Below are 45276 nucleotides of genomic sequence, written 5' to 3'. Positions count from 1 at the left end.
CCAGGAGTGGTAGTTCAGTTGGTTAGAATACCGGCCTGTCACGCCGGGGGTCGCGGGTTCGAGTCCCGTCCGCTCCGCCAGTTTAAAAGCCCTGTAGTTCATTGAATTACAGGGCTTTTTGCTTTGGTGCTGTGCATTGCATTGGGGGCGGGGGCGCCTGCTGAGCGCCCGCGGCCCGTTAACGCCACAACCTCAGCACCCCCACCGACAGTGCCGTGCCGCACAGAATGATCGCGCCGCACAACAGCATCCAGGCGGTCACGGTCTCACCCAGAAAAATGGCGCCATAAAACACGGCGAACACCGGGATCAGGAAGGTCACGGTCAACGAACCAGCGGCTCCCACTTTTTCGATCAGTCGGAAATACAGCACATAAGCCAGCCCGGTGCACAGCACACCCACAGCAGCCAGCGCCATCCAGGCGGTCGGGCCAGGCTGGGTGGCGGGCCAGAGCCACCAGGTGGGCAGAGCCAGGCCGATGGCCGCACCGATCTGACTGCCGGTTGCCACCACCAGCGAAGGCACGCCGCCAAGATAGCGTTTGGTGTAACTGGCGGCAATGCCATAACACAGGCAGGCGGTCAGGCAGGCCACGATGGCCCAGCCGCTGGACAGGCCGGAGGCGTCGGGCTTGAAACTGGCCTTGTCCCAGGCCAGCAGGGTCACACCGACAAAACCGATCAGCAGCCCGATGATTTTCATGCCATGAGGCCGGTCTTTCAGCCAGACCCAGGCCACCAGGGCACCAAACAGCGGTACGGTGGCGTTGAGCAGCGATGACAGACCGGAGCTGATACTCAGCAGGGCGTAGGCAAAGCAGGCAAATGGGATGCCCGAGTTCAACATGCCCATGAACGCCACTTTGCCCAGATGATGGCGCAACTGCGGCCACTGTCCGCGCACCAGCAGCAGTGGCAGCAGCACCAGCGTGGCGATGCTGACGCGTACACCGGCGGTGGGCAGGGCACCGAATTCCGCCGCGCCCAGCCGCATGAACAGGAACGATGCGCCCCAGAGAGCGGCCAGCAGGATGAATTCAGGTAACCAGTGTTTGGCGTGAGGGGCGGTGTTCAATGTGTTTTCTCCAGTTGCAGCAGGGCTGATTTGCGTTCCAGACCACCGGCGTAGCCGGTGAGGCTGCCGTTGGCGCCAATCACCCGGTGACAGGGCACGATGATGCTCAAGGGATTACGCCCGACGGCAGCGCCAACGGCGCGGACCGCAGCCGGTCGGCCAATTTGGGCGCTCAGTGCGCCATAGCTGCAGGTGCTGCCGGGCGCAATGCCTTGCAGCGCTCGCCACACACTTTGCTGAAAAACCGTGCCGCAGGAGAGGTCCAGCGGCAAGTCAAACGCGCGACGTTGGCCGGCAAAGTATTGTGTCAATTGCTCGATGGCACGCAACAGGACGGGCTGTTGTGGCTCGACTGGGCAGGCGGACAGATCGGGCAGATGCGCCTGATGGTCAAACCAGGCCCCGACCAGTTGCTGGCCGGCGCTGGCCAGGCGCATCCGACCCATGGGGCTGGCGTAATCGGTTTGAACTGTATTTGGGGGAAGTTTCATGATGATTTTGGTCTCTAGCCCAGGTGGAATATATTTAATAAGCTATTAAATTGATAGTGAAAGTGGCGTCGGTGTGGCCTTGGGCGGAGCGGCTGTCGGCAGCCCAGCCCAGGCCCGGATCACGGCGTAGCTGCGCCAGGGTTGCCAGGCCTGCGACGCTGCCTGCGCCGCACGGGCTGGCTGTGGCTGGTCGCGTACTCCCAGCGCTTTTTGCAACGCCACGTCACCGGCGACCAGGGCGTCTGGCCAGCCCAAGGCGCGCATGCTGATGTACTGGGTCGTCCAGTCGCCAATGCCGGGCAGGGCCAGCAGGGCGGCCTGGGTTTGCGCCAGATCGGCACCGGCATGTAATGACAGGCCCTGTTCGGCCACGGCCCGGGCCAGCGCCTGGATGGCGGCTTGCCGTTGCCGCACGATACCCAACTGGCCCAGCGCGTCCCCGCTGGCGGCGGCCAGGGTGGTTGCGCTGGGGAACAAGCGGTTCAGCCCGGCGATGGGGGTGCTGACGGGGTCACCAAAACGGGCCACCAACCGGGCACACAGTGTGCGGGCTGCGGCCACTGAAATCTGCTGACCCAGCACCGCGCGCACCGCAAGCTCAAACCCGTCGACCGTGCCGGGCAGGCGCAGCCCGTCAGCGTCAGGGAACGCATCGTGCAATACCTGGTTGATGGCGCTGGGGTCGGCGTCCAGGTCCAGCAGGCGGCGCACGGCGGCCATCACCTGTGGCAGCACGTCGCCCAGGGTGTCACTGACCGTCAGGATCACGCGGCAATGGGCCTGATCAAAGCGGGCTATCAGCCAGCCGGTGACAACCTGCTGGCCTTGCGACACGCGCAGTGTTCGGGCAATGCTTTGCTGTTGGGGTGTTTGTGTCACCTGCTCGACCCCGGCAATCTGCCGGGTCTCCAGAAACTGCAGCATGGCGGTGACGTCGTAGGGCGGCCGATAGGCCAGCCGGACCTGGATGCTGGCGGGCTGGCCACTCTGGACTGACGCCGCGCCAGTGCGGCGCAGTTGGGTTGGGTTCAGGCCATAGTGGCCAACAAATGCCGCGTTGAAACGCCGCACGCTGGCAAAACCGCTCATGTGCGCCACCTGGGCGGCTGGCAGCCGCGTGTCGGTCAGCAATTGTTTGGCGCACAGCAGGCGACGGGTCTGCAGGTATTGCAATGGGGATACGCCAAATTGCGCTTCAAAGATGCGGCGCAAATGCCGGTCGCTGATGCCCAGCCGTTGCGCCAGTGCAGCCACATTGCCGCTGACCAGGGTGTTGTCAGCGGACACGTCCATCAGCCGCGCCGCCTGCAACGCCAGGATGCTGGACGCATCCTGCATTGACCAGGCCGGGACAGCCCCGGCCTGGGTGGCCGGGGCCAGTTCGGGGCGGCAGCGCAGGCAGGGGCGAAACCCGGCCTGTTCTGCCTGCGCGGCGTGGTGGAAAAAACGGCAGTTTTCCCGTTTGGGTGTGCGCACCCGGCAGACTGGGCGGCAATAGATGCCGGTGGACGTGATGCCGGTGAAGAAGCAGCCGTCAAAGCGGGCGTCACGCGCCTTCAATGCCAGGTAGCAGGCATCGTCAAACGTGGAGTGGGTGCGGTTGGACATGCCCTGAATGATAGGTGTGTTGACCCTCTGGCAGTGCCCCATTTTTGGCCGTTTTCGGACATGTGGCTGTGGCTGAACCCGACCCTACAATCCTGGGCACACAATCCATATCCAATCTCGTTTCAAGGGGGTTTGCATGCAGTTACCAGCGTCCATTTTCAAGGCCTATGACATTCGCGGCGTGGTGCCCGACACCGTCAACGAGGCCATGGCCGAAGCGCTGGGGCGCGCCTTTGGCACGCTGGCCCGCCGCGAAGGGCAGGCCAGTGTGGCGGTGGGGCGGGACGGACGCTTGAGCGGCCCGGCTCTGAGCACGGCGCTGATGCGTGGTTTGATGCAGGTTGGGATCGATGTCATTGACATTGGCCGGGTCACCACGCCGATGCTTTACTTTGCCGCCAGCACGGTGTGTGCCAGTGGCATCCAGGTCACCGGTAGCCACAACCCCAAGGACTACAACGGTTTCAAGATGGTGCTGGCCGGGCGTGCCATTTATGGTGATGAGATTCAGGCGCTGCGCGACATGATGGCGCGTGAAACCTGGGAGCTGGCCGGTGGCGGCCGAATTCGTTCGGTGGATGTGCTGGCTGACTACCAGGCGCGCATTGTCGGGGGCATCCAGCTGTCGCGGCCGATGAAGATTGTGGTTGACTCGGGCAATGGCATTGCTGGTGCCTCGGCACCGGCCATTCTGCGCGCCATTGGTTGTGAAGTGACCGAGTTGTTCAGCGAGGTGGATGGCAACTTTCCGAACCATCACCCCGACCCCAGCAAACCCGAGAACCTGCGTGATGTGGTGGCCGCACTGCAGGCTGGTGATGCGGAAATCGGCCTGGCGTTTGATGGTGATGGCGACCGCCTGGGCATTGTTACCAAGGACGGCAACACCATTTACCCGGACCGGCAGATGATGCTGTTTGCCCGTGACGTGCTCAAGCGTGTGCCTGGCGGCACCGTCATTTTTGATGTGAAGTGTTCCCAGCGCCTGGCGCCGACGATTGAAGCGGCCGGTGGGGTGCCGCTGATGTTCAAGACCGGGCACTCGCTGATCAAGGCCAAGATGAAAGAAATCGGCGCGCCCTTGGGTGGCGAGATGAGTGGCCACATCTTCTTCAAGGAACGCTGGTACGGCTTTGACGATGGCACTTATGCCGGCTGCCGCCTGCTGGAAATCCTGAGCCAGTCACCCGATGCGAACGCCGTGCTCAATGCCCTGCCCAGCAGTTATTGCACGCCCGAACTCAATGTAGCCTGTGCCGAGGGCGAACCCCATGCGCTGGTGAACCAGCTGGTGGCACAGGTTGATTTTGCGGCGCCGGCACAGGTCACCACCATTGATGGCCTGCGCGTGGACTGGCCCGATGGTTTTGGGCTGATCCGTGCCTCCAACACCACACCGGTGCTGGTGCTGCGTTTTGAGGGTCACACGCCCGAGGCGCTGCAACGCATCCAGACCGACATGCTGGCGCTGCTGCGTTCAGTCAAGCCCGATGCCGTGATGGACGAGGCGGCGCATTGAAGATCCTGATCGTCAAGCTGTCTTCGCTTGGCGACGTGGTGCATGCCATGCCGGCGGTGCAAGACATTCGCCGGGCCTTGCCCGACGCGCAGATCGACTGGGTGGTGGAGCGCGGGTTTGCTCCGCTGGTGCGCCGTTGTGCAGGCGTGCACCGGGTGATCGCCTGCGATCTGCGGCGCTGGCGCAAGGCCATGTTCAGCCGCGACACCCGCCAGGCCTGGCAACTGTTCAAGGCCGAACTGCAGCAGGTGTCTTATGACGCGGTGATTGATTTGCAGGGCTTGAGCAAATCGGCGCTGGTGTCGTGGCTGGCGTCTTTGAACCCGGATGGCCGGCGTTACGGCCTGGCCAACCAGACCGAAGGCTCCAGCTTCGAGGCACCGGCGCGCTGGGTGGCTGATGTGGCGCTGCCCATGCCAGCGCACAGCCATGCGGTGACACGTTCTCGCGCACTGTGTGCTGCAGCACTGGGTTACCACCTGCCTTCCTTGATGCATTTTGGCCTTCTGGCCCACATGGAACAAGCACCTGATGCTATGAAAAACGTAGCATTCAGGACCGGCCTGAAAGGGGTGGTGGCCCTGGTGCATGGGACTTCCCGGGCTGACAAACAATGGCCGCTGGACCACTGGCGTGCCTTGGCCAAGCGCTTGGATGAGGCCGGTTACGGTGTGGCTCTGCCGCACGGCAATGCGGCTGAGGAGCAGGCCGCTTTGGCGTTGGCGCAAGGGTTGCACCATGTCCAGGTCTGGCCGATGCTGGCACTGGATGCACTGACGGATGCCCTGGCGACCTGCGCCGGTGTGATCGGGGTGGACAGTGGCCTGAGCCACATCGCGGTGGCGCTGGACTTGCCGCATGTGCAGCTTTACAACTTTGACACCGCTTGGCGGACCGGACCACTGGCCGGGACGCGGCAATGCAGTGTGTTTGCCCAGCCTGCGCCGTCGGTAGAGGCGGTCTGGCAGGCATGGCTGTCCGTGTCGGCCACGCTCCGTTCGCCGTGATGCGCTGGCTGTATTCCCTGCTGATGTGGCTGGCGCAGCCACTGCTGCGGCGCAAGCTGTGCCGCCGTGGCGCGCAGGAGGCCGGTTACCTGCATGCCATCGACGAGCGTTTTGGCCATTACACCCAAGCGGTGGCGCCACACAACGGGCCAACGGTGTGGGTGCACGCCGTGTCCTTGGGCGAAACCCGGGCGGCGGCGGTGTTGATTGCGGCCTTGCGCGCCCAATGGCCAAGCATGCGGCTGTTGTTGACCCACGGGACGGCCACCGGGCGCGCTGAAGGGCAGAAGCTACTGCAGCCCGGGGATCTGCAGACTTGGCAGCCTTGGGATGCACCCGGTGCCGCGCAGCGTTTTCTGGCGCACTTCCAGCCGGATCTGGGGGTGCTGATGGAAACCGAAATCTGGCCCAACCTGGTTCATTTGTGTCGCCGTCAGGGTGTACCGCTGGTGCTGGTCAACGCCCGTTTGAGTGACAAGTCGTTGCGACAGGCGCAGCGGCTGGCCTGGCTGGCGCGGCCAGCTTATGCCGGGCTGGCCGCAGTCTGGGCGCAGACCGCAGCGGACGCCGAGCGGTTGACCCAACTGGGCGCACCAGTGCGTGGGGTGCTGGGCAACCTCAAATTTGATGCAACGCCCGATCAGACTCAGCTGGCCCTGGGGCGCCAATGGCGTCTGGGTGTGGGCAGACCGGTGGTGATGTTGGCCAGCTCGCGTGAGGGGGAGGAACTGGCCCTGTTGCAAATTTTGAAGGAATTTTGGCCTCTAGCCGACATGAATCAACCTTTGGTTGCTACAAAATCTATAGTAAACCAAGTCTTGTGGCTGATTGTGCCGCGGCATCCGCAGCGTTTTGAGGCGGTGGCTGAGCTGATTCAGTCGCAGGGTTTTGCCGTATCACGGCGCTGCCAATGGTCGCCAGAGGGACCTGGTGCGATGCCCCAGGGGCCAACGATCTGGTTGGGGGATTCTTTGGGTGAAATGGCGTTGTATTACGGTCTGGCAGATGTAGCCCTGCTGGGCGGCAGTTTCGAGCCCTTGGGGGGCCAGAACCTGATCGAAGCGGCGGCCTGTGGCTGTCCGGTGGTGATGGGGCCACACACCTTCAACTTTGCCGAGGCTGCCGAGCAGGCGCTGGCCGCTGGCGCCGCACTGCGCACCATCAATTTGCAGCAGGCGGTGACCGTCGCCAGTGCGTTGCCATTTGACAACGATGAATTGTCAAAGACCCGCTTGGCAGCAGGGCAATTTGCGCAAGCACATCAAGGGGCCGCCATTCGTCAAGCCGCTGCCTTGAATCACTATCTTGTCGGCTTTTGACCGTGAATCCTGGGTATCAAGGCGTTTCTTGATGTTGGTCATGTATGAACGACGAACCTAGGGTTTTCACCTAATTTGCTATTTATTCGTCTTTGATTTAAATCAAGTGCTTGGAACAATTAAAAATATATTCCCACAAGACGGGTGCGGAATTAACATCGCGCCAGTTCTCCTTGTAAAGCCAATGTAAAGGGTTTGTTTATGAAACATCATGCTGAAATCAGAAGGCTGTTCTGGACAGCCCTCAAGGGCGCTGTGTTGGGTGCGGCGCTGGCGGCGGGTTCTGGCTTCGCCGCAGATGTGGTCAAGGCGGCGCCAGCCACGGCTGCGGCGGCACCAAAGGATCTGATCCTGAAGGGCGACGCCAAATGCACAGGTTGCCATGATGAGACGGACGACAAAGTGCCCACGATGCTGGACTTGCACCCATCGGTACTGGCGATCGGTAAGACCCGGCATGGTGTCAAGGCGGATGGACGCACGCCCACCTGCACCGACTGTCATGGTGCCAGCGAGAAGCACCTGAATTACAGCGGCAGCGGCAAACCGCCCAAGGCTGATAACCAGTTCACCAAGGGGTCGACCACTCCGGCAGCGACAAAAAACCAGGCCTGTCTGAGCTGCCACCAGAGTGATGCCAAGCGTTCCCATTGGGAGGGCAGCGCCCACCAGACCAAGGACGTGGCCTGCACGTCGTGTCATCAGATTCACACCGCCAATGACAAGGTGCGTGACAAGAAGACCCAGCCCGAGGTTTGCTACAGCTGCCACAAGGAGCAGCGTGTCCAAATGAGCAAACCTTCGCGCCATCCGGTGCCTGAAGGCAAGATGGGTTGTTCGGATTGCCACGCCTCGCATGGCTCGGTGGGTCCCAAGCTCATGAAACGTGACAGCGTGGTGGAGACCTGCTACACCTGTCACATGGAAAAACGTGGCCCGTTTGTGCACAACCATGAGCCGGTCAGTGAAGACTGCGGTAATTGCCACAACCCGCATGGGACGGTGGTTGAAAATCTGCTGAAAGTGCGTGCACCTTTCCTGTGCCATCAGTGTCATACCCCACACGGCGGATTTATCCCGCAGTTGCTGGGTGCTCAGGCCGTACCCAACACGGCAACCCAGTCGGGCAAGAGCACGACCAATTTGACCCAGGGGCGTAGTTGCATGAATTGCCACACGCAGGTTCATGGCACCAACAACCCTGCCGCGACCAACCCGACTCCCCAGTTCAACTTCCGTTGAGAAAGGCTGATGATCATGAAAACCAGTCAGCAGTATTTTGGGTTCAGTAAATCAATTCTGGCTCTGGCCGTTCTGGCCGCCTATGCACCAGCGTATGCGGATGACGCTGAAATCGCTCAGTTGACCCAACCCACCAGCTCGATCAGCGTGGGGGTGGGGGCTTCGAGTGGCAGCCAGAAGGACCGTTCACTGATGGGCCAATACAACGGCCTGCGTGACAACGACACCACCTTGCAGGTGGATCTGGACATCAACAAGCGTGATGAGGCCACAGGCACTTCGCTCTACATCAAGGGCAACAACCTCGGCCTTGACAACCGTGATCTTTCTGTCTCCTACGAAAATCAGGGTAACTGGAAGCTCGGGGCTGACTATTCCGAGTTGGTGCATCATGAAATTCGTACCATCAACACGGGTATGGTCGGCCTGGGGTCGACCACACCTTCGGTGGTGCGTCTGGCAACGCCGGGTACCGGGCAGGACTATGACCTCAAGCTCAAACGGGTTGGTTTGGGTCTGAGTGGCGAAAAATGGCTCAACAAGAACCTGCAGTTTGAAGTGGCGTTTCGCAATGAGACCAAGACAGGGGCCCGCACCTACGGCGTTGGTTACGCCTGTGCGGCTTATGTGTGCACCAACACGCAGACCGCCACCAATCAGACCTGGGCCTTGTTGTTGTTGCCCGAGCCGGTGGATACCACCACACGGCAAATTGAAGCCCGGTTGAATTACCACGATCAAAAATTTAGCGTGAGTGCCGGGTATTACGGTTCGTTTTTCACCAATGCCAACGGGAATATGACGGCCGCCGTGCCAAACAGCCTGAATAATCCGCTGGGGGTGCTCAGCACCCTGGCTCCGGCCACGACCAATATTGCAGGGGGTGGTACCAGTTTGCGCAATGTGCTGCAGTCCCCAATCGCTTTGCAGCCCGACAATCAGGCACACCAGTTTTATGTGTCTGGCAATTACCGGTTTACGCCAACCACCCAGGGCAATTTCAAGGTGGCTTATACCCATGCCACGCAGGATGACAATTTCCTGGCCAATGGGCTGACCAATGCGCCTGCCGGGGTCACCAGCCTGAATGGTGTGGTGGACACCAAGCTGGTTCAGCTTGGCGTGACGGCCAGACCCATGCCCAAATTGAGCCTGCTGGCCAATGTACGGTATGAAGACAAGAAGGATTCTTCCACCGAAGCGCTCTACAACGTGGAAGGCGGGGCGGTGGTCCCGGCCACCACGCCGGCGACCTATGTCAATCGGTCTTGGTACAACTATCTGGCGTCATCGACCAAGGTAGTCGGAAAGCTGGAGGCCAGTTACCAACTGCCTGTCGATCTGCGTGGCACGATTGGACTGGACTACAGCTCGTATGACCGGCCGGTTCCGGTGTCGATCACCGAGGAAGAGCTGGCTGGCTTGGGTGCTGTGCGTGCCAAAAACACCGAGAAGGGGTATCGGCTGGAATTGCGTCGCAGCATGTCTGAAACACTCACGGGTTCGGTCGGGTATTCCAACAGCAAGCGCACTGGTGGTGACTGGACCAGCCTGAGCAACAGTGCCGCTTTTGTGGCAGCGGGCTTGGGTTATGGCCAAACTGGCTCGGCTAGCCAATTCATTGCGCTCAATGCCGGTAATGCTTTCCCGATGAACATGGTGGATATTGATCGCGACAAGATCAAGCTGTCTGCCAACTGGATGCCCAATGACAAGGTGGAAGTGCAGTTCAATGTGGAAGACGGCAAGGACAAGAATGCCACAGCATTCAATCCCGTTGCCGGGCAAAAGGGCTGGCTGGAGTCCAGTACCCGGCAATACAGCCTGGACGCCAGCTTTGCCGTGACGGACAAATGGAAGATCAATGGTTACCTGTCTCAAGGGACACAAAACCAGAAAATCAACCATAGTACCGGCTATATGGCGGATCTGGAAACTCGCAGTGATGGTATCGGTTTGGGTGTGAAGGGTGTCATTTCCTCCAATTTGGAGGTGGGGGCGCAGCTGACCTATCTCAATGACACTACCAAATACGGGCTGCGAGCTGCGTCTGGTGTGACGGGGACTGCTCCGACGGCCGCCAATCTGGCCCAAGCTGCCATCGGTGTGCCGGACGTGAGCTACCAGAGTACCACTCTGAATCTGTATGGCAAATATGCGTTGCGTAAAAATGCCGATATCCGCTTCAGCTTGATTCACCAACGTGCTGAGCTCAGGGAATGGTCATGGACGAATAACGGACGTGCGTTCGTGTACCAGGACAACACCACGGTGGGCATGAATCCAGATCAATCTGTCACCTTCCTGGGGGTGTCTTACATTTACAAGTTCTAGGCAGGGATTGATATGACTAAGGCCTGGTATCACCTTGGGTGAATAGGTCTTTTCTTGCCATTCATGATGGTTCGTTTTTGTGTGCTGAGTGCAGCATGTTTTTCAGGAGTCTTCCAAATGTTCAAATCATCCGTCACTCTCGTCAGTAGCGCTGTTGTATTGACCCTCGCAAGCCTGACACCGGCTCAAGCGGCAGTGGATGCTGCTGCGGCACAGGCTTTGTTCAAGGACAACGACTGCACAAAATGCCATGCCGTGGATAAGGCCAAAAAAGGCCCATCATTGAAAAAGATCGCTGAGAAATACAAAGGCAAGCCTGATGGTCAGGCCAAGGCCATCAAAAATTTCACGTCTGGCGGTATGGTCAAGACCTCTGACGGCAAGGAAGTCGAACACAAGATGCTTGACAGCAAGGACCCGAAAGTCCAGCAAAACCTGGCCGACTGGATTCTGTCCCAGTGATTTGCCGGTACCGAATGTCGCAACCTCTTGGCCGCATTCCCTGTGAATAGCGGCCATATCTTTTTGTTTTACGGTAACGCATCATGCGATTGACATCTTCTCATCTGCTGGGTGGATTGGTCTGGTTATTGGGCACCTGCCTGAGTGTGCCGGTTATGGCCGCCGATGTAGCGTCCGCAACTGCTGGCACCAAACTGGACAATGCCACTTGCCTGAGTTGCCATGATGGCAAAAAGGGCAAGCTGGAAATAGCCGGCGCTGAAGGCAGGCCGCGTGAGATGCATGCCGTGGTTCCTGACAAGTTTGCGCAGAGCGTGCACGCTAGCATGAGCTGTGTGGCCTGCCATACAGATATCAAAGACAACGCGGAAAAAGCCAATGCCCACAGCAAAGATCCGGCACTCAAGCTGGCCAAGGTGGATTGTGCGGGGTGTCATCAGACGCTGTGGGAGCAGGTACAAAAAGCGGGCACCGCCAAGGACAAACCCAAACTTGAATTTGTGGCTAAAAACATAACAGCCTACCAGCAGTCCTTTCATGCCCGCCCCAGTGAGGACAACAAGGCCCGGCCGAATGCTTCATGCGACAACTGTCATGACACCCATAGTTTCAACGTTCCGGCCAAAGAGTCACCTCAATATGCGCAGTGGCGTCTGAACATTGCCAATAACTGTGGCCAAAGCTGCCACGAGGATCAATTGGAGGCATATGCTGGTTCCGTACACGGTATGGAGGTTCTGGACAAGAAGAATGCCAAGGCTGCTGTTTGCACGGACTGCCATGGTGTCCATGACATCGTCAACTCTTCGGTGGACCCCTTCAAGCTGGCCGTTACGCAGAGTTGTGGCTCTTGTCACAAAGAAAATCTCAAGACCTATAAGGCTACTTATCATGGTCAGATCAGTACGCTGGGTTACGCTTACACCGCCAAATGTTATGACTGCCATGGCAGTCACAAGATATTGAAGGTCGATGACCCCAAGTCCATGGTGCATGCCAACAACCGGTTGAAGACCTGCGAGTCGTGCCACAGTGGCAAGAAGGACTTGGCCAAAGCACCTGCGGGTTTTGCCACCTTCCAGCCGCATGGCCATGCCGGAGACTTCAAGCGTTACCCGCAAATTTGGGTCGCCTGGCAGATCATGGTGCAACTGCTGGTGGGGACGTTTGCGTTTTTCTGGTTACACACCTTGTTGTGGTTCTACCGTGAATGGAAAGAACGCAGGGTGCGCAGTACCCTGCCGCACATCAAGGTTGATGCACTGCCTGTCGGCGTTGCGGGCAAGCATATTCAGCGCTTCAGCCCGATCTGGCGTGCGGCCCACATCACTTTTGCCTTGAGTCTGATGATTCTGACACTGACCGGTATCCCACTGTTCTACCCGAGCTCGCCGTGGGCACAACCGTTGATGAGCGCCTTGGGGGGACCACACATTGCTGGCACCATCCACCGGGTGAATGCGGTCATTTTTGCCGGTGTGTTCTTCTGGCACCTGTTCTATATGGGGTGGCGCATCGTCCGTGACTGGAAGAACTTCAAGTTCTTTGGGCCGAATTCGATGGTTCCCAATCTGAAAGATGCTCAAGACATGTTGGGGATGTTCAAGTGGTTCTTTGGCAAGGGTCCACGGCCCAAATTTGATCGCTGGACTTATTGGGAGAAGTTTGATTATTGGGCGCCGTTCTGGGGGGTGACCATCATTGGTGTGAGTGGCTTGATCATGTGGCTGCCCAACTTCTTCGGCGCCTTCCTGCCAGGCTGGGTGTTTAACGTGGCAGCGATCTTCCACGCTGAAGAAGCCTTCCTTGCCGTGGTGTTTCTGTTCACTGTGCACTTCTTTAACAACCATTTCCGGCCCGACAAATTCCCGCTGGAGGTGGTGATGTTCACCGGAACCTTCTCTGTCGAGGAATTCAAGCATGAGCATCCGCTGGAATACCAGCGCTTGCTGGATAGTGGTGAGCTACAAAGTCGCTTGGTGGATGCTCCGTCACCTGGCAAGCTGGCTGCGTCCAAGGTGTTGGGATTTGTGCTGATTGTTATCGGGCTGACATTATTGACGCTGGTGGCTATCGGGTTCTTTACGGCACTCTGATTCGCATGTGCTGAGGGGTGGTGAATGGCAGTGCAATTCACCACCCCTTGTTTTTGGAGCACGCGAGACGTCAGCTGGATCGCGAACAGGTTCACAAGCCAAGCTGACTCGGCGTGTCGTGGGGTATCAGCCTCTCACGGAGGCATTGGCCAATTCAGGGGATCAGCAGCGCATTGATGGCTGCGAGGTCATCTTCCTTGAGCGAGCCGTTGGCCTGACGCAGTTTCAAGCCGCCTACCAGCACGTCGTAGCGTGCTTTGGCCAGCTTGGCCTTGGTGTCAAACAGCAGGCTTTGGGAGTTGAGCACGTCGATGTTGATGCGCACGCCAACCTGATAACCCAGCTTGGTGGCATCCAGTGCACTTTGGCTGGACGCTTCGGCCGCTTCCAAGGCCTTGACTTGACCCAGGCCGGATTGCACACCGAAAAAAGCGCTGCGAGTGGCTTGCGCCACACCGCGCTTGGCGGCCTCCAAGTCGGACCGTGATTTGTCTTCGAGTGCCAGTGTTTCTTTGATCCGGTTCTGAATGGCGTAGCCAGCAAACAGCGGCAGGTTAAAGCTCAGCCCCACTGCTGCGACATTGTTGCGGTAGTCCAGCGTTGTGCTGGAGGTTCCGTTGTTTTTTGTGATGTTGTAGCTGCCGGTCAAGTCCAGTGTCGGCTTGTTGCCTGCCTGGGCTTTCTGGGTTTCCAGTTGAGCGACTTCCAATGCCAAACGGGCTTGTTGAACCGAAGGGTGAATGTCTTCTGACTGGTTCACCCACGGTGTCACATTATTGGGTGCGATTTCCGGCAGGTTGACTGGCAGCCGCATGGCCTTTGGGGTGGAAGGCGTTTTGCCGGTCAGTTGATCAAGGGCGATTTTCTTCACGCGCAAATCGTTGTCTGCAGCGATTTCCTGTGCCAGTACCAAGTCATATCGAGCTTGCGCCTCACGTGTGTCGGTAATGGTGGCGGTACCGACTTCAAAATTCCGCTTGGCTGAAGCCAATTGTTCGGCCACTGCCGTCTTTTGCGATTTGACAAAATTCAGGCTGTCCTGGGAAGCCAGTACGTCAAAGTAGGCTTGGCTGACACGTACGATCAAATCCTGGCTTGCTGCTGTCAACTGAGCCTGTGCCAGTTCTGCCTGCTTTTTCCCCTGTTCCGCAGTAGCCCTATTGGCAGGTCGGTACAACGGTTGTGATGCACTCAGTGTGGCGCTCTGATTACCGTAACTGCCGCGGTCAAATGTCGCCATATCGCTGGAGATGTTGGTGCGATTCACTCCCATGGCCAGGTTGGCACTGGGCAACAACCCTGCTTGGGCCTGCTCACCTTTGGCCAGATTGGCTTCGTACAGTGACTTGGCCGACTGGTAGTTGGCATCAAAGGCTTTTGCCGCCTGGTACAAATCCACCAGACTTTGGGCCTGCGCGGGTAGCGCCAGCGCGGCGGAGAGAGCCAGCGAGAGGGAGGATAGGCGCATAGTATTCATGATGTGGCAGAAAAATGGGCAGATGACAGACAGATCAAGAGGCGTAACAGCTTGCAGTGTCAGTAGCGTGGCACGGTGGGATCGACTTCCGCTGCCCACGCGTTGATACCCCCGGTGATATTGGCAACGTGGTCAAAGCCACGCGCCTTCAAAAAAGCCGCGACTTGCATACTGCGCCCACCATGGTGACAGATGCAGGCAATCGGCTGACTGGGGTCCAGCTCAGCTAACCGAGGAGGTATCACGCCCATCGGGATGGTGATCAATTCAAATCCATCTGCCTTGATGCTGGCCATCTGCAGCTCAGCGGGTTCACGCACATCCAACACCACGGGACTACCGTGACCACGCACGGATTCAAGCCAGGCTGGTAGTTGGGAGGGGCGGATTTGAGTGATCATGGTTAGAACCTGAAAGCGGGGGAAGTTGGAAAATTCAACAGGCGTGGGGCGTTGTCGTCCCATTTCTCATCGGTTTTGAAATAAGTTTCGCTGGTGCGGGTGATGGTTACCGCGTGCATGATGGGCTCGTCACCCACAATGGCCACCAGTCGTCCACCAACCTTGAGCTGATTGAGCAGGTTTGGCGGTACTTCGGCCACGGAACCACCCAGCACAATCACATCAAATGGCGCGTCTGCCGCTGCGCCATTGACACCGTCAGCCTGGCGTACTTCGACATTGTGAATGTTGGCCTGTTGCAGATTGGTGCGCGCCATGTCTGCCAACTCCGGGTTGATTTCCAGTGAAATCACCCGCTGGGCTTGATGCGCCAGCAAAGCAGTGGTAAAGCCAGTGCCAGTACCAATTTCAAGTACCTTGTCGGTGGGGTTGACGGCCGCATCCTGAACCAGGCGTGCCTGGATGCGGGGCGTGAGCATGAGCTGTTCACCTGGCAACGGTATGGCCATATCAACAAACGCCAAGGATTTGTGCACCAGAGGAACAAAGTCTTCACGTTTGACCGTCGAGAGCAACTGCAGTACCGCACTGTCCGCCACGTTCCATGGGCGAATTTGTTGTTCAATCATGTTGAAGCGGGCTTGTTCGACGTTATGCAAATTCATTTTGGTACTCCAGGGGGTATGTTAACGGACTTTTTCGATTTTAGCTGGCGTAGGAACAAAGGCCTGAGCATGTGGCGGTGTTTTGGCTGAGGGATTCCATCGGCGGCGCAGCCATTGCGCCAGGTCATCCATGTAGCAGTACACCACTGGAACCACCACCAAGGTCAGCAGAGATGACGTAATGACGCCGCCGATGACCGCCTGGCCCATGGGCGCGCGCATTTCAGATCCCTCCGACATCGCAAATGCCAGCGGCGCCATGCCAAAAATCATCGCCAGGGTGGTCATCAAAATAGGGCGCAACCGTACCCGTGCAGCCATCAGCAAGGCTTCCTGGCGTGACAAACCAGGTATTTCATTGCCTTCTGCGTCGTGCTTGAGGTCGCGTGCCCGAATGGCAAAGTCCACCAGCAGAATGGCATTTTTGGTCACCAAACCCATCAGCATGACCACGCCGATGACCGAAAACATGGACAGCGTGGAGTTGAACATCAGCAGCGCCAACACCACCCCGATCAGGGTCAGGGGTAGCGAAGTCATCAGCGCCAGTGGTTGGAAAAAGCTTTTGAACTGACTGGCAAGAATCATATAGATGAAGATCACCGCCAACACCAGTGCCGACAGTGCATAACCAAAGGCCTCACCCATGTCCTTGGTGGAACCGCTGAACTTGTAGCTGTAGCCCGGTGGCAGGACGATGCTGTCCATCGCCAGTTTGATATCGGCCGATATCTCGCCAGCCGAGCGGCCTGCCACATTACCGGTGATGGCCACTTCACGGGTTAGATCGCGCCGGTTGATCTGGTTGGAACCGGACGAAGCCACGACGCTGGCGACTTGGTTAAGGCGCACCACACGGGCACTGCCGTCTGCTGTTGTCCCGAGGGCAAACGGCAGATGAGCCAGATCTTCCGCTTGATTGCGTGATTGGGGTGACAGACGCACGTTCACGTCATAGGTCTGGTCATCCGGAGCGCGCCAATTGCCTACAGTTTGCCCTGCTACCAGTGTACGTAGCGCATTACCGATTTGCGCCACACTCAAGCCCAGATCGGAGGTGGCTTCTCGGTGTACTTGGACATCCAAAGTGGGCTTGTTGGGTTTCAGAGTAGAGTCCAGATCGACCAGACCGGGAATGCCCCTGACTTTTTCCAGCGCCAGTGTGGTCAGGCGCGAGAGTTCGTCCATGTCGGCTCCCTGGATCGAAAAGGAAATCTGTTTCTGCCCACCCACCGGATCCAGCAATCCCACATGGGTCACGGTGATACCAGGTACCTGCCGCAGGCGCTGGCGCAAGGCTACCGACATGGCATCCACATCGCGCTGACGCAGCTTGCGATCAACCAGCCGGATGTAGGTACTGGCGTAGATTTTGCCCTGCGCGTTGCCGGTATTGATGGTGGTCAGGGTGTAGCGTACTTCGGGGAAAGATCGGATGATGGCTTCAACCTGGCGCGCGCGCGCCTCGGTTACTTCCAGTGACGAGCCCACCGGGGTGTTGAAGGTCAGATTCGTTTCGGAAAAATCGGATTTGGGCACAAATTCAGTGCCTAACAGAGGCACCATGAAAATACTGCCAATAAAAATCATCCCGGCCAAAGTGATGGTGCTGAGCTTGTGTGCCAGCGCCCAGCGCAGGATGTTCTGGTAAATCTCTACCAACACATCGGTGCCATGATCAAACAGGGCCGTGATGCGCCCTACAGAACGGTCGTAGAAGCTGACCGGCGCATGGTGCTTGCCGTGGGCCTCAATACTTGGGTCGTGCCAGATGCTTGACAACATGGGGTCAAGGGTGAAGCTGACAAACATCGAGATCAGCACCGCAGCCACAATCGTCAGGCCAAACTCATGGAAAAACTTGCCAATGATGCCGCCCATGAAACCAATGGGCAAAAACACGGCCACGATGGACAAGGTGGTGGCAAACACGGCCAGACCAATTTCACGGGTGCCGTCCATTGACGCCTGGAATGGACCTTTGCCCATTTGCACATGGCGCACGATGTTCTCGCGGACCACAATGGCATCATCGATCAGCAGACCGACGCACAAGCTGAGCGCCATCATGGTAATCATGTTGATCGTGAAGCCCAGCAGGTTCATGAAGAAAAACGTACCGACCAGTGCAATCGGCAAGGTCAGTCCTGTGATGATGGTGGATCGCCAGGAATTAAGGAACAGGAACACGATCAACACCGTGAGCAGTGCACCTTCAATCAGTGTTTGGCGCACATTGGACACGGACACGCGAATTTGCCGGGAACCGTCGGTAATGGGGTTCAGTTTGACACCGGGCGGCAAGGTCTGCTGGATGCCTTCCAGGGTTTTGTTCAAAGCGTCAACGACACCAATGGTGTTTTCGTCCTGTGACTTCTGCACGTTGAGGAGCAGGGTACGTTGGCCGTTGTACAGCGCCAGGCTATCGATCTCCTGGGCACCATCACTGACACTGCCAACCTGATCTACCCGCACCGGGGCACCATTTTTGCGAGTGATGATGATCCGGCCAAAGTCTTCCGGGCGCTGTACCCGCGCTGCAATCTGGATGACGCGCTCTTGTTCGGTTGAACGGATACTGCCTGCTGGATAGTCCTGGTTCTCACTGCGCACGGCATTGACGACCTGATCTGGCGTGATGCCAAAAGCCTCCAGCGCCTGGGGATTCAAATAGATATTGATCTCGCGCTTGCTACCACCGACCAGTGTCACCGAACCAACACCGCGCACGTTCTCCAGTCGCTTTTTGAGCACCTGTTCGGCCCAGTTGGTCAACTCCACCGGGTTCATGGTCTGGCCCTGGACGCTGTTGTCAGGTAATACTGCCACTGACCAGATAGCACGGCTGGCTGGGTCAAAGCGCAACACCCGTGGTTCTTTCACCTCGGTGCGTAGTGTGGGGCGGATGGAGGCCACCTTTTCTCGCACATCTTCAGCCGCCTTGCGGCCATCCATGTGCAGGCCGAATTCGATGATCACAACCGATTGACCTTCATAAGAGCGTGAAGTCAGGGCATTGATACCAGCAATGGTATTGGCACCTTCCTCAACCTTTTTGGTGACTTCGCTTTCGACTATTTCTGGCGAGGCACCGGGGTAATCGGTGATGACGACCACGACTGGGAAGTCGACGTTGGGGAACTGATCAACCTGCAACCGCTGCATCGAAAACAGGCCCAGTACGACCAGGGCGAGCATCATCATGGTGGCAAAAACCGGATTATTCAGGCTGACACGGGTGAACCACATTCAGCGGGCTCCTTGTTCTGGAACCGTGACGTTGACCGAGGCGCCAGGACGCAAAAGACCGACAGTACCGGCAATGACGATTGACCCCTCCGGCAGGCCCTTGACGCTGACCATGGTTTGCTCGTCTATCTGGCTGCGCATGCCCATCTCCACATTGACATGCTGCACCTGTTTGTCCCGCACCAGTTGGACATAGGGTTTGGGTTTATCTGTGCGTACCGCACTCAAGGGCACAGCCAGTGTGTGCAGCGTTCTGGTAGAGATCGTGCCCTCTAGGAACAGACCCCGCCGCAGTGCGGAGCCAGCAGCAATGGTCAGATAGACCGGTACGGCGCGGCTTCCTGCCGAGGCACTGGGGTTGATGCGTGCCACACTGGCTGATATCGGTTGTGTGCTCCCTTCGACACGCAACATTGCTTTCTGGCCTACCCTGACCTGGAGTGCATCCTCTGGACTCAGCGCTGACTCCAGTTCCAGATGGTTGAGGTCGATGATTTCAACAATTCGCGTGTCTATGGCGACACGTTCACCAGTTTGCGCCAATCGTTGTGCGATGTGTCCGGCAATCGGCGCATGCAGCACGGTGTCGTTCAAACTCTTGACGGCGATATCCGCTGCTGATTGGGCGGCCGCGTGGGTAGCCTGGGCGGCTGCCAGAGTGGCTTGCGATGCAGCCAGCGCCGTGCTGGAGATGAAACCTTGTGCTACCAATGCCACATTGTTGTCATGACTACGCTGAGCGATATCCACCTGCGCCTTGGCAGCCTGGGCTTGTTGCTGTGCCTGACGCAGACGAGCCTCGGATTCGGTGGGGTCAATCCGGCCCAGCACTTGTCCAGCCTTGACGGAGTCGCCTTCGCGCACCGTCAAACCCTGCAATTCACCCGCAATCCGTGCCTTGACCAAAGCTGTTTGGGCAGCATTGACAGAACCCGATACAGCGATGTTGTGAGGCAGGTCGAGCATTTTGACCTGCACAAGATCGGTCGGCATCAGTTGGATCGCCACCTGGGTTTTTTGTGCGATCTGTTGTGTTTCCAGGGTCGCTCGTTTGGCTTGGCGTGCCGACAGGGTACGCAGGGTGCCAGCGGCCAGCAAAGCGACAACCACGCCAGCAATGCTCCATTTGATCCAGGGTTTCATGCCATCAGGTGCTCAGGGAAAGGGAAGGGCGGGCGCTGTCGGTGCTGAAACCCAGCAACAACATGTCAAGCTGTGTTTCCAGATATCTTTCAGGCTCAATCTGAGCGAGCGTGCCGCAACAGGTGCCAAAAGAATGTTTCCACATGGCCAGAAACAGCAACGGGGCCAGCACCATGTAAACCCCGTATTTCAAATCCATGGCGCGGATTTCGCCACGTTCTATACCGCGTTGCAGAATACGCTCAATCAGTGCTTTGCCAGGTTGCATCACCTCAGCTTGGTAGAAGGCACCCAATTCAGGAAAGTTACTTGCTTCACTCATCATCAACTTCGGGATACCCGATGCTTGAGTCGCTCCGATGTGTTCCCACCAACTGTGCAGGCAATAACGCAGCATTTCTTGTGAATTGCCTTCGAAATTTTCGATTTCGTCACTCCACTGGGCAAAACGGCCAGTAATGTGTTCGCGCACAACGGCTTTGAAAAGCTCTTCCTTGCTGGAAAAATACAGAAACAGCGTTCCTTTGGAAACACCGGCACGCTTGGCAACTTCTTCCACCCTTGTCGCGGCATAACCTTTTTCTACAAACAAATCCAAGGCCGCCGCCAGTAACTCACCCGGGCGAGCGTCCTTGCGTCGTTCGCGTCGAGTGTGGCCGGCAAACAGGGGAGGATCGGTAGAGGTGAGTGAAGACATAAGTTAATGACTGGCTGGTTATTAATATAAGCGTTTGCCCGTGAGGATGTCAACGCCAAGGTGCATGGCCCGACGGATTTCACGGTAATTTGAGAGAAACGTCGCGGGTGGTCCAGCGTATCTACACGCAGTACCATGCTGCGGTCAGAGTTTGTCTGGTGTCTACAAGGAGAACCCACATGGCAGTTCATACCCAAACCATCACATTGGGCGGAGGATGTTTTTGGTGCACGGAGGCAGTTTACGTGAACGTCAAAGGGGTTCTTGATGTGGAATCCGGTTACAGCAATGGACATGTTGTGCAGCCAAGTTATGAGCAGGTCTGTACTGGTCAAACCGGTCATGTCGAGGTGGTCAAGCTGGTGTTTGACCCCGAACAGGTCAGCTTGCGGGAGCTTTTGGAGATATTTTTTGTCATCCATGATCCCACTACGCTCAACGCCCAAGGCCATGACCGTGGGACGCAGTACCGCAGTGGTATCTATTTCACTGACCCCGAACATCAGTTGATCGCGCAGCAAGTGGTTGCCGAGATGGTGGCCAGCGGCACCTACCATCATCCCATCGTCACTGAGGTCGTGCCTGTTGCCAACTATTGGCCAGCAGAAAGCTACCACCAGGACTATTTTGCGCGTCATCCACACCAAGGTTATTGCATGGCCGTGGCGGCCCCCAAGGTCGCCAAGTTTCGGCAAACCTTTGCCAGACTGGCTCGGGGTTGAGGCACCGGTCAATCAGCCGGTGTTTTTTTGGGCGAGTGAGGTTTTGCCGTGGGACGGGTTGGTCCGGCGCGTTCGGGGTGCACTGGCGGATTTCTCCGGGACATCCACCGCCGCAGTGAGTTGGCGCGCCAGTTCAATCACCCGGTCGGGATCGGCTCCAAGCGTTCCCATCAAAAACTCGATGATTTCCGAGCGTGGGTTTGCCAATGTGGGTTCAATCATCATGACGGCCGCCGAGATGGCCAAAGCGGTTTCCCGACTGGTCTGATCAGGTAGCAACTGTTCGAGCGCGTTGAGCGCTTCAACCGGGGCTACTGCTGTCAGGCGCGCCTGCTGTTTGAGCAGCTTGTTCCAGTTGGTGGAGGTCCCCATCCCTTTCAGTGTTTGTGGTGGCAGTTGTGCCAGCAGGCGTGCCAGGCGCAGGCTGCGTCGCTCAAAAGCGCCTACCGACACCATGCCGGCGAGCACGATGCGGCAGACGGCTTCGGCAAAACCACCCTCCGTGATATGTTCCAGTGCAGATTGGCGCTGAGCGGCCAGTTCAGCCATGGCCCGTGTCAGGGCGATATCGGCGTCGGGTGTGTCTGGCGGGATGAAAGCCCCCAGTCCTTTGTGGCCAAAAACCAGGCGTGTCCACTCCACCAGCGCGGCATCGCGCGATTCACGAAACTGGTTCAGTGTGTCGCTGATGAGCTGGGCCATTTTTTGTTCAAGCCGGCGTAGGTAGTGATCGTCATCAACCTGTACACGTTGCGCCTTGGCTTGAACAGCTGCTGCGCGAATGACAGGTGCGATCGGGGACTCGTCAGACAGCAACTGGCGCTGCAAGCGCAACGCATGCAGCTTGCCCAGGGCATCTGCAGCGGGGCGCGTGATGGTCATCTTCAACCAGGGGCGCACCCAAGCTTTGTAAAACCGTTCATTGGATTCGGATATTTTCGCCAAGGTCGAAAACATGGCCTCTTCGGCGCGCCCTTCCGGGTTCAGCGCCAGAATGTCCTGCATGGTGCGGTGTTCGTAGTGCACCGTGTAATCGCCGGGTTCAAGCTCTTCCCATCGCAAGGGATCCAGTCCAGCTTTGGTCTTGAGCTTCATCTCATACAAACCTGGCGGCAGGCTTTCGATGATGTCCAGAGACGTCACCAATTGGTCGTGCTCCTTGCGGGCGACGTCGCCACCGACAAAAATGCCCAGATGTCCTACGCTGTCGTGCAACACGTACACAATGGTCCGTCCGGCTGCTGCGATGGCCTGTTCGTCACCCCAAGTGTCAATGATCCAATTCAGCGCCTGAGGCGGTGGCGTGATGTTGTCTCCCCATGACGCAAACACCACCACCGGGGAGGTGATGTTGTGCAGATCAATGGCCCGGCCGTCGGCCATCATTGTGCCGCGTGCCAGTCGGTTGCCGACAAACAGGTTCTCCACAATGCCTTCAATTTCGGCCCCTGTCATGCGGAAAAAGCCGCCCCACCAGCGTTCAAATTCCAGGAAACGTTCCGCCTCGGTATCCACGTGGCGCCACAGGTTGTAATACTTGCTCCAAAAGGTGTTGGCCGGGTTCAGGCGCTCAAAGTTCTCCACCAGGTGTGCACCATCAAAGCGGTCGGCGCCAAGATCGGCGGTCAGAGAGGCCAGCCAGGAGCCACCGAGTGCGGCACCCGAATACCGCATGGGATTGAGTTTGGAGCTTCCGGCCCAGAACGACACCGGCGCACCCATGATCATCAGCGGGCCAAACAGTTCGGGCCGCAAGGCATTGAGCGCCATCATGGCCCAGCCAGCCTGACAGTTGCCGATGACCACCGGGCGGGCACCCGTCTCATTGGGATGACGCGCGATCACAGTTTCAATGAACCGGGCCTCGGCACGCATGACGGTGAACAGGGTCTGGCCTTCTTCCGGCTCCGGCCGGAAGGTAACAAAGTACACGGGATGACCGGCCCGCATGGCCATACCCACTTCGGAATCAAGCTTGAAGCCACCAATCCCAGGTCCATGCCCGGCACGGGGATCAACCACAATCACTGGACGCGCCTGAGGATTGACCGGCAGGTCCTCCGGGGGCACTAGGCGTAGCAGGGCGTAGTTGCAGGGCTCGGGCAACAAGTGTCCGTCCATCACCATTTCGTGCTCGAACTTCAGCAATGGTGGTGTGCCCTGGTCAAGGTGTTCCAGGTAATTGTTGCCACGGTCCAGCAGCGTATCCAGAAACAACACCGTGCGCTGGATGGCATCGGTGAAGTAGTCGTTGGACACCTTGGCCGCAGCATTGTCAGAGCGGGCAGGTGGGGTGACGCTGGCTTGTTTGGGTGTGGCGTTGGCGGGCATGATGCTTCCCCAAAAGATGCGGATTCGAACGGGTTCCATCATAGTTCAGGCGGCTGCCGAAGGCACTGGGTGCCGACATCAATCAGGTTCGATGTTGATCCAGCGCAAAGTGGCAACGAATCGGCGGCTGCGCTGCGGGCCTCACTGTCATAATCAACTTCAGTACAGACAGTCAAGGATGCCATGGACCTGAAAAGCCTCATTGACCAGCCCGGCAAACTGCCCACGATCCCGAAGGTGGGTCAGCAGTTGATTGCCAGCTTCAGTTCAGACGATGTGTCGGTGAGGGAAATTGCCGGCCAGCTGACCGCAGACCCGGCTTTGAGCGCCAAGTTATTGCGGCTGGCCAATTCGGCTTACTTCCATGTTTCGCGCACCATTGGCACCGTCGAGGCTGCCCTGCAAATGCTGGGGTTTGTGATGGTACGCAACCTGGTGCTGGGCAACAGTGTGGCGGGTGCGTTCAAACATGTTCCCGGCATTGATCTCAAACAATTCTGGCGTTACAACCTTTACACCGCCTGTACGGCGCGTTGGTTGGCGCAGCATGGTGAGGCCAACTCGGACATGGTCTTCACGCTGGGTCTGATGCACGGCATTGGCCAGTTGCAAATGCACATGGTGATGCCCCAGGAGGTGGCCCAGCTGGACAAGCAGATGGGGGTGCTGGATGCAGGTCGTGCTCAACTGGAAGTACACACCTTTGGTTTCCATTATGGTGAGGTGTCTGCAGAACTGGCGCGAATCTGGAATTTTCCGCTGCCGCTGATTGAGGCTTTGCGCCATATCCCCCAGCCCTTGCTGTCGCCCGATTTTTCGGAGCCTGCTGCCTGGGTCCATATGGGGGCCTGGCGTGCACGCGTTGAGGTGTTGGGTTTGAGTGAAGATGCGCAGGTGGCCAGTTACCCGGGCCAGGTTGGTGAGCGACTGGGTTTGAACCCAGGTTGGAGCAACCCTGCATCGGCCTCCCTGTTGCCACAGGGAGAGCCGGTGGTCATGCCGCCACTGTTGCAGCTCACGGAAGGTCTGGAAGTGATGTTTGAGTGAGCCGTCTGGACCAGAGCCAGACACGCAGCGTCGTCAATTCAGGCGCATTCCTGCTGCCAGTTGCGTCACGTTGTACCGCATCATTTTTAAATAGGTGTTGCCAGGCTCTGTTGGGCCCGAGAGGGCGTCCACGTACAGTTTGGGACCGAGGGTGACACCAGTGTCGCGGCTGATCTGCGCCAGCAACTTGGGGTTGGTCATGTTTTCCACGAACACCGCCTTGATCTTGTCGCGTTGGATTTGGCGGATGAGCTGGCTTACCTCCTTGGCGCTGGGCTCGCCCTCTGACGATACGCCTTGTGGTGCCAAGAACCTGATCTGGTATCGCGCGGCAAAGTAGCCAAACGCATCGTGCGAAGTAATCACCTGACGCTGGCGCGGGTTGAGGGGGGCAAATTGGGTTTGCGCAAATGCGTCAAGCGCTTCGAGTTCCTTGATGTATGCCTCGCTATTTTTTTGATAGCTACTAGTGCCCTCTGGGTCCAGACTGGAGAGTGATTTGGCAATATTTTTGACATACAGAACCGCATTGCGAGGGTCCTGCCAGGCGTGAGGGTCAGTATCGGCGTGCGCGTGGCCCGGTTTGGCAGGCAGTTGACGCACTGAGATACCTTGGCTGGCCACCAGCGTGTTGCCCTTGTACGCAGCAGATTTGGCCAATTTGGAAGCCCAGGGCTCGAAGTTGAGCCCATTGATGACAAACAGCCGGGACTTCAAAATGGCTTTTGCATGTGCCGGTGTCGGTTCAAATTCATGCGCATCGGCATCGGGGCCCACCAGCGTGGTCACTTGAACCCGATCACCACCCACCGCCTGCACCAGGTCACCCAGGATGCTGAAGCTGGTCACCACCGGCAGCTTGTCAGCCGCCTGGCTGGCGGAAGGCAGCAGCCAGCCTGGGCTGAGGGCGGCACAGGCCAGCAGTTGCAGGGTCAGACGTTTCATAACAAGCTCTTTCGTACAACAACATGAAGGGAGGTCAGCCCACGCGGTGGGGGCGTTTGAGCAATTTGGGCAGCCAACCGCTGGGAGACAGCAACAAGGACAGGACGTACAGCAGCCCGGCGCAGCCAATGATGGTGGGGCCGCTGGGGGTGTCCAGGTGGTATGACAGCAGCAGCCCGGCCAGACTGGCCAGCGCCGCCTGGACACTGGCGTTGATGAGTTGGGCGCTCAGGGTGTCGTGCCACAACCGTGCAGACACCGCCGGCAACATCATCAGGCCCACCGCCATCAGTGTGCCCAGGGTTTGAAACCCCGCCACCAGATTGAGTACCACCAGCATCAGAAAACCCTGTTGCCAGACCCAGCTGCGGTGGCCGCAGGCGCTCAGGAAAACCGGGTCAAAGGTTTCCAGCACCAGGCCCCGATAGCCGGCCGCCAGCGTCAGCAGGCTGAGGCTGGCCACGCCAGACACCAGCAGCAGACCGGTGCTATCTACACCGAGTGCACTGCCAAACAGGATGTGAAGCAGATCCAGCTGCGTGCCATGGCGTGCCAGCAAGGTAACCCCCAGTGCCAGCGCGACCAGGTACATGGCGGCCAGACTGGCGTCCTCCTTGAGCTGGGTAAAACGGCTGATCAGCCCAGCCAGCGCTGCGGCCAGCAGTCCGGCCAGCACACCTCCCACGGCCATGGCCGTCAGGGACAGGCCGAACAACATATAAGCCACAGCCACACCGGGCAAAACTGCGTGGCTCAGCGCATCGCCCAGCAAGCTCATGCGTCGTAGGGTCAAAAACACCCCCAACGGTGCGGCACTGAGCGACAAGGCCAGGGTGGCCACCAGCGCCCGGCGCATGAAGGCGAATTCGGCAAACGGGCCAACGGCCAGGTCCCACAGTGCCTGCAGAGTCGCCGTCATGCCGCCTGCCTTGGTGTGGGCGCTTCGTCCGTGTGGCAGATATCGGCGTGGTCATCCCAGGCTTCGGCCAGCGCGCGTGCACGTTGCAGATGCACCGGTGTCAGGACCTCCGAGGTCTTACCCCATGCCACCAGCTCGCGTGCCAGCAACAGGGTCTGTGGGAAATGTGCCAACACCTGGGCATCGTCATGCAGCACGGCGATGACCGTGCGGCCTTGTTCGTGCCACTGATGCACCAGCGCCAGCAGTGCGGCCGTGGTACGTGAATCCATGGCGGTAAAAGGCTCGTCCAGCAAGATCAGCTCGGCATCCTGGACCAGCAGCCGGGCGAACAACACCCGCTGAAACTGTCCGCTGGACAACGAGCCCACCGTGCGCTGCTCGAACCCCTCCAGGCCAACCTCGTGAATTGCGGCAGCCACTTGATTCTGCAGTGCTGGCGTGACCCGTCCCCAGGCACCCACGCGGCTCCAGCAACCCAACAACACGCAGTCATACACCGACATCGGAAAACTGCGGTCGATCTCGCTGAGCTGAGGCAAATAGGCGATGCGCGCGCGCGGCGGGGTCACCGTGACTTGTCCACCCGCCGGCTTCAACAAGCCCATGATGCTTTTGAGCAGCGTGCTCTTGCCCGAACCATTGGGGCCGATCACTGCGGTGAACGACCCTGGCGCAAACTGGCCGCTGATGTGGTGCAAAGCCGGGTGCTGGCGGTAACTCACCGTCAGGTTATCAAGCGTCACCACGGCTGCACCTCGGCACTGGCCCAGCCTACGGCCAGCCACAGCAGGACCAGCAGCGGCAACACCACCAGCACACGCTGCCAGGCGGGCCATCCCAACACGCCGCTGATCGGCGGTGAACCCACCGGGACCGGATGGTGGGGGTGGGCATGATCATGTGAAGGCGAGGCGGCATGGCCTGGATCATGGGTGTGGTCTGAATCGGGCATGGAAAATTCCGCAGGCAAGTCAAGATACTGCAATTGAGTTGCGGTATAGTTTATCGCAATTTGGTTGCAATAATTTGCAAACGCAACTCAATTGCGATAATTTCGGACAAAAGTAGGTACTCAACAAGATGGCTTCCACTTCAACCCCAGCGCAGCCGGACCCGATTGATGCACTGCTGTCTGCCCACGGCTTGCGCCGTACCGGGGCGGCGCGTTTGGTGCTGGGGTGGTTTTTGTCGCATCCTGACACCAGTTATACCCATGCCCAGTTGCAGGCAGCGCTGCAAAGTGCTGAGTCGGCGCATGGGGTCGGTGAAGGTGGTGTCACGCTGGACCGTGTCACGCTGTACCGCCTGATTGACCGCCTGACCCAGGTCGGTCTACTGTTGTGTCGGGTGGATGCCAAACGGGTGCGCCGTTACCAGGCCATGCCTGAGAGTGTCAAAGCCATGCCGCATTTCGAGTGTCAAAGCTGCCATCGTGACAGTCCGCTGACCGGGGCCTTGCAAGGCAATGCCATGGACCTGGAGGCCGCGGCCCAGAACGCCCTGCAGGCGCTCCAAGCACTTGGTTACCAGGGGCTGAGCCTGGATCTGGCGGTGCGTGGCGTGTGTGCCGATTGCGCCGGTGCGGCGGCTGTACCGAAGGCGGTGGCACCGTGATCCGTAGCCAGGGTCTGACTTATCAATACGCCAACGGCCCCAGGCTGGTCTTCCCGGACGTGGATGTGACTCAGGGGACGGTGCTGTTGCTCAGTGGTCCGTCGGGTTGCGGCAAATCGACCTGGCTGGCGCTGGTCGCGGCACTGGTGGCGCCGACCAGTGGGGCCTTGTGGGTGGCGGGTCAGTCATTGAGCGAACTCAACAGGATGGCGGCCGATGCCTGGCGTGCCAGGACCATTGGTTTTTTGCCGCAAAAACTGCATCTGAGTGCGGCGCTGACGGTGCAACAGAACCTGGCCATGGCGCAGTGGGCCGCGAGTCAGCCTGAGGCACCTGGGCGTATCAAGGCAGCCCTGTCGGCGTTGGGGGTTGCCGAGCTGGCCGCACGTCTGCCGGCACAGCTCTCCGGTGGTCAGGCACAACGTGTGGCATTGGCGCGCGCCGTGTTGCTGGAGCCGCAGGTGATTCTGGCCGATGAGCCCACGGCCAGTTTGGACGATGAAGCAGCAGCTGACGCTGTACGCCTGCTGTTGTCCACCGCGCGTGCGCAAGCGGCCACACTGGTGATTGCCAGTCACGATGCCCGTGTGGCGGCTTTGATCAGCGCCGAATCTGCGGGGCAAATTGGCTTTGTGCCCGTGCAGTTCATACGCAATTCACTATGAAAAGTAGAGCATGAAAACGCTTTTTTTCGCCTGGCGCTATCTGTGGTCTCGACCTCTGGGGGCGGTACTCAATGTGCTGCTGTTGAGTTTGGGCTTGGCGTCAATCACGTTTTTGCTGCTGGTGGGGTATCAGTTGACCAAAGCGTTTGACCGCGATCTGGCCGGCATTGATGTGGTGGTCGGGGCCAAAGGCAGCCCGATGCAATTGATTTTGAGTGGGGTACTGCATATTGATGTGCCGCCGGGCAATGTTCCCTTGGCAGCCGTGCACGAGCTGGAAAAGAACCCGCTGGTGGCCAGCCTCATCCCAATCAGCCTGGGCGACAACTATCAGGCTTATCGCATTGTGGGCACCTCACACGCCTACATCGGCCATTACGGTGCCCAACTGGCGCAGGGGCAGTTGTGGCACAGCCCGATGCAGGTGGTGCTGGGCGCGACTGTGGCACGCAAGCTGGGGCTGCAGCTCGGGCAGACGTTTGTTGGGTCGCACGGCCTGGGCGCTGGTGGCCATGCGCATGGTGACAGCATGTACACCGTGGTGGGAGTTCTGCAACCCAATGGCAGTGTGCTGGACCGCTTGATCCTGACCGATACCGCCTCGGTCTGGCAGGTGCATGAGGATTACACCGCCGTCGACGACGAGGACCGCGCCATCATGGCTGAGGAGCGTGAAGTCACCATGGCGCTGATCAAGTACAAGACACCGCTGGCAGCGCTGAGTTTCCCGCGCTACGTCAATACCAGCACCGAAATGCAGGCTGCCGCGCCAGCTTTGGAAATCACCCGCTTATTAAGCATGCTGGGCTTGGGGACGGACGTGCTGCGGGCTTTTGCCGCCGTGTTGCTGCTGACGGCTGGCTTGAGTGTGTTTATTGCGCTGTGGAGTGTGGTGCGTGAGCGCCGGGCGGATCTAGCGCTGCTGCGCATGTTGGGTGCACCGCCCGCGCGGGTGGCTGCCCTGTTGCTCAGCGAGGCCTTGTGGCTGGGGCTGCTGGCTGCGGTGCTGGGCCTGGCGCTGGGTCAGGGTTTTGCCGCGGCACTGGGCTGGTTTTTGCAGCTGGACACCTCCTTGCTGGTGGGGGGCCTGATTTGGCCCGCTGATTTACTGGTCGTGCCTGCGGTGGCGTTGGGCGTGGCCCTGGGCGCAGCCTTGTTGCCTGCGCTGGGGGCGTATCGGGTCAGCGTGCTCGAACTCCTTCAGTCTCGTTAACCCAGGAATATTTATGAAAAATTTGGCTCTAGCCCTCGTGTTTACTGCATTTTCAGCTGCAACATCCATAGCGGCTCAGCCTGTTCAGGGGCAAGCTGCGCTGGATAAGGCGACGCAGGAAGACATCGCTCGTCATCGCACCATGGCGCTGGCGCATGAAAACGCCGCCAAATGCCTGGCATCGGGCAAAAGTGATGAGGTTTGTGAAAAACAATTGCAGCTCGACTGCAAAGGCTTGGCCATCGGCAAATTTTGCGGCATGAAGCACACGCATTAATATCTGCCAGACGACAACAAAGGGGCTTCGTGATGTGTCATGGGATGTTCAAGAAAAGAGCGTGGTATGGGGTTGGCGTGTGCTGGCTGGGGCTGCTGCTGGCTGTCTTGCCGATGGGGGGGCTGGCACAGCTCAGTTCGCCCGTCCCCGGCGGCGCCCCTGCGGGCATCCCCAGCGGGACGGGGCCCGGTGTGCATAGTCCCAACAGCCCTTTCAAACCGCTGCCGCAACGTACCGATGTGGTGCCCTGGTCCCTGCTGACGGCGGTCAAGCTGCGCGACGGCGCCAAGGGACCGCGCCCGCGTTTCAACCCGGAGCAGCAGGCGCTCAATGGCAAGGTCCAGCGGATCCAAGGTTTCATGATGCCGCTGGAGCCCGGTGAGCGGCAAAAACATTTCCTGCTGAGTTCCGTGCCTTTGACCTGTTCTTTCTGCGTGCCCGGTGGCCCCGAAAGCATGGTGGAAGTTACCACCTCCAGTGCTGTCAAATACACCATGGAGCCGGTGGTGGTAGAGGGCAAGTTCTCGGTGCTGACCGATGACCCCTATGGCTTGTATTACCGGATCACCGATGGCACAGGGGTGAAGTAAATCCAGCGCCTGCCTGTGATGTGCTCGGTGCCGGAAGTGCACAATAATTGATAAATATCAGGTTTTCAGACGTTGGCCTGATGCATAGTCCGAACCCTCAGTCATCTTGTTTTTTTGGGGCTGATTTAACTAGGACCTGCAATATGAAAGCAATTCAAGATCTTTTTTCTACTGACTATGGCATCGCCAGTTTTGTCGTTATTGGCTTGACGATTGTTGGTTTGGGTGTGGCTTATGGTGTGCTGAAGAAAAAAATGGCCGAGTCTGCCGCGCAGGCCGACAAATAACTGGCACAGTTTTTTTTTCCAGGCGGCTGGTATTCGCCTGGTTGTCATTGATCGCTTTCACCCCGCCACGGGGTGAAGAGGTGTTTTCGGACACAATCGGGACTCGTCAACTCCTGGGTCTCGTGTGAATAGTCCGGTTGTCTCTGCGCTGCTTCCTGTCGTTTTGCTGATTGCTATTGGTTTTATAGCGGGAAAGGTCAATTGGATACGGGCAGAGTCGCTAAAAGACCTGTCCAATCTGGTGTTCATGGTGCTGACGCCGGCACTGCTGTTTCGTACCATGAGCACGGTGCATGTGGAGCAGCTCAACTTCCAGCCAGTGGCCATGTACTTTGTGGCCGCGCTGTTGTTGTTTGCTGCCATGTTGCTGTGGCGGGGGCTGAACCGGCGCTCAGCCGTGCTGGCGTTGGCCAGCACCTTCAGCAACACGGTGATGATTGGCATCCCGCTGATTGGCCTGGCTTATGGGCAAACCGGTCTGGTCACCCTGTTCACGCTGATTTCCGTTCATGCACTGGTGTTGCTCACCCTGTCCACCATCGTGCTGGAGATGGCGGCCGCCCGCGAGGACCGTGCCGGTGGGGTAGGTGGGCAGCGCAACATGGCCATGACGGTGTTGTCAGCCATCCAGGGTGGCATCATCCACCCAGTGCCCTTGCCGATCATTCTTGGCTTGTTGTTTGCCCAGACCGGACTGGTGCTGCCCTCGGTGGTGGACCGCCCTTTGCAACTGCTTGGCAGCGCCTTTGGTCCGGTGGCTCTGGTGCTGGTGGGGGCGACCCTGACCCAGGTGCAGGTGGGTGAGCACCTAAAAAAGGCCTTGGGCATCAGCGTGTTGAAAAACCTGGCCTTGCCGGCGATCATGGCGGCGCTGGGACTGGTGTTCGGCATGTCGGGTCTGCCGCTGACGGTGATGATTGTGGCTGCTGCCTTGCCGATGGGGGCCAATGTGTTTTTGTTTGCCCAGCGTTATGAGGTGGCGCAGGAACTGGTCACCGCCAGCATGGCCGTGTCCACGGTGCTGGGGCTGGCAACGATCACACTGGTGATGTCGCTGGTGGGGCTTCTGGGCTGAATGACGGCGCTGCGCAGCAGCCAGTCAAGGCGCCAATCGTTCCCGAACCCATGCCACTTCAACCCCATCTCCACCCGGCTGCAGGGTGTAACGCAGCCGGTCATGCAGGCGGCTTTTGCGCCCTTGCCAGAACTGCCAGTTGTCCGGTTTCAGCCGATAACCGCCCCAGTGGGGCGGCCTGGGCGGGTTGAGTAAAAACTGCGCCCCATAACGGGCGGCATTGGCCACCAGCACGCCCCGCCCCGAGATCACCTGGCTTTGCGGGCTGGCCCAGGCGCCAATCCGGGAGTCGAGCGGACGACTGTGAAAGTAGTCGTCGCTCTCGGCGTCGCTGACTTTTTCAACCACACCTTCAATGCGCACCACCCGTTCCAGCTCCACCCAGTGGAACTGCAGCGCCGCATAAGGGTTACCGGCCAGCTCCAGCCCCTTGCGGGACTCGTAGTTGGTATACCAGACGATGCCGCGCGCATCAAATCCCTTGATCAGCACCACTCGCGTGCTTGGGCGCAGGTTGCTGCCGACAGTGGCCACCGTCATGGCGTTGGGCTCGGGCACCTCGGCGGTGATCGCCTCGTTGAGCCATTGTTCAAACTGTTTCAGCGGGTCGGCATGGGAGGCTTCCTCGTTGAGTTCGGCGCGTTCGTAACTTTTGCGGAGGTCGGCGATGTTTTGCATGGGCGCAGTATAAGAAACCGCCAGCGGGCGCGCAGGCGTCAACTTTGTCTTGGTAACCCATTGGTAACGATCAGTCCTTCTTTTTGGGGGAGACCTGGGTTACCATTGCTGATGTAATTTTGTTACATGAACGGATGCCATTGATGAAACTCCATACCTCTGTCGACGCTGTAACCCAGCGCATCCGCAAACGCAGCTGGGTCACGCGCAGCGCTTATCTGACCCAACTTCATGTGGCAGCGCAGCGCCCACCGGGAGTCCAGCGCCTGGGCTGTGCCAACGTGGCGCACGCGTTGGCAGCCTTGCCGGCTAACGACAAATTGAAGGTGGTTGAGCAGCGTGCGCCCAACATTGGCATGGTGACGGCCTACAACGACATGTTGTCTGCACATGCGCCGTTTCAGCATTACCCCGACCTGATCAAGGCCGAGGCGCGCCGGCTTGGGGCGACTGCGCAGGTGGCCGGTGGTGTACCAGCCATGTGTGACGGTGTCACCCAGGGCACACCGGGCATGGAGCTGAGTCTGTTTTCGCGCGACGTGATTGCCATGGCCACGGCCGTGGCCTTGAGCCACGACGTGTTTGCCGGCGCCCTGATGCTGGGGGTGTGCGACAAGATTGTGCCGGGCCTGTTGATTGGTGCCTTGCAGTTTGGTCATTTGCCCACCGTGTTTGTCCCGGCCGGCCCGATGACCTCGGGCTTGTCCAATGAGGACAAAGCCAAGGTGCGTGAGCAGGCGGCACAGGGCCTGGTGGGGCGCGCTGAACTGCTGGCGGCCGAATCAGCGGCCTACCACGGCGCGGGCACCTGTACCTTTTATGGCACGGCCAACAGCAACCAGATGTTGATGGAGGCCATGGGGCTGCATGTGCCAGGTAGCGCTTTTGTCAACCCCGGGGCGGCCCTGCGTGACGAACTCACGCGCGAAGCACTGCGCACGGTGCTGGGGCAAGCGGATGCCAGATGCCCACCGATCGGGCTGGTGGTGGACGAACGCTGCATCGTCAATGCCATGGTGGCACTGCTGGCCACGGGGGGCTCGACCAATCACCTGATTCACTGGGTGGCGGTGGCGCGTGCGGCGGGGATCCTCATTGACTGGGACGACTTCTCGGCCCTGTCTGAGGTGGTGCCGCTGCTGGCCCGTGTTTACCCGAACGGTCGTGCTGACGTGAACCAGTTTCAGGCCGCTGGTGGCCCGGCTTACGTGATCCGGGAATTACTGGACGGTGGTTTCATGCACCCGGATGTGCTGACCAACCGCGCTGGTGGTCTGCGTGAATACACCCGTGTCCCGTCGGCAGCCGGGCCACATGGTGCAGTGACGCTGGTTTGGCAGGACAGTGGTGCCAGCCAGGACGACAGCGTGCTGCGCCCGGTCAGCGCTCCGTTCAGCCCCAGCGGTGGCCTGAAGCTGCTGTTGGGCAACCTCGGACGCAGCGTGATCAAGGTCTCTGCCGTGCCAGAGGATCGCCATGTGATCGAGGCACCATGCCGGGTGTTTGACTCGCAGGAAGCCTTGCATGCGGCTTTTGCTGCCCAGGAGCTCAATCGCGATGTCGTTTGCGTGGTGCGCTGGCAGGGGCCGCAGGCCAACGGCATGCCCGAGCTGCATAAACTCACCCCGCCGCTGGCGGTGTTGCAAGGCCGGGGCCTGCGGGTGGCGCTGGTGACTGACGGGCGCATGAGCGGGGCGTCCGGCCGTGTGCCGTCAGCCATCCATGTCTCGCCGGAAGCGGCTGCCGGTGGTCCGCTGGCCAAAGTACGCGACGGTGATGTGATCCGGCTTGATGCGGTTGCCGGCACGCTGCAGGTGCTGGTGCCCGAGGATGAGTTGGCGGCGCGTGAGGTGCTGGTGATGCCCGAGACCTTGCGTGCGGCCAACGGTGTGGGCATGGGGCGCGCCCTGTTTGCCAACCTGCGACGCAACGCCAGCAGTGCCGAAGAAGGTGCCTGTAGCTGGCTCTAAGTTCTTTTTGTGAAAGTAATCATGAACACTCCATCCTCTTTGACTGCCCTGCAAGTGATGCAGGACGCCCCGGTGATCCCGGTGATTGTGCTCAATGACGTGGCACATGCCGTGCCCCTGGCGCACGCCTTGTTGGCCGGCGGCATTCGTATGCTGGAAGTGACCCTGCGCACACCGCAGGCGCTGGCGTGTATCGAAGCCATCGCGCGTGAGGTGCCCGAAGCTGTGGTGGGTGCCGGCACGGTGCGCTCCAGGGCCGACGCCCAGGCTGCTGCCAGGGCTGGCGCCCGTTTTGCGGTCAGTCCGGGTTACACCTGTGCAATTGGACAGGCCTGCCGCGATGCCGGTTTGGCGCTGTTGCCTGGCGTGGCTACTGGCAGCGAGATCATGATGGCGCAGGAAGACGGGTTCACCGAGCTCAAGTTTTTTCCCGCCGTGCAGGCCGGCGGCGTAGCCATGCTCAAGGCTTGGAGCGGCCCGTTTTTTGATGTGAAGTTCTGCCCCACCGGGGGCATCACCCTGCAAAATGCGCCCGACTTTCTGGCGTTGCCCAATGTGGTGTGTGTGGGCGGTTCCTGGTTGGTGCCGGGTAACGTGGCTGAACAAGGTGACTGGGGCAGGGTGACCCGCTTGGCGAATGAAACCCGGGTGTTGCATCGCCAGCTATTTGGCGGCTAATTTGCTATAAATTACATAGCAGTATAAAGCCGTTCTACCTGGGCTAGAGGCCAAAAATCATGTTGACTGACTGATTTTGACCAGTTGGTCGAGTTGCTGCAACAAGGTGTCGCGCAGGGCTTCGAGTTCACCCAGCCGGGCCAGGGCCCGGGCTTGCTGTCCCTGGGTCTGGAGCTGTGCCAGCTCCTTGCCCAGAGCGTGAATCTGATGATGCAGTTGCTCGATGGTGGCGAACTGGGGCAGTGTGCCAAACTGGCGCCGGCCTTCCTGACGAAGCCATTGCCCGAAATGGCATTGATCGTGCTCCAGGGGTGGGGGTAACGGGCGTTCCCCTTGAAGATGGCTTTGGAGTGAAGTGATCCAGTTGCGATGTTCGATTTGCGCGTACAGCAGTGAGAGCTTGTCGGCAGCAATGGGGGATTGCCGCCCCCAGGATGCATCTGGTGTCCAATGGGCAATCCAGTCCGGCAGTTCCTGGGCCGGCATCGGTTTGGCAATGCCGTAGCCTTGGGCTTGTTCACAGCCCAGCTGCAGCAGCAGCGTGCCATGGGCGACGGTTTCAACGCCTTCGGCAATGACTTCGCGCCGGAAGGATCTGGCCAGCCCGATGATGCCCTGCAGGATGGCCAGATCGTCCACGTCATTGAGCATGCCGCTGACAAAACTCTGGTCAATCTTGAGCAGGTTGACGCGCAGCCGGCGCAGATAGGTCAGGGAGGAATAGCCAGTGCCAAAGTCATCCATGGCAAAACTCACACCCAGCTCGCGGCAGTCCTCGATCACCTGGGATACCCGTGCCAGGTCTTCGAGGGCGCTGGTTTCCAGGATTTCGATCTCCAGGCTGGATGGCCGGACCGTCGGGTGTGCCGCCAGAATCTCTTGCAGGCGAAACACAAAATTGGATTGCTGTAACTGACGTGCGCCGACATTGACGCTGACGGGCAGGTTCAGCCCCCGCACCTGCCAGCGCGCCATCTGGGCCAGGGCATTGGCAATCACCCATTCCCCAAGCTCAATCGAGAGCGGATGGTTTTCAATGATGGGCAGGAACAGCGCGGGGGACCGCAGCCCGTCCTGCGGGTGTTGCCAGCGGATCAAGGCCTCGCAGCCAATGACTTCACCGGTGCGCAAATTCACCTTGGGCTGGTAATGCAGAATGAATTCACCGTTGGTCAGTGCCTGGCGGATGCGTTCGATACTTTCATGCTGGCTGCGGATGCCGCTGTCTTGCTCGGTGTCAAAAAAGTTGTAGCGGTTTTTACCGGACTGTTTGGCCTGGTACATGGCCTGGTCGGCTTGCCGCAACAACTGGTCGGCTTCCACCTCCTGCGTCTGGGGGTAATAAGTGACGCCCAGACTGGCCGAGATCTGCAGCAGCTCGCCATTGATCAGCGTCGGTTGGGCGGCGACATTGAGCAGCCGGATGAGCATGGGCACACTGGCATTGACATCGTCCAGATCACCCAGAACGGCGACAAATTCGTCTCCGCCAATACGCGCCAGCGTGTCACCTTCACGCAGGCACTGCTTCATGCGGGTGGCCAGGGCAATCAGCAACTGGTCACCGGTTTCATGGCCGTGGTTGTCGTTGACGGATTTGAAGCCATCCAGATCCAGAAACACCACCGCCAGTTTTTTGCCCCGTCGTTGCTCCTGCAGCATGCCTTGACGCAGGCGGTCGGCCAGCAACACGCGGTTGGGCAAATTGGTCAGGGCGTCGTAATGGGCAATGTGGTCGAGCTTCTGTTGCTGTTCCTTGGCCGCCGTGATATCAAAGAACAGGCCAACGTAGTGGGTGGCCCGCTGGTCGGCATCACGCACGGCGGTGATGGTGAGCATCTCGGCATAGAGTTCACCGTTTTTGCGCCGGTTCCAGATCTCCCCATACCAGTGGCCTTTTCTGGTCAATTGCTCCCAGAAATTCACATAAAACGCCTTGCTTTGCCGGCCGGAATTCATGATGCGCGGGTTCTGGCCCAGCACCTCCTCACGTGGGTAGCCGGTGATCCGCGTGAAAGCTTCATTGACATCAATGATGGTGCCATCCAGACCGGAAATGATGATGCCTTCACGCGCATGGGTGAACACGCTGGCGGCCAGTTGCAGCCGTTCCTCGGCCTGCTTGCGCTGTGAGATGTCGGCAATAAAGGCCGTGAACTGCAGCAGGTCGTGATTCTTCAGCGCTGTGATGGACAACTCGATGGGGAACTCCTCACCACTGCGGCGCAGTGCGGTGATCTCGATGTTGTGGTTGATGAATCGTTCTTCACCGGCTTGCAGGAAGTTCGCCAGTCCTCGTTGATGGGCCTGGCGGTGCTGCACGGGAATGATCAAGTCATGCAGCGCTTGTCCGATGGCTTCGCGCTTGGACCAGCCGAAGATGGTCTCCGCGCTTTTGTTCCACTCGACGATGTGGCCCTGGACGTCCATGCCAACCACAGCGTCCAGCGCGGTGTCAAAAGTGGCCCGCAGGCGTGATTCACTCATCAACAGCGCGGCTTTTCGTTGCGCCAGACTATCGAGCATGTGGTTGAATTGACGGGCCAGTTGCGCTGCCTCATCGTCACCGGTGACTTTGGCGCGTGCGCCGGAATCCCCCGCCTGGACGGCATCGGCCACGCGTTGAATGGCATGCAGGCGGCGCGTCAGGTATTGGCCGGTGAGTGCTGCCAGGATCAGGCTCAGCACAATGCCGGTCAGCCCCACCAGAATCCCACGCTCCCTGGTTTCGGCCAGTTTGGTGTTGAGTGCCTGGGTGCCCAGGCCAATGCGGACCCAGCCGATGTGTTGGCCGGAGAGCACCACGGGACTGGCCACATCAACCTGACTCGATCCGTGTTGCAGCACCGTGGCTTTGGCCGTTGGCGGCAAATCATGCAGATACAGACCCAGCCGAGAAGGATCACTGTGCGCCAGCACGCGGCCACGTACATCCAGCACGATGATGTGCCGTGCATCTGGATATTGCTTCAGGCTGTCCACAATGTCACGCAAACCACCGTAGTCCCGGGAGATCACCCACACGGCTGCCGAAGTCGCCACGCTGTGTGCCAGCACCATGGCCTGATCGGTTTGTTGTTCAAACAGCACCGATTGCTGCCGGCGGGTCTGGTCCCAGACAAACACCGACATGGTGATGGCCATGACCACGGTCATACCGACGATGAGTTGTCGGCGCAGGGTGCCTGCCAGCAGGTATTTAAGACGCGGGAGCATCATGGACGTTCAATCGGTCGGACTTCTTTCTCGAACCGCTCAACATAGGTGCGAACGACATCGTAATGGGCATCATCGGCGGCGTGAAAACGCGCCGTCTCCATGCCGGACAGGACTTTTTGGCCTTCGGGGGTTTCCGCGAGATCCAGCAGGGCTTGCCTGACCTGTTGGCTGATGGCGACCGGGACATCGTTGCGGACCATCACGGAATTGTTCACCAGCGGTGGAGTTTCCCAGATCACCTTCAACTCGGCGGCCTCTGCGGGATGGTTTTTTTGAAACAGGTTCCAGGGTGGAGGCCAGGTAGCGCCCGCAGCGACTTGCCCCAGATAGACATTCATGATGGACGACTCCTGGGAACCGACATAGGTGTTGTGAATGTCGGTGTTGATGTTGAGGCCCTGGGTGTGCAAGAAATACTGGGGCATGATGGCCGCGGCCAATGCTGTGGGTGACGGATAACTCACGGTTTTGCCCTTGAGGTCGGCCGGTGTCCTGATGTGGCTATCTTTGCGCACGATCAGCAAACCCTTGAAGTTCTCCGCGTCGCCCCACATGGCCATCACCTGGTAGCCTACTTTCTGGGCTTCAATGGTCTGCCACGGATTGGGCATCAGGAATTCGGCCTCGCGGGCACGGAATTTCTGCTCAAAGGATTGGTAGTCGCGGGAGGCTTCCAGCTCCAGGTGACCACCCTGTAACTTGCCGTTGATGTGATCCACCAGCGGCTGGAACACCTCGCTGAGGGTCTGCGGGTTGTACAAGGGGTGAGGCACAAGCCGGTAGACTGGTGACGTCAGCTGGGCTGGCCCCGTGCGGTATTCCAGCGGTTTGTCCTCGGTTGTTGGCTGGCACCCGATCAGGGCCAACAGCGTCAACGCGACGCCAGAGGCCAGTGCTGCCGACCGGGAAAGGATGACCAACGCACCCCTCCATTCCCGATGGCCTGGGAACGTGATGACGCTCTCTGAGTTGGGGTGGGTAGTCATTGTTCCAAATGATCGTTCTTTTGTTTTTTTCTTCCCTTTTGAAAGGCTATCACTGTCCTTCAGTCGGACTTTGATTTGGTTTAATTATGCTGGCGGTGTTTCGACGTTGGTGAAAAATCTGTTGATCACCTCAGGCTGCGCCGTCCGCTCACTCTGGCCGCTGGATCAACTCCACCTTGTAACCATCGGGATCGGTGACAAAGGCAATCACGGTGCTGCCACCTTTGACCGGACCGGCTTCACGTGTCACATTGCCACCGGCTGCGCGGATTTTCTCGCAGGCCGCGTAGGCGTCGGGCACACCCAAGGCAATATGGCCATAAGCCGTGCCCATGTCGTAGTGGTCTACGCCCCAGTTGTAGGTGAGTTCGAGTTCGGCGTGTTCCGGGTTGCGGCCATAACCCAGGAACGCCAGGGAGTATTTGTAATCAGGATTTTCGGAGGTGCGCAGCAGGGTCATGCCCAGCACCTGGGTATAGAAGTCAATTGAGCGTTGCAGGTTGCCAACGCGCAGCATGGTGTGAAGCAGTCTCATGAGGTGGCTTTCAGGTCGGGGTTTTGTTCAGACCGGATTTAAGCTCAAAAACCAGACAGGTGGTGGTGGCATGGGCAAATAGGGTGCCATCCGGTCCGACTATTCTGGCTTCGGCAGTCGCAAGTTGGCGGCCGCAATGCACGATGGTGCCCTCGGCGCGCACCCGTTGCACCTTGTGGCCAATGCTGCGCACCAGGTTAATGCTCAATTCGGCGGTGGTATAGGCGCGCCCGACGGGCATCATGGTGTGGACAGCGCACCCCAGCGCCGAGTCCAGCAGGGTGGCGTACCAGCCGCCATGAATGGTGCCCATGGGGTTGAGGTGGGCCGGACCGGGCTTGCCCTGAAACACGGCGCGTCCCTGGCTGACTTCCATGAGGTAAAAGTCCAGAGTCTGGGCAATGGCTGCGTACGGAATGTCTCCCCGCAGCATAGCCTGCATCATTTGCAGGCCATCCATGTGCGCAATTTGATCAGCTCGGGCCACGCCGGGACCTGCGCCGTGCGCCATGCGGGTGGTGACTTCGGCCTCTTGGGCCAGCCAGGTTGGAAGAAGATCGGTGGTCATGGCAAGTTGTTTCTTGAATTTGAATGAAGTGGATGGAATTAATTGCAGTTACAACGATTGTAGATACAATTAAAACATGACACCGTCAGATGCCGCATCACCACCCAAACCGCAGGGGTGTACCAACCTCAAATTGCGCCAACTGATGCGTCGCGTGGCCCAGCATTACGACGACGAAGTCGGCAAGACCGGACTCAAGGGCACCCAGTATTCGTTGCTGTCCGCGGTGGTCAAACTTGGGCCGATACGTGCGGTGGATTTGGCAGACACCCTGAAACTCAGCACCTCCACGCTGTCGCGCAATTTGCAGCCCATGGTGACGGCGGGCTGGCTGGTGGTTGGCCCGGGTGTGGATGCGCGCAGCAAGTTGATCAGCGTCACACCCGCCGGGCAGATCAAGCGGGTCGAGGCGCAACAGCATTGGCGGGTGGCGCAAGAGCGTCTGAATGCCCGGTTGGGGGCCGACAAGGTGATGGCCCTGCACGCCATGCTGGATGATGTGATGACAGCTTTGTCATCGGATGCCACCGAACCATCGCAGCCTTGAGTCACGGTTCAGGCGCTGGTACGTCGGCTGCTCAGGCAGCAAGTGCCATCCCGGATAATGCCCTGAAATTACCGCACTGGAGCCGCTATGCCGCAATTCACCAAAGTTGTTTTGTTCACCGATCTGGATGGTCGCGCCAAATTCCGGGAAGAGAGGGTTCCCCTGGATCAGGGGTCACCCCAGTCGGCCTTGTCGGCATTGATGCCCTCGGCGGGCTACCAGCTACGGACCAGTCCGGTCGGTTTTCGCAGCAGTTTTCATTGCACCACCGAGCCGCAGTGGGTGATCATTCTGGGGGGGCAGATGGAAATCAGCCTGCAGGACGGCAGTGCTCGCATTTTCAAGCCGGGTGAGCATTTTTATTCAGCCGACGTGCTGCCTGCCGGGCAGACTTTTGATGCCACGGTTCATGGTCACTGGAGCCGTCAGGTAGGCCCCGACCCCCTGGTGACACTGTTTGTGCGTGGATGAGATATTAGCTATAAATAGTATAGCTATAAAGGCATATTTTACGCGGGCTAGAGCCCTAAAACATGCTTGACTTCATGGCAAGGGCTCGTTGCAGGCTGCCGCAGCAAAGCTGTCTGCTGCGGCAACGGCAAGCATGTTCAGCGATTGCCGCTTGGGCCACTTGAGCGGCCGCCACGACCACCCGAGCGGTTAGGGCCACCAGGGCGGCCTGCACCGGGGCGACCACCACCACCGCCAAAGTTACCGCCAGGGGCGCCGCCATTGCGGTTGCCGCCACCGAAACCACCACGACGCGGGCCACGGTCGGCCATCATGTCCACGCTGGTACGCATGGGATCAGGCTGACCACCACCGGAACGTGAGGGGGCTGGTGTGGCACCGCCATAACCGCCGCCGTTACCGCCACCGTAGCCGCGTGCCGGGCGCTGTCCCGGTCCGCGTACCGCTTGTTCGGCTGCAGACAGGTGGCTGCGTGGTTCGGCGTTGCTGCCTGCACCACGGCCTTCGCCGCCATGGCCGCGGGCACCGCGGCCACCACTGCTGTTGTTGCGACCTTCGGGGCTGGGGCCGCGTCCGCCGCCGCCCTGACCCGGGCGAGCGGCGCCGGGGCCTTTGCTTTCACGCACGCGGGTCAGCATTTCGGAGCGAGCCGCCTTGGCGGCCGCTTGCATGACTTCGCGGCTGGGTGGTTTGCCCGCACCACCCCAGATGGTTTGCCGCCCCATCGCAATAGGCTCGGCCTTTTCCCCGGGTTCGGGCATGAATTCTTCATAAATCTTGACCGGAATGTCCTGCTTGGTGAAGCGTTCGATGGCTTGCATGAAGCCTTCCTCATCGAGGCTGACCAAATTCACGGCTGTGCCATCTGCACCGGCACGACCCGTGCGGCCAATGCGGTGCACATAGTCTTCACACACGTTGGGGATGTCGTAGTTCACCACATGCGGCAGGTCGTCGATGTCGATGCCACGTGCGGCAATGTCGGTGGCCACCAGGGCGCGCATCTCGCCGGTCTTGAAGCCAGCCAGTGCCTGGGTACGGGCAGACTGGCTCTTGTTGCCATGCAGCGCCATGGCGTTGATGCCGTTTTTGCACAGGAATTCGGCCACATTGTTGGCGCCAAACTTGGTGCGGGTGAACACCAGCACCTGGCTCCAGTTGTTCTCTTGAATGATGTGCGCCAGCAGCGCTTTTTTCTTGCCGCGGCCGACCGGGTGGATCAGCTGGGTGATGCGCTGCACCGTGGTGTTGCGCGGTGTCACCTGGACACTTTGCGGATTTTTCAGCAGTGTGGCGGCCAGGTCACGGATTTCGTCACTGAAGGTGGCCGAGAACAACAGGCTTTGTTTGTCCTTGGGCACGGCGGCCAGCACCTTCTTCACATCATGGATAAAGCCCATGTCGAGCATGCGGTCGGCTTCGTCGAGCACCAGAATCTGCACCTGGCTGAGGTCCAGCATGCCTTGTTGCATCAGATCAAGCAGACGCCCGGGGGTGGCCACCAGGATGTCCACGCCTTTTTTCATACGGCTGATTTGTGGGTTCATGCCAACGCCACCAAAAATGGCGGCGGAGTTGAGTTCCAGGTATTTGCCGTAAACCGTGACGGACTCTTCCACCTGGGCCGCCAATTCCCGGGTGGGAACCAGCACCAGGGCACGGGTGGCTTTGCCGCCAAACTTGTTGACACCGGCTTCGCCGCGGCTGAGCTTGTCCAGCATGGGCAGGGTGAAGGCGGCAGTTTTGCCGGTGCCGGTCTGGGCGCCGCCGAGCAGATCATGACCTTCGAGTACCACAGGGATCGCCTGGGCCTGGATTGGCGTGGGAGTTTCGTAGCCTTGCTCAAGCACGGCTTTGACGATGGCCGGAGCCAAATTTAATTCTTCAAATTTCATAGAGGTGCACCCCATCCAGGGCGCTAGGGCATCGGCCTGTTTTGGCGTACTTAAACGTCAATTCAGTCAAAGGCAGATGGGATCAAAAACGGAACCCTGGCAAAGTGTCAGCGGCTCCCAGCAAGGTGCTGGACATGCGGGCAACTGAAGCCCCACACACCCGCATATTGTCGCACGTCTGGTGGCTATACTTTTCACCATGCCCCGCCAGTACTTTTTTAATCACGTTGTGCATCTGTTGACGCCGCGCCAATGGTTGGTGGTGGCCGTACTTTCTGGTCTGCTGGCGTTCGGGTCGGGGTTGTATCTGGCGGTATGGGCGGGTATGCCGCTGGGTGGTCCGGTGGCCCGGTTGTTTGACAGGACCGAACTGTTTATTCGCGACACGATTCGTCTGACTTTCAAAAATCGTTCTGAAAAGCGCATCATGACCGGCGAGCCCGCAGTGTTTATGGCACCGTTGGGTATCCTGGAGCCAGACCGGACGTTCAAGTGGCTGGATGCGTCGGCGCCGGTGGTGGTGCCGGCGGGAACCGCCTCGGCAGAGGTGTCGGCTGCGGTGGTCACCGCGCCGACGGCGGTATCGACCCCGCAGTCCCATGTGTCCGCCAAGGCGCCATCTCGGATGTTGGACCCGGACTGGAAGCCAGATTTCAAAGGGGATTAAATGGGTGTATTGACTGTCATCAACGTCAGCTTGTGCCGGTGGGCAAACACTTGGCGTATGGGGAGGGGCATTGTTTTGGCCTGCCTGTGTGGTCTGGGTGCGCTGGGGCCTCAAGCCGCAAGTGCCGAGCCTGTAGCCGTTCTGAGCCAGTTTTATTTGTATCAGGCGCCTTTGACCCGTGCGTTTTTCAAGACCAATGGGGCCACTTATGACGCAATGTACGATCGTTGGAAGACTTACCTCAGGCAGTCGACCACCACTTTCAAGGAGGTGTCCCGGGCCAACCTGCTGGGTGGCTTGACGCCCGGGGTGCTGGTTCTGGGGTCGGCCATTTTGCTGGATGAACAGGAGCGTGCGGCGGTGGATCGGTATGTCGCTTCAGGTGGCAGTGTATTGTTGACCTGGGGCACCGGCGCCCGCGATGCCAAGGGGCGTTGGGTGGGGTATGAATTTGCCGAAAAACTGCTGGAGATGAAGGTGGTGGGCAAGGTGGATGCTGAATCCAATGAGCGTTTTGTCAATACATTTGGGGATGGTCCGCTGAGTTGGTCACTGCCCGCTGGTGAGCGTATCTTTTTGGGCGAGGTGG

General features: G+C 59.1%; 42 protein-coding genes and 1 tRNA gene. 23 read left to right on the top strand and 20 right to left on the bottom strand.

The window, feature by feature from the left end:
• Positions 1–3: 3 nt before the first annotated feature.
• Positions 4–80: transfer RNA gene (locus tag PHW99_RS03925), tRNA-Asp, on the top strand.
• A 98-nt stretch (positions 81–178) separates the two neighbouring features.
• Here the strand turns inward: PHW99_RS03925 and PHW99_RS03920 are convergent.
• From PHW99_RS03920 to PHW99_RS03910, 3 genes are read right to left on the bottom strand one after another with little or no spacing between them, the layout of a single operon-like run.
• Positions 179–1075, bottom strand: a complete 897-nt coding sequence (locus tag PHW99_RS03920; protein WP_300173997.1) for a DMT family transporter — start codon at positions 1073–1075, stop codon at positions 179–181.
• On the bottom strand, positions 1072–1566 hold the full coding sequence (locus PHW99_RS03915; protein ID WP_300173995.1) for a methylated-DNA--[protein]-cysteine S-methyltransferase: 495 nt from the start codon (positions 1564–1566) through the stop codon (positions 1072–1074). Before PHW99_RS03915 ends, PHW99_RS03920 begins: the two co-directional genes overlap by 4 nt.
• Positions 1567–1611: 45 nt before the next feature.
• A complete protein-coding gene (locus tag PHW99_RS03910) occupies positions 1612–3174 on the bottom strand; it encodes a DNA-3-methyladenine glycosylase 2 family protein (protein ID WP_300173993.1) in 1563 nt (520 codons plus the stop codon).
• Positions 3175–3310: 136 nt separating this feature from the next.
• Between PHW99_RS03910 and PHW99_RS03905 the strand changes: the two genes are divergently transcribed.
• The 7 genes from PHW99_RS03905 (at position 3311) to PHW99_RS03875 (ending at position 13153) form a co-directional block, all read left to right on the top strand.
• Positions 3311–4693 carry a phosphomannomutase/phosphoglucomutase gene (locus PHW99_RS03905; protein WP_300173991.1) on the top strand — a complete coding sequence of 461 codons (1383 nt, stop codon included), beginning with the start codon at positions 3311–3313 and terminating at the stop codon, positions 4691–4693.
• Positions 4690–5700 carry a lipopolysaccharide heptosyltransferase I gene (waaC, locus tag PHW99_RS03900; RefSeq protein WP_300173989.1) on the top strand — a complete coding sequence of 337 codons (1011 nt, stop codon included), beginning with the start codon at positions 4690–4692 and terminating at the stop codon, positions 5698–5700. Before PHW99_RS03905 ends, waaC begins: the two co-directional genes overlap by 4 nt.
• Positions 5664–7019, top strand: a complete 1356-nt coding sequence (locus PHW99_RS03895; RefSeq protein ID WP_300173987.1) for a 3-deoxy-D-manno-octulosonic acid transferase — start codon at positions 5664–5666, stop codon at positions 7017–7019. Before waaC ends, PHW99_RS03895 begins: the two co-directional genes overlap by 37 nt.
• A gap of 201 nt (positions 7020–7220) precedes the next feature.
• The gene (locus tag PHW99_RS03890) at positions 7221–8261 is read left to right on the top strand and encodes a DmsE family decaheme c-type cytochrome (protein WP_300173986.1); all 1041 of its coding nucleotides are present in this window, start codon (positions 7221–7223) and stop codon (positions 8259–8261) included.
• Positions 8262–8276: 15 nt separating this feature from the next.
• Complete coding sequence (locus PHW99_RS03885; RefSeq protein WP_300173985.1) at positions 8277–10595, top strand: MtrB/PioB family decaheme-associated outer membrane protein; 2319 nt, start codon at positions 8277–8279, stop codon at positions 10593–10595.
• Between the two features lie 117 nt (positions 10596–10712).
• On the top strand, positions 10713–11057 hold the full coding sequence (locus PHW99_RS03880; protein WP_300173983.1) for a c-type cytochrome: 345 nt from the start codon (positions 10713–10715) through the stop codon (positions 11055–11057).
• Between the two features lie 83 nt (positions 11058–11140).
• A complete protein-coding gene (locus PHW99_RS03875) occupies positions 11141–13153 on the top strand; it encodes a cytochrome C (RefSeq protein ID WP_300173981.1) in 2013 nt (670 codons plus the stop codon).
• 154 nt (positions 13154–13307) lie between these two features.
• On the opposite strand, the gene PHW99_RS03870 is transcribed toward PHW99_RS03875, so the two are convergent.
• The 6 genes from PHW99_RS03870 to PHW99_RS03845 are packed head-to-tail and all read right to left on the bottom strand — an operon-like array spanning position 13308 to position 20785.
• Positions 13308–14630, bottom strand: a complete 1323-nt coding sequence (locus PHW99_RS03870; protein ID WP_300173979.1) for a TolC family outer membrane protein — start codon at positions 14628–14630, stop codon at positions 13308–13310.
• A gap of 59 nt (positions 14631–14689) precedes the next feature.
• Positions 14690–15031 (bottom strand): rhodanese-like domain-containing protein, encoded by a 342-nt coding sequence (locus PHW99_RS03865; RefSeq protein WP_300173978.1) that lies wholly within the window; start codon positions 15029–15031, stop codon positions 14690–14692.
• Between the two features lie 2 nt (positions 15032–15033).
• Complete coding sequence (locus PHW99_RS03860; RefSeq protein WP_300173976.1) at positions 15034–15696, bottom strand: protein-L-isoaspartate O-methyltransferase; 663 nt, start codon at positions 15694–15696, stop codon at positions 15034–15036.
• A 21-nt stretch (positions 15697–15717) separates the two neighbouring features.
• Positions 15718–18945, bottom strand: a complete 3228-nt coding sequence (locus PHW99_RS03855) for an efflux RND transporter permease subunit (RefSeq protein ID WP_300173974.1) — start codon at positions 18943–18945, stop codon at positions 15718–15720.
• Positions 18946–20088, bottom strand: coding sequence for an efflux RND transporter periplasmic adaptor subunit (locus PHW99_RS03850; protein WP_300173972.1), 1143 nt, complete (start codon positions 20086–20088; stop codon positions 18946–18948). It abuts the gene before it with no gap.
• A 4-nt stretch (positions 20089–20092) separates the two neighbouring features.
• Positions 20093–20785, bottom strand: a complete 693-nt coding sequence (locus tag PHW99_RS03845; RefSeq protein WP_300173970.1) for a TetR/AcrR family transcriptional regulator — start codon at positions 20783–20785, stop codon at positions 20093–20095.
• A 179-nt stretch (positions 20786–20964) separates the two neighbouring features.
• Between PHW99_RS03845 and msrA the strand changes: the two genes are divergently transcribed.
• Entirely contained in the window at positions 20965–21507 is a 543-nt protein-coding gene (gene msrA, locus PHW99_RS03840) for a peptide-methionine (S)-S-oxide reductase MsrA (protein ID WP_300173968.1), read from the top strand.
• A 12-nt stretch (positions 21508–21519) separates the two neighbouring features.
• Here the strand turns inward: msrA and PHW99_RS03835 are convergent, their stop codons facing one another.
• Positions 21520–23838, bottom strand: coding sequence for a DUF3141 domain-containing protein (locus PHW99_RS03835; RefSeq protein WP_300173966.1), 2319 nt, complete (start codon positions 23836–23838; stop codon positions 21520–21522).
• A gap of 183 nt (positions 23839–24021) precedes the next feature.
• On the opposite strand from PHW99_RS03835, the gene PHW99_RS03830 reads away from it, so the two are divergent.
• Complete coding sequence (locus PHW99_RS03830) at positions 24022–24885, top strand: HDOD domain-containing protein (protein ID WP_300173964.1); 864 nt, start codon at positions 24022–24024, stop codon at positions 24883–24885.
• A 33-nt stretch (positions 24886–24918) separates the two neighbouring features.
• On the opposite strand, the gene PHW99_RS03825 is transcribed toward PHW99_RS03830, so the two are convergent.
• Genes PHW99_RS03825 through PHW99_RS03810 form a run of 4 tightly spaced genes read right to left on the bottom strand, consistent with a single transcriptional unit; the run spans position 24919 to position 27704 of the window.
• Positions 24919–25830 carry a metal ABC transporter substrate-binding protein gene (locus tag PHW99_RS03825; RefSeq protein ID WP_300173962.1) on the bottom strand — a complete coding sequence of 304 codons (912 nt, stop codon included), beginning with the start codon at positions 25828–25830 and terminating at the stop codon, positions 24919–24921.
• 34 nt (positions 25831–25864) lie between these two features.
• On the bottom strand, positions 25865–26749 hold the full coding sequence (locus PHW99_RS03820) for a metal ABC transporter permease (RefSeq protein WP_300173960.1): 885 nt from the start codon (positions 26747–26749) through the stop codon (positions 25865–25867).
• Entirely contained in the window at positions 26746–27498 is a 753-nt protein-coding gene (gene aztA / locus PHW99_RS03815; protein ID WP_300173958.1) for a zinc ABC transporter ATP-binding protein AztA, read from the bottom strand. The genes PHW99_RS03820 and aztA overlap by 4 nt, the downstream gene beginning before the upstream one ends.
• Positions 27492–27704 (bottom strand): hypothetical protein, encoded by a 213-nt coding sequence (locus tag PHW99_RS03810; protein WP_300173956.1) that lies wholly within the window; start codon positions 27702–27704, stop codon positions 27492–27494. The genes aztA and PHW99_RS03810 overlap by 7 nt, the downstream gene beginning before the upstream one ends.
• Before the next feature lie 128 nt (positions 27705–27832).
• Between PHW99_RS03810 and PHW99_RS03805 the strand changes: the two genes are divergently transcribed.
• The 7 genes from PHW99_RS03805 to PHW99_RS03775 all read left to right on the top strand — a co-directional run bounded on the left by PHW99_RS03805 (position 27833) and on the right by PHW99_RS03775 (position 32473).
• Positions 27833–28366, top strand: coding sequence for a Fur family transcriptional regulator (locus tag PHW99_RS03805; protein ID WP_300173955.1), 534 nt, complete (start codon positions 27833–27835; stop codon positions 28364–28366).
• Positions 28363–29031 (top strand): ATP-binding cassette domain-containing protein, encoded by a 669-nt coding sequence (locus PHW99_RS03800; protein WP_300173954.1) that lies wholly within the window; start codon positions 28363–28365, stop codon positions 29029–29031. Before PHW99_RS03805 ends, PHW99_RS03800 begins: the two co-directional genes overlap by 4 nt.
• Before the next feature lie 10 nt (positions 29032–29041).
• Positions 29042–30244: an FtsX-like permease family protein gene (locus PHW99_RS03795; protein ID WP_300173952.1), complete on the top strand. Its 1203-nt coding sequence runs from the start codon at positions 29042–29044 to the stop codon at positions 30242–30244.
• 13 nt (positions 30245–30257) lie between these two features.
• Positions 30258–30521 (top strand): hypothetical protein, encoded by a 264-nt coding sequence (locus tag PHW99_RS03790; protein ID WP_300173950.1) that lies wholly within the window; start codon positions 30258–30260, stop codon positions 30519–30521.
• Between the two features lie 44 nt (positions 30522–30565).
• Positions 30566–31111 carry a DUF3299 domain-containing protein gene (locus PHW99_RS03785; RefSeq protein WP_300173948.1) on the top strand — a complete coding sequence of 182 codons (546 nt, stop codon included), beginning with the start codon at positions 30566–30568 and terminating at the stop codon, positions 31109–31111.
• Positions 31112–31254: 143 nt separating this feature from the next.
• Complete coding sequence (locus PHW99_RS03780) at positions 31255–31398, top strand: DUF3149 domain-containing protein (RefSeq protein ID WP_300173946.1); 144 nt, start codon at positions 31255–31257, stop codon at positions 31396–31398.
• Between the two features lie 124 nt (positions 31399–31522).
• Entirely contained in the window at positions 31523–32473 is a 951-nt protein-coding gene (locus PHW99_RS03775) for an AEC family transporter (protein WP_300173944.1), read from the top strand.
• 24 nt (positions 32474–32497) lie between these two features.
• On the opposite strand, the gene pdxH is transcribed toward PHW99_RS03775, so the two are convergent.
• Positions 32498–33151, bottom strand: a complete 654-nt coding sequence (pdxH, locus tag PHW99_RS03770) for a pyridoxamine 5'-phosphate oxidase (protein ID WP_300173943.1) — start codon at positions 33149–33151, stop codon at positions 32498–32500.
• A gap of 143 nt (positions 33152–33294) precedes the next feature.
• On the opposite strand from pdxH, the gene edd reads away from it, so the two are divergent.
• Together edd and eda are read left to right on the top strand one after the other, a co-directional pair.
• Positions 33295–35121, top strand: a complete 1827-nt coding sequence (gene edd, locus PHW99_RS03765; RefSeq protein ID WP_300173941.1) for a phosphogluconate dehydratase — start codon at positions 33295–33297, stop codon at positions 35119–35121.
• 21 nt (positions 35122–35142) lie between these two features.
• Entirely contained in the window at positions 35143–35799 is a 657-nt protein-coding gene (eda, locus tag PHW99_RS03760; RefSeq protein ID WP_300173939.1) for a bifunctional 4-hydroxy-2-oxoglutarate aldolase/2-dehydro-3-deoxy-phosphogluconate aldolase, read from the top strand.
• 57 nt (positions 35800–35856) lie between these two features.
• Here the strand turns inward: eda and PHW99_RS03755 are convergent, their stop codons facing one another.
• The 4 genes from PHW99_RS03755 to PHW99_RS03740 form a co-directional block, all read right to left on the bottom strand.
• Complete coding sequence (locus tag PHW99_RS03755; RefSeq protein WP_300173937.1) at positions 35857–39018, bottom strand: EAL domain-containing protein; 3162 nt, start codon at positions 39016–39018, stop codon at positions 35857–35859.
• Positions 39015–39938 carry a phosphate/phosphite/phosphonate ABC transporter substrate-binding protein gene (locus PHW99_RS03750; protein WP_300173935.1) on the bottom strand — a complete coding sequence of 308 codons (924 nt, stop codon included), beginning with the start codon at positions 39936–39938 and terminating at the stop codon, positions 39015–39017. Before PHW99_RS03750 ends, PHW99_RS03755 begins: the two co-directional genes overlap by 4 nt.
• A 214-nt stretch (positions 39939–40152) precedes the next feature.
• Positions 40153–40539: a lactoylglutathione lyase gene (gloA, locus tag PHW99_RS03745; protein WP_300173933.1), complete on the bottom strand. Its 387-nt coding sequence runs from the start codon at positions 40537–40539 to the stop codon at positions 40153–40155.
• A gap of 10 nt (positions 40540–40549) precedes the next feature.
• Positions 40550–41107 (bottom strand): PaaI family thioesterase, encoded by a 558-nt coding sequence (locus PHW99_RS03740; RefSeq protein ID WP_300173931.1) that lies wholly within the window; start codon positions 41105–41107, stop codon positions 40550–40552.
• 76 nt (positions 41108–41183) lie between these two features.
• On the opposite strand from PHW99_RS03740, the gene PHW99_RS03735 reads away from it, so the two are divergent.
• Entirely contained in the window at positions 41184–41654 is a 471-nt protein-coding gene (locus PHW99_RS03735) for a MarR family winged helix-turn-helix transcriptional regulator (protein WP_300173929.1), read from the top strand.
• Between the two features lie 87 nt (positions 41655–41741).
• Positions 41742–42125, top strand: a complete 384-nt coding sequence (locus PHW99_RS03730) for a hypothetical protein (RefSeq protein ID WP_300173927.1) — start codon at positions 41742–41744, stop codon at positions 42123–42125.
• 137 nt (positions 42126–42262) lie between these two features.
• Here PHW99_RS03730 and PHW99_RS03725 read toward each other — a convergent pair whose 3' ends face one another.
• Positions 42263–44020: a DEAD/DEAH box helicase gene (locus PHW99_RS03725; protein ID WP_300173925.1), complete on the bottom strand. Its 1758-nt coding sequence runs from the start codon at positions 44018–44020 to the stop codon at positions 42263–42265.
• 199 nt (positions 44021–44219) lie between these two features.
• Between PHW99_RS03725 and PHW99_RS03720 the strand changes: the two genes are divergently transcribed.
• Positions 44220–44687, top strand: a complete 468-nt coding sequence (locus PHW99_RS03720) for a hypothetical protein (RefSeq protein WP_300173923.1) — start codon at positions 44220–44222, stop codon at positions 44685–44687.
• 57 nt (positions 44688–44744) lie between these two features.
• On the top strand, positions 44745–45276 hold a 532-nt coding region (locus tag PHW99_RS03715; protein WP_300173921.1), incomplete at its 3' end, for a hypothetical protein.

Source organism: Rhodoferax sp., from assembly GCF_028689305.1.
In the GTDB taxonomy this organism is placed as follows: domain Bacteria; phylum Pseudomonadota; class Gammaproteobacteria; order Burkholderiales; family Burkholderiaceae_C; genus Rhodoferax.
The sequence above is the reverse complement of the archived record's forward strand: the minus strand, read 5'-3'. Positions and strand labels throughout refer to the sequence as shown.

Coding starts and splice junctions, on each gene's coding strand:
- PHW99_RS03915 (WP_300173995.1), bottom strand. CDS start 1,566: ATGAAACTTCCCCCAAATACAGTTCAAACCGATTACGCCAGCCCCATG.
- PHW99_RS03910 (WP_300173993.1), bottom strand. CDS start 3,174: ATGTCCAACCGCACCCACTCCACGTTTGACGATGCCTGCTACCTGGCA.
- PHW99_RS03905 (WP_300173991.1), top strand. CDS start 3,311: ATGCAGTTACCAGCGTCCATTTTCAAGGCCTATGACATTCGCGGCGTG.
- PHW99_RS03895 (WP_300173987.1), top strand. CDS start 5,664: ATGGCTGTCCGTGTCGGCCACGCTCCGTTCGCCGTGATGCGCTGGCTG.
- PHW99_RS03890 (WP_300173986.1), top strand. CDS start 7,221: ATGAAACATCATGCTGAAATCAGAAGGCTGTTCTGGACAGCCCTCAAG.
- PHW99_RS03885 (WP_300173985.1), top strand. CDS start 8,277: ATGAAAACCAGTCAGCAGTATTTTGGGTTCAGTAAATCAATTCTGGCT.
- PHW99_RS03880 (WP_300173983.1), top strand. CDS start 10,713: ATGTTCAAATCATCCGTCACTCTCGTCAGTAGCGCTGTTGTATTGACC.
- PHW99_RS03875 (WP_300173981.1), top strand. CDS start 11,141: ATGCGATTGACATCTTCTCATCTGCTGGGTGGATTGGTCTGGTTATTG.
- PHW99_RS03870 (WP_300173979.1), bottom strand. CDS start 14,630: ATGAATACTATGCGCCTATCCTCCCTCTCGCTGGCTCTCTCCGCCGCG.
- PHW99_RS03865 (WP_300173978.1), bottom strand. CDS start 15,031: ATGATCACTCAAATCCGCCCCTCCCAACTACCAGCCTGGCTTGAATCC.
- PHW99_RS03860 (WP_300173976.1), bottom strand. CDS start 15,696: ATGAATTTGCATAACGTCGAACAAGCCCGCTTCAACATGATTGAACAA.
- PHW99_RS03855 (WP_300173974.1), bottom strand. CDS start 18,945: ATGTGGTTCACCCGTGTCAGCCTGAATAATCCGGTTTTTGCCACCATG.
- PHW99_RS03850 (WP_300173972.1), bottom strand. CDS start 20,088: ATGAAACCCTGGATCAAATGGAGCATTGCTGGCGTGGTTGTCGCTTTG.
- PHW99_RS03845 (WP_300173970.1), bottom strand. CDS start 20,785: ATGTCTTCACTCACCTCTACCGATCCTCCCCTGTTTGCCGGCCACACT.
- msrA (WP_300173968.1), top strand. CDS start 20,965: ATGGCAGTTCATACCCAAACCATCACATTGGGCGGAGGATGTTTTTGG.
- PHW99_RS03835 (WP_300173966.1), bottom strand. CDS start 23,838: ATGCCCGCCAACGCCACACCCAAACAAGCCAGCGTCACCCCACCTGCC.
- PHW99_RS03830 (WP_300173964.1), top strand. CDS start 24,022: ATGGACCTGAAAAGCCTCATTGACCAGCCCGGCAAACTGCCCACGATC.
- PHW99_RS03825 (WP_300173962.1), bottom strand. CDS start 25,830: ATGAAACGTCTGACCCTGCAACTGCTGGCCTGTGCCGCCCTCAGCCCA.
- PHW99_RS03820 (WP_300173960.1), bottom strand. CDS start 26,749: ATGACGGCGACTCTGCAGGCACTGTGGGACCTGGCCGTTGGCCCGTTT.
- PHW99_RS03810 (WP_300173956.1), bottom strand. CDS start 27,704: ATGCCCGATTCAGACCACACCCATGATCCAGGCCATGCCGCCTCGCCT.
- PHW99_RS03805 (WP_300173955.1), top strand. CDS start 27,833: ATGGCTTCCACTTCAACCCCAGCGCAGCCGGACCCGATTGATGCACTG.
- PHW99_RS03795 (WP_300173952.1), top strand. CDS start 29,042: ATGAAAACGCTTTTTTTCGCCTGGCGCTATCTGTGGTCTCGACCTCTG.
- PHW99_RS03790 (WP_300173950.1), top strand. CDS start 30,258: ATGAAAAATTTGGCTCTAGCCCTCGTGTTTACTGCATTTTCAGCTGCA.
- PHW99_RS03785 (WP_300173948.1), top strand. CDS start 30,566: ATGTTCAAGAAAAGAGCGTGGTATGGGGTTGGCGTGTGCTGGCTGGGG.
- PHW99_RS03780 (WP_300173946.1), top strand. CDS start 31,255: ATGAAAGCAATTCAAGATCTTTTTTCTACTGACTATGGCATCGCCAGT.
- pdxH (WP_300173943.1), bottom strand. CDS start 33,151: ATGCAAAACATCGCCGACCTCCGCAAAAGTTACGAACGCGCCGAACTC.
- edd (WP_300173941.1), top strand. CDS start 33,295: ATGAAACTCCATACCTCTGTCGACGCTGTAACCCAGCGCATCCGCAAA.
- eda (WP_300173939.1), top strand. CDS start 35,143: ATGAACACTCCATCCTCTTTGACTGCCCTGCAAGTGATGCAGGACGCC.
- PHW99_RS03755 (WP_300173937.1), bottom strand. CDS start 39,018: ATGATGCTCCCGCGTCTTAAATACCTGCTGGCAGGCACCCTGCGCCGA.
- gloA (WP_300173933.1), bottom strand. CDS start 40,539: ATGAGACTGCTTCACACCATGCTGCGCGTTGGCAACCTGCAACGCTCA.
- PHW99_RS03740 (WP_300173931.1), bottom strand. CDS start 41,107: ATGACCACCGATCTTCTTCCAACCTGGCTGGCCCAAGAGGCCGAAGTC.
- PHW99_RS03735 (WP_300173929.1), top strand. CDS start 41,184: ATGACACCGTCAGATGCCGCATCACCACCCAAACCGCAGGGGTGTACC.
- PHW99_RS03730 (WP_300173927.1), top strand. CDS start 41,742: ATGCCGCAATTCACCAAAGTTGTTTTGTTCACCGATCTGGATGGTCGC.
- PHW99_RS03725 (WP_300173925.1), bottom strand. CDS start 44,020: ATGAAATTTGAAGAATTAAATTTGGCTCCGGCCATCGTCAAAGCCGTG.
- PHW99_RS03720 (WP_300173923.1), top strand. CDS start 44,220: ATGCCCCGCCAGTACTTTTTTAATCACGTTGTGCATCTGTTGACGCCG.